The 56,905-nt window shown below is 61.9% G+C and carries 51 protein-coding genes (1 of these 51 cut by a window edge); 22 read left to right on the top strand and 29 right to left on the bottom strand.

The annotated features are described in order from the left end of the window. Together M0D65_RS32110 and M0D65_RS32105 are read left to right on the top strand one after the other, a co-directional pair. On the top strand, window positions 1-742 hold the 3' portion of the coding sequence (locus tag M0D65_RS32110) for an SDR family oxidoreductase (RefSeq protein WP_266256063.1). 515 nt of this gene lie to the left of the window's left edge; the window shows 742 of its 1,257 coding nt (coding positions 516-1,257); the start codon falls outside the window, past its left edge; the stop codon is at window positions 740-742. A 130-nt stretch (window positions 743-872) separates the two neighbouring features. Then, on the top strand, window positions 873-1,082 hold the full coding sequence (locus M0D65_RS32105; RefSeq protein WP_091017440.1) for a hypothetical protein: 210 nt from the start codon (window positions 873-875) through the stop codon (window positions 1,080-1,082). Between the two features lie 150 nt (window positions 1,083-1,232). On the opposite strand, the gene M0D65_RS32100 is transcribed toward M0D65_RS32105, so the two are convergent. The 3 genes from M0D65_RS32100 to M0D65_RS32090 form a co-directional block, all read right to left on the bottom strand. Continuing rightward, window positions 1,233-2,897 carry an NRAMP family divalent metal transporter gene (locus tag M0D65_RS32100; RefSeq protein ID WP_266256062.1) on the bottom strand — a complete coding sequence of 555 codons (1,665 nt, stop codon included), beginning with the start codon at window positions 2,895-2,897 and terminating at the stop codon, window positions 1,233-1,235. Between the two features lie 66 nt (window positions 2,898-2,963). Next, window positions 2,964-3,125: a hypothetical protein gene (locus tag M0D65_RS32095; RefSeq protein WP_266256061.1), complete on the bottom strand. Its 162-nt coding sequence runs from the start codon at window positions 3,123-3,125 to the stop codon at window positions 2,964-2,966. Between the two features lie 740 nt (window positions 3,126-3,865). After that, entirely contained in the window at window positions 3,866-4,150 is a 285-nt protein-coding gene (locus M0D65_RS32090; protein ID WP_266256060.1) for a hypothetical protein, read from the bottom strand. A gap of 139 nt (window positions 4,151-4,289) precedes the next feature. Here M0D65_RS32090 and M0D65_RS32085 point away from each other — a divergent pair, with 139 nt between their 5' ends. Both M0D65_RS32085 and M0D65_RS32080 read left to right on the top strand, forming a co-directional pair. Then, complete coding sequence (locus M0D65_RS32085; RefSeq protein WP_091017447.1) at window positions 4,290-5,159, top strand: NAD(P)-dependent oxidoreductase; 870 nt, start codon at window positions 4,290-4,292, stop codon at window positions 5,157-5,159. A 68-nt stretch (window positions 5,160-5,227) separates the two neighbouring features. Continuing rightward, window positions 5,228-5,860 (top strand): LysE family translocator, encoded by a 633-nt coding sequence (locus M0D65_RS32080; RefSeq protein WP_266256059.1) that lies wholly within the window; start codon window positions 5,228-5,230, stop codon window positions 5,858-5,860. A gap of 268 nt (window positions 5,861-6,128) precedes the next feature. Here M0D65_RS32080 and M0D65_RS32075 read toward each other — a convergent pair whose 3' ends face one another. The 5 genes from M0D65_RS32075 to M0D65_RS32055 form a co-directional block, all read right to left on the bottom strand. Next, window positions 6,129-6,956: an OmpW family protein gene (locus M0D65_RS32075; protein WP_091017451.1), complete on the bottom strand. Its 828-nt coding sequence runs from the start codon at window positions 6,954-6,956 to the stop codon at window positions 6,129-6,131. A gap of 259 nt (window positions 6,957-7,215) precedes the next feature. Beyond that, window positions 7,216-8,439, bottom strand: a complete 1,224-nt coding sequence (locus M0D65_RS32070) for a DUF2957 domain-containing protein (RefSeq protein WP_266256058.1) — start codon at window positions 8,437-8,439, stop codon at window positions 7,216-7,218. A 113-nt stretch (window positions 8,440-8,552) separates the two neighbouring features. Continuing rightward, the gene (locus M0D65_RS32065; RefSeq protein WP_266256057.1) at window positions 8,553-10,037 is read right to left on the bottom strand and encodes a DUF2957 domain-containing protein; all 1,485 of its coding nucleotides are present in this window, start codon (window positions 10,035-10,037) and stop codon (window positions 8,553-8,555) included. A gap of 486 nt (window positions 10,038-10,523) precedes the next feature. Then, window positions 10,524-11,471, bottom strand: coding sequence for an N-acetyl-gamma-glutamyl-phosphate reductase (argC, locus tag M0D65_RS32060; RefSeq protein ID WP_266256056.1), 948 nt, complete (start codon window positions 11,469-11,471; stop codon window positions 10,524-10,526). A gap of 186 nt (window positions 11,472-11,657) precedes the next feature. Beyond that, window positions 11,658-12,260: a YbhB/YbcL family Raf kinase inhibitor-like protein gene (locus M0D65_RS32055; protein WP_266256055.1), complete on the bottom strand. Its 603-nt coding sequence runs from the start codon at window positions 12,258-12,260 to the stop codon at window positions 11,658-11,660. A gap of 247 nt (window positions 12,261-12,507) precedes the next feature. Between M0D65_RS32055 and M0D65_RS32050 the strand changes: the two genes are divergently transcribed. Further along, window positions 12,508-13,212, top strand: coding sequence for a response regulator (locus M0D65_RS32050; RefSeq protein ID WP_266256074.1), 705 nt, complete (start codon window positions 12,508-12,510; stop codon window positions 13,210-13,212). 117 nt (window positions 13,213-13,329) lie between these two features. On the opposite strand, the gene M0D65_RS32045 is transcribed toward M0D65_RS32050, so the two are convergent. Next, entirely contained in the window at window positions 13,330-14,016 is a 687-nt protein-coding gene (locus M0D65_RS32045; protein ID WP_091017462.1) for an orotate phosphoribosyltransferase, read from the bottom strand. A gap of 273 nt (window positions 14,017-14,289) precedes the next feature. On the opposite strand from M0D65_RS32045, the gene M0D65_RS32040 reads away from it, so the two are divergent. Then, window positions 14,290-15,552, top strand: a complete 1,263-nt coding sequence (locus M0D65_RS32040) for an MFS transporter (RefSeq protein WP_266256054.1) — start codon at window positions 14,290-14,292, stop codon at window positions 15,550-15,552. A gap of 268 nt (window positions 15,553-15,820) precedes the next feature. Then, the gene (locus M0D65_RS32035) at window positions 15,821-18,106 is read left to right on the top strand and encodes an NADP-dependent malic enzyme (RefSeq protein WP_266256053.1); all 2,286 of its coding nucleotides are present in this window, start codon (window positions 15,821-15,823) and stop codon (window positions 18,104-18,106) included. 256 nt (window positions 18,107-18,362) lie between these two features. Here the strand turns inward: M0D65_RS32035 and M0D65_RS32030 are convergent, their stop codons facing one another. After that, a complete protein-coding gene (locus M0D65_RS32030) occupies window positions 18,363-21,968 on the bottom strand; it encodes an indolepyruvate ferredoxin oxidoreductase family protein (protein ID WP_091017466.1) in 3,606 nt (1,201 codons plus the stop codon). A gap of 371 nt (window positions 21,969-22,339) precedes the next feature. Between M0D65_RS32030 and M0D65_RS32025 the strand changes: the two genes are divergently transcribed. Further along, on the top strand, window positions 22,340-22,537 hold the full coding sequence (locus M0D65_RS32025) for a hypothetical protein (protein WP_091017468.1): 198 nt from the start codon (window positions 22,340-22,342) through the stop codon (window positions 22,535-22,537). Between the two features lie 112 nt (window positions 22,538-22,649). Here the strand turns inward: M0D65_RS32025 and hppD are convergent, their stop codons facing one another. Continuing rightward, window positions 22,650-23,747, bottom strand: coding sequence for a 4-hydroxyphenylpyruvate dioxygenase (hppD, locus tag M0D65_RS32020; protein WP_266256052.1), 1,098 nt, complete (start codon window positions 23,745-23,747; stop codon window positions 22,650-22,652). Window positions 23,748-23,889: 142 nt separating this feature from the next. Between hppD and M0D65_RS32015 the strand changes: the two genes are divergently transcribed. Further along, window positions 23,890-24,411: an Lrp/AsnC family transcriptional regulator gene (locus M0D65_RS32015; RefSeq protein ID WP_091017472.1), complete on the top strand. Its 522-nt coding sequence runs from the start codon at window positions 23,890-23,892 to the stop codon at window positions 24,409-24,411. A gap of 92 nt (window positions 24,412-24,503) precedes the next feature. Here the strand turns inward: M0D65_RS32015 and M0D65_RS32010 are convergent, their stop codons facing one another. From M0D65_RS32010 to paaA, 8 genes are all read right to left on the bottom strand, one after another. After that, window positions 24,504-25,172 carry a GNAT family N-acetyltransferase gene (locus tag M0D65_RS32010; protein WP_096722353.1) on the bottom strand — a complete coding sequence of 223 codons (669 nt, stop codon included), beginning with the start codon at window positions 25,170-25,172 and terminating at the stop codon, window positions 24,504-24,506. Between the two features lie 237 nt (window positions 25,173-25,409). After that, window positions 25,410-26,006: a TetR/AcrR family transcriptional regulator gene (locus M0D65_RS32005; RefSeq protein WP_096722355.1), complete on the bottom strand. Its 597-nt coding sequence runs from the start codon at window positions 26,004-26,006 to the stop codon at window positions 25,410-25,412. Window positions 26,007-26,018: 12 nt separating this feature from the next. Continuing rightward, window positions 26,019-26,852 carry a DUF1835 domain-containing protein gene (locus M0D65_RS32000; protein ID WP_266256051.1) on the bottom strand — a complete coding sequence of 278 codons (834 nt, stop codon included), beginning with the start codon at window positions 26,850-26,852 and terminating at the stop codon, window positions 26,019-26,021. Window positions 26,853-26,994: 142 nt separating this feature from the next. Further along, entirely contained in the window at window positions 26,995-28,083 is a 1,089-nt protein-coding gene (paaE, locus tag M0D65_RS31995; RefSeq protein ID WP_091017482.1) for a 1,2-phenylacetyl-CoA epoxidase subunit PaaE, read from the bottom strand. A 1-nt stretch (window position 28,084) separates the two neighbouring features. Continuing rightward, a complete protein-coding gene (gene paaD, locus M0D65_RS31990) occupies window positions 28,085-28,648 on the bottom strand; it encodes a 1,2-phenylacetyl-CoA epoxidase subunit PaaD (protein ID WP_266256073.1) in 564 nt (187 codons plus the stop codon). A 22-nt stretch (window positions 28,649-28,670) separates the two neighbouring features. Then, the gene (gene paaC / locus M0D65_RS31985) at window positions 28,671-29,474 is read right to left on the bottom strand and encodes a 1,2-phenylacetyl-CoA epoxidase subunit PaaC (protein WP_266256050.1); all 804 of its coding nucleotides are present in this window, start codon (window positions 29,472-29,474) and stop codon (window positions 28,671-28,673) included. A 7-nt stretch (window positions 29,475-29,481) separates the two neighbouring features. Continuing rightward, window positions 29,482-29,766, bottom strand: coding sequence for a 1,2-phenylacetyl-CoA epoxidase subunit PaaB (paaB, locus tag M0D65_RS31980; protein ID WP_091017636.1), 285 nt, complete (start codon window positions 29,764-29,766; stop codon window positions 29,482-29,484). A gap of 40 nt (window positions 29,767-29,806) precedes the next feature. Beyond that, window positions 29,807-30,805 (bottom strand): 1,2-phenylacetyl-CoA epoxidase subunit PaaA, encoded by a 999-nt coding sequence (paaA, locus tag M0D65_RS31975; protein WP_091017498.1) that lies wholly within the window; start codon window positions 30,803-30,805, stop codon window positions 29,807-29,809. 382 nt (window positions 30,806-31,187) lie between these two features. Here paaA and M0D65_RS31970 point away from each other — a divergent pair, with 382 nt between their 5' ends. The 3 genes from M0D65_RS31970 to M0D65_RS31960 all read left to right on the top strand — a co-directional run bounded on the left by M0D65_RS31970 (window position 31,188) and on the right by M0D65_RS31960 (window position 33,931). Continuing rightward, a complete protein-coding gene (locus M0D65_RS31970; protein WP_266256049.1) occupies window positions 31,188-32,837 on the top strand; it encodes a peptidase S10 in 1,650 nt (549 codons plus the stop codon). A 17-nt stretch (window positions 32,838-32,854) separates the two neighbouring features. Continuing rightward, on the top strand, window positions 32,855-33,268 hold the full coding sequence (locus tag M0D65_RS31965; RefSeq protein ID WP_266256048.1) for an EF-hand domain-containing protein: 414 nt from the start codon (window positions 32,855-32,857) through the stop codon (window positions 33,266-33,268). 255 nt (window positions 33,269-33,523) lie between these two features. Beyond that, the gene (locus tag M0D65_RS31960) at window positions 33,524-33,931 is read left to right on the top strand and encodes a hypothetical protein (protein ID WP_143098148.1); all 408 of its coding nucleotides are present in this window, start codon (window positions 33,524-33,526) and stop codon (window positions 33,929-33,931) included. Between the two features lie 516 nt (window positions 33,932-34,447). Here M0D65_RS31960 and M0D65_RS31955 read toward each other — a convergent pair. Together M0D65_RS31955 and M0D65_RS31950 are read right to left on the bottom strand one after the other, a co-directional pair. Continuing rightward, window positions 34,448-35,551: a phytoene/squalene synthase family protein gene (locus tag M0D65_RS31955; RefSeq protein WP_266256047.1), complete on the bottom strand. Its 1,104-nt coding sequence runs from the start codon at window positions 35,549-35,551 to the stop codon at window positions 34,448-34,450. 131 nt (window positions 35,552-35,682) lie between these two features. Next, the gene (locus M0D65_RS31950; protein WP_266256072.1) at window positions 35,683-36,423 is read right to left on the bottom strand and encodes an SDR family NAD(P)-dependent oxidoreductase; all 741 of its coding nucleotides are present in this window, start codon (window positions 36,421-36,423) and stop codon (window positions 35,683-35,685) included. Window positions 36,424-36,544: 121 nt separating this feature from the next. On the opposite strand from M0D65_RS31950, the gene M0D65_RS31945 reads away from it, so the two are divergent. Next, entirely contained in the window at window positions 36,545-37,435 is an 891-nt protein-coding gene (locus tag M0D65_RS31945) for a LysR family transcriptional regulator (protein WP_266256046.1), read from the top strand. Window positions 37,436-37,517: 82 nt separating this feature from the next. On the opposite strand, the gene M0D65_RS31940 is transcribed toward M0D65_RS31945, so the two are convergent. After that, window positions 37,518-37,895, bottom strand: coding sequence for a helix-turn-helix domain-containing protein (locus tag M0D65_RS31940; protein ID WP_266256045.1), 378 nt, complete (start codon window positions 37,893-37,895; stop codon window positions 37,518-37,520). Window positions 37,896-37,992: 97 nt separating this feature from the next. On the opposite strand from M0D65_RS31940, the gene M0D65_RS31935 reads away from it, so the two are divergent. The 6 genes from M0D65_RS31935 to M0D65_RS31910 all read left to right on the top strand — a co-directional run bounded on the left by M0D65_RS31935 (window position 37,993) and on the right by M0D65_RS31910 (window position 44,836). Further along, complete coding sequence (locus M0D65_RS31935; protein WP_266256044.1) at window positions 37,993-39,114, top strand: NADH:flavin oxidoreductase; 1,122 nt, start codon at window positions 37,993-37,995, stop codon at window positions 39,112-39,114. A 226-nt stretch (window positions 39,115-39,340) separates the two neighbouring features. Next, window positions 39,341-40,375, top strand: coding sequence for an ABC transporter substrate-binding protein (locus M0D65_RS31930; RefSeq protein ID WP_266256043.1), 1,035 nt, complete (start codon window positions 39,341-39,343; stop codon window positions 40,373-40,375). A gap of 27 nt (window positions 40,376-40,402) precedes the next feature. Then, complete coding sequence (locus M0D65_RS31925; RefSeq protein WP_266256042.1) at window positions 40,403-41,392, top strand: quinone oxidoreductase; 990 nt, start codon at window positions 40,403-40,405, stop codon at window positions 41,390-41,392. 89 nt (window positions 41,393-41,481) lie between these two features. Continuing rightward, window positions 41,482-42,774 carry an MFS transporter gene (locus M0D65_RS31920; RefSeq protein ID WP_266256041.1) on the top strand — a complete coding sequence of 431 codons (1,293 nt, stop codon included), beginning with the start codon at window positions 41,482-41,484 and terminating at the stop codon, window positions 42,772-42,774. 12 nt (window positions 42,775-42,786) lie between these two features. Then, window positions 42,787-43,464 carry a response regulator transcription factor gene (locus M0D65_RS31915; protein WP_266256040.1) on the top strand — a complete coding sequence of 226 codons (678 nt, stop codon included), beginning with the start codon at window positions 42,787-42,789 and terminating at the stop codon, window positions 43,462-43,464. After that, window positions 43,445-44,836, top strand: a complete 1,392-nt coding sequence (locus tag M0D65_RS31910) for a sensor histidine kinase (protein ID WP_266256039.1) — start codon at window positions 43,445-43,447, stop codon at window positions 44,834-44,836. Before M0D65_RS31915 ends, M0D65_RS31910 begins: the two co-directional genes overlap by 20 nt. Here M0D65_RS31910 and M0D65_RS31905 read toward each other — a convergent pair. The 3 genes from M0D65_RS31905 to M0D65_RS31895 all read right to left on the bottom strand — a co-directional run bounded on the left by M0D65_RS31905 (window position 44,833) and on the right by M0D65_RS31895 (window position 48,250). After that, window positions 44,833-45,255, bottom strand: coding sequence for a hypothetical protein (locus M0D65_RS31905; RefSeq protein ID WP_266256038.1), 423 nt, complete (start codon window positions 45,253-45,255; stop codon window positions 44,833-44,835). The genes M0D65_RS31910 and M0D65_RS31905 overlap by 4 nt on opposite strands. Window positions 45,256-45,300: 45 nt before the next feature. Next, window positions 45,301-47,130 (bottom strand): peptidase S10, encoded by a 1,830-nt coding sequence (locus M0D65_RS31900; RefSeq protein WP_266256037.1) that lies wholly within the window; start codon window positions 47,128-47,130, stop codon window positions 45,301-45,303. 319 nt (window positions 47,131-47,449) lie between these two features. Next, the gene (locus M0D65_RS31895) at window positions 47,450-48,250 is read right to left on the bottom strand and encodes an alpha/beta fold hydrolase (RefSeq protein WP_266256036.1); all 801 of its coding nucleotides are present in this window, start codon (window positions 48,248-48,250) and stop codon (window positions 47,450-47,452) included. Window positions 48,251-48,302: 52 nt separating this feature from the next. Between M0D65_RS31895 and M0D65_RS31890 the strand changes: the two genes are divergently transcribed. Next, entirely contained in the window at window positions 48,303-48,737 is a 435-nt protein-coding gene (locus M0D65_RS31890) for a MarR family winged helix-turn-helix transcriptional regulator (protein WP_266256035.1), read from the top strand. A 78-nt stretch (window positions 48,738-48,815) separates the two neighbouring features. Here the strand turns inward: M0D65_RS31890 and M0D65_RS31885 are convergent, their stop codons facing one another. The 4 genes from M0D65_RS31885 to M0D65_RS31870 all read right to left on the bottom strand — a co-directional run bounded on the left by M0D65_RS31885 (window position 48,816) and on the right by M0D65_RS31870 (window position 54,230). Then, window positions 48,816-50,303: a PLP-dependent aminotransferase family protein gene (locus M0D65_RS31885; protein ID WP_266256034.1), complete on the bottom strand. Its 1,488-nt coding sequence runs from the start codon at window positions 50,301-50,303 to the stop codon at window positions 48,816-48,818. 118 nt (window positions 50,304-50,421) lie between these two features. Further along, a complete protein-coding gene (locus M0D65_RS31880) occupies window positions 50,422-51,666 on the bottom strand; it encodes an NAD(P)/FAD-dependent oxidoreductase (RefSeq protein ID WP_091017543.1) in 1,245 nt (414 codons plus the stop codon). 59 nt (window positions 51,667-51,725) lie between these two features. Next, window positions 51,726-52,364: an FMN-binding negative transcriptional regulator gene (locus tag M0D65_RS31875; RefSeq protein ID WP_266256033.1), complete on the bottom strand. Its 639-nt coding sequence runs from the start codon at window positions 52,362-52,364 to the stop codon at window positions 51,726-51,728. Window positions 52,365-53,201: 837 nt separating this feature from the next. Next, a complete protein-coding gene (locus M0D65_RS31870; RefSeq protein WP_266256032.1) occupies window positions 53,202-54,230 on the bottom strand; it encodes a carbon-nitrogen hydrolase family protein in 1,029 nt (342 codons plus the stop codon). A 73-nt stretch (window positions 54,231-54,303) separates the two neighbouring features. Here M0D65_RS31870 and M0D65_RS31865 point away from each other — a divergent pair, with 73 nt between their 5' ends. Together M0D65_RS31865 and M0D65_RS31860 are read left to right on the top strand one after the other, a co-directional pair. Next, window positions 54,304-55,287 (top strand): LysR substrate-binding domain-containing protein, encoded by a 984-nt coding sequence (locus tag M0D65_RS31865; protein WP_266256031.1) that lies wholly within the window; start codon window positions 54,304-54,306, stop codon window positions 55,285-55,287. Between the two features lie 145 nt (window positions 55,288-55,432). Then, the gene (locus M0D65_RS31860) at window positions 55,433-56,710 is read left to right on the top strand and encodes an SGNH/GDSL hydrolase family protein (protein WP_266256030.1); all 1,278 of its coding nucleotides are present in this window, start codon (window positions 55,433-55,435) and stop codon (window positions 56,708-56,710) included. The last annotated feature ends 195 nt before the right edge of the window (window positions 56,711-56,905 follow it).

Below are 56,905 nucleotides of genomic sequence, written 5' to 3'. Positions count from 1 at the left end.
CGTGCCGGAGTCGGTATTCGGTTACGGCGAATCGCGGCATCTGGTGCCGCACACGCAGATTCAACGCGAGGCGGAGCGACTGCTGCGCATCACGTACCCGTGCCTGCCGATGGTGGTCGTGCGCCCCTCGACCGTAGTCGGGCACACGGTGCTCGGCACGTCGCCGTCGGCGCGCAGCTTCTGGGTGTTTCGCGTCGTGCACGCCGCGCGTCGGTTTGCGGCGCGCGCGGTGAGTCGCATCGACGTGGTATCGGTGGACGATTGCGCGCGTGCGCTGACGTTGCTCACCGTCAAGCCGAGGCTTGCGTACGACACGTATCACGTGTCCGCCGGTGCTAACGCGGCGACCATCACGCAGATCGTCAATGCAATGGACGAAGCGACGGGCACATCGGGCAAACGCTATTCGATGTGCGCACCGCGCGAGTTACGGGCCATTGCGCGCGAGACAACCGGCGGCGAGCGGGCACCGCATAGCCACCTCGTGGAACGGGCACTCGGGTTGTACGCGGGCTTCGCGCAACTCGACTATGTTTTCGACAACCGGCACCTGCGCGAAGAGATCGGTTTCGACCCGCTGCCGTTCACCGATTACCTGAACGAGTGCGTGCGCACATCGCAGGGAATCGGCATCGTCGAGCAGATGAAACGCGACTTTGTCCGGCCTGTGACGGGCTTTCCAGCGCAAGAAAGCTTTTTGAAAGAAACGTGTCTCCAGGAAAATACATATCGACTCTTATGAGATGACAAACCGCCTACGCTGCGTGATACTGCCCGGCGGGGAATCGGCCGACGCAACGCCGCCGGGTCCGCTTCACCGTTCTGCTGTTCCATCCAATTTGAAACGTCGTTCAGGTCTGGGGAATAAACATATGAAGAAGATCATTGCCTCGCTCGCAACCGTCGCAGTGGCGCTGGTGTCCGTTCAAGCTTTTGCACAGGCATCGGACGCAGCTGCGCCGGCCGCCGCTGCCAGCACGCCGAAGAAGCATCACAAGCAACTGAAGCACCACGGCAAGCGTGCCAAGGTTGAAGAGGCAGCATCGGCTGCCGGTACCGCCGACAAGGGTACGCAACAGTAAGTCGAACGCTGTGCCGGCGCGTCCTTGAACGGTACGCGTGTAGTAGACCGGCGCGACGCGTTTCAGCAGAAAGGCCAGAGCGTTTGCTCTGGCCTTTCTGTTTTTGCTTTCTGTGCCGCGTGCATGAGCGTGCGCGGCAGAGATGCACAGTTACTGCAGAGCCATTTCAACGACCTTGACGAGCACCAGTGCAACAGCGACTACCAGATAACCGCGCAGCACACCCATCCAGATCCGCTTGCTGAGCGTGAGGTTCGGTGGCGGCAGTTCATTGAGCGGCGGCATGCGCCACGTGTCGCGTGTGCCTTTTTCCAGCGATGCCGACAGCGCATCCGCCCATCCGTTGATGCCGCGCTTGCGCAACGGGATCGCGATCGCAGCGACGGCCAGTGCGAGCGCCGTACCGCCGCCGAGCACTTCGAGGATCGTTTCGCCCGTGATATCCGGGTACATAACCGATGCGGTCAGTACGATCGACAGCATCACGAGTACCCAGATCACCGCGCCCGTAAAGACGTTCAACTGAGTCGAATTGACCCACGGTCCGAGCACTGCACGATCGTTGCACAACAGCAGCAGGAACACGGTTGCGCTTGGCAACAGCACACCGGCGAGCGTCTGCACGGCTTCCGTCAGCAGACCGAGCGGGCTACCGGGAATCAGCACGAGCGCCGCAGCGAACGCGATGATGCCGAAGTAGACGAAGTAGAAGCCCTTCGCGTCGGACACACCGCGATGCAGCGAGTGGCGGATGCGGAACACGTCGCCGATCGCGTAGGCGGTCGAGAGCGACACGGCAGCCGCACCGATGATGCAGGCATCGAGCAACGCCACCGCGAAGATCACCGCAGGCCACTTGCCGACGTACTTGTCGAGCCCGGCGATCACGCCGCCGGCATCGGTGAAGTTACCGAACTCCGGCCGGCCCTGGAACAGCGCGGCACAGAACGAAATCATCGCGACGGCGCCGATCATCACGAACGCGATACCGATCCACAGGTCCGCTTTTTCGTACTTCATGAAGCGCGGCGTGATGCGCTTGTCGACGATGTAGCTCTGCTGGAAGAACAGTTGCCACGGTGCGACCGTCGTCCCGACGATACCGATCACGAGCAGCATCACGTCACTCAGCTTCGAGTGGGCGGGCCAGTTCGGAATCAGGAAATCGCGCGTCATCTGGCCGACCGGCGGATGGATCGAGATCAGCACCGGCACGAGCAGCAGGCTTAACAGACATAGCCCGAGCGCAAAGCGTTCGAATCTTCGGAAGTTGCCGGTACTGACCGCAGCTCCAGTGAGCAACGCAGCGATGATCACGCCGGGAATCTTCGGTACGCCGAGAAAATCGAGCGCAAACGTGATGCCGATGAACTCGGTGACCAGCGTCAGTGCGTTCAGGATGAACAGATCGATGACGCTAAAAGCGCCCCAGAATTTGCCAAAGCGCTCGAAGATCAGCCGTGCGTGACCGACCCCAGTGACCGCGCCGAGCCGCAGCACCATCTCCTGATTCACGAACAGGACGGGAATCAGGAGAAGGAGCGTCCACAGCAGCGTGGTGCCGTAGTTCTGGCCGGCTTGTGTGTAGGTGCCGAATGCGCCGGCATCGTTGTCGCCGACCATTACGATGAGGCCGGGGCCGAGGATCGCGAGCAGTGTGCGTACCCGTGCGAACCAGGTGTTACGTGGGGCGATGTCGTGGCGCGAGATCGTGCCGAAGGCACCCTTGATGTCGCCGAGATGCGCTTCGTCGAGGACGGCGCTGCGCTCGAGCGCAGCATTGCGTGGTGGTGAAACCTGGGTTGGCGTGGACATGATGTCGTTCTCCGAAGCGTGAGTATTGTTTTCGCGGCCGTTGCCGGCCGCGTCGTGTGATGTGTTTTATCGACGCCGCACTTTCAACGCAGCGCGAACTGCGTTGAACGCCGCTGCTGCGGACGCGCGCAGGCTACGGCGGCGCGGCTCTAGCGACAGCATGTCGTTGTAGTGGGTACGCGCTTCATGGATGCGCGGCAGCTGTGAAACGAGGAGAGCGAATTGCATGGCGATTCCTCCGGTAAGACGTTAAAACGGGCGCGCGGAAAGCCGGCTGCGCCGTTTCACGTACGGCCGCGCCAAAGGGCGGCGGCGACCGGAAGAATGCGGCGGACTTTCCGTCAGGCGACGCGCAGTGCAGCGCAGGGGCTGCTCATGCGCCGCGAGTGCGTGCGGCAATAAAAGCGAGAAGGGCAAGAGTCACTAGAGTCACTGTCAGGCATGACGGCCTCCTTTGCGCATGTGCATGTGCGCAGGTACGTTGATCCACACGCCGGTCCCGCGACAACGCGGATGACGGGCGTGACGACGCAGCGCAACGGGCAATGCCCGCAACGCCAGACCGGCCATGACGCATACGCGCGAACGCACGTATGCCGTAACGGCAGCGGTCAGTAAATGTGCACGGAGGAGTACTGCGGATACTGCTACGAGTAACTACGGCGCGCACCGTTTGCCCTTTGGGCAAGACGGCGGCTAGGGAAGAGACTTAGCGCGGGACGTCCTGCCTGTCAGGCAGAGAAACTGGTCGAAGATCGACTACTGCTACTGTCCAAGGCGTTCGCCCCTTTTGTGATAACAGCGGGATTTTAGGCACTCGCCAGATGGCAAGTCAATGAAAAATACCTGAGCAGTTGAATTTTTTTCTTACGGTCAGCTTGCTCAAGAGTCCTGCATGAGTTCGTGCTGTCGGTCATCGTGCTGCCAGACCCGATACGCTGGCGCCCGGCTTCACGAGATGTTTCGGGCTACGACGCATCGGCGGCGAGACCGCGCTTGAGCAGTTCGTCGAGCAGGCCGTTCATGCCGCCGGGGTGTGCCGCCGCGCGCGTCTTCAATTGCTCGACCAGATTGCTTTCGAGCTTGCATGCGAACGGCACGAGCCCTTGCGCCTGATCGAGCTTGCGCTGCTCGCGCCGGTCGAGCGCAGGCGCCGCTGCCCCTTTGCCGAAACGGTCGGCGGTGGCCAGCTTCATCGCGTTGTTCAGTTTCAGTGCCTTGTTTTTCTCAAGGTCGGTTTTTTTCATTGGCATACGGATTGTCTCTACGGAAAGAATAAGTCCGCATTGTACGCATCGCGGCCACCGGTAGCGGCGACGCGCACGCGGCGTGTCACTGCAGGCGTCACACGGCTGTGCTTTACTTTCGTTTTTCGCAGATTGGGAGTGACAGATGGACATCGGTTTTATCGGTCTCGGTGAGATGGGCACCGCGATGGTCGCCAACATGCTGAAAGCCGGCCATCGCGTACGGGTCTGGAACCGCTCGCCGGAACGCGCGCAATCGCTGGCACAGGCCGGCGCGCAGGTCGTCGCGACGCCCGCCGAGGCCTTCGCCGGCGACGCCGTGTTCTCGATGCTCGCCGACGACACCGCATTGCGCGAAGTCGTCAGTGCGGGCCTGCTGGAGGGCGCCGCACGCGGTCTGATTCACGTGAATATGGCCACCATTTCGGTGACGCTAGCCGAAGAACTCGCGCATGCCCATGCGGCACGCGGTTTGCACTATGTCGCCGCGCCCGTCATGGGACGCCCCGACGTTGCCGCTGCCGCGAAGCTGACGATCATCGCCGCGGGGCCTGCCGAAGCGATCGACCGTGTGCAGCCGGTGTTCGACGCGATCGGCCAGAAGACGTGGCGCATCGGCTCGCTTGCGCAACAGGCGAACGTTGCCAAGCTCGCGGCCAATTTCATGCTGGCTTCGGCCGTCGAAACGCTCGGCGAGGCGTCGGCGCTGCTGGGCGGCCACGGCGTTGCGATGCAGGACTTTCTCGACATCATCACGAGCAGCGTGTTTCCCGGCCCGGTTTATCAGGGGTACGGGAAAATGATCGCCGAGCAGCGCTATGAGCCCGCGCTCTTCAAGGCGCGTCTCGGGTTGAAGGACGTGCGGCTCGCGCTGGCGGCGGCCGAACTCGTCTCGACGCCGCTGCCGGTGGGCAGCGCCGTGCGCGACAGCCTGCTCGAGGCGATTGCGCACGGCGACGGCGAGAAGGATTTTGCGGTGCTGGGCAAGGTGGCGGCACGGCGGGCCGGGCGCTGAAGCGGGCCGCCCGCGCTGCACCGCAGGCGGGCATAATGGCTGCCCATTCGTTCTTCTGAAGCGTTGCCATGAGCCTGCATACCTGGTGGTTGTTCCTCGCGACGGTGTTCGTCGTGTGCGCGATTCCGGGCCCGAACATGCTGTTGATGATGACGCATGGGGCGCGACACGGGCTGCGCCGCTCGAGTGCGACGATGGCTGGCAGCCTGTCCGCGCTCGTGTTGATGCTGGCAGTGTCGGTGGCGGGGCTCGGCGTGTTCCTGAAGGCATGGCCGGCGATGTTCAACGCGCTGCGGATCGCCGGTGCGGTGTACCTGGTCTATCTCGGCGTCAAGGCGTGGCGCGCGCCCGCTGTCGAAGCGTCCGCGCCATCCGCTGACCTGCCGGCGACGCACTTCCGCTCGCGCGCTGCGCTCTTTCGCAACGGCTTCCTGGTGGCGAGCAGCAATCCGAAGGCAATCCTGTTCGCCGCCGCGCTGCTGCCGCAATTCATCGACGCCGCGCGGCCGGTGCTGCCGCAATTTGGCATCCTCGTGGCCACGCTGTCGGTGATCGAGGTGAGCTGGTATTGCGTATACGCGGGCTTTGGTGCGCGGATCGGCGCGCATCTGAAGAGCCGCAACGTCGCGAAGGCGTTCAACCGGCTAACCGGCGGTGTGTTCGTCGGTTTTGGCGCCATGATGGCGCTCGTACGGCACTGAAGAGGGCTGGAGCGGTGCGACGCACCATCCCGGAATAGCCTGTATTTGTTACCGAATAGCAATTTTAGAGCATGGATTCAGACAAAAATGTTGCGTCGCACCACGTGCTTTGCTATAGTTGGAACTGTCTCCTCCATGTCTCCTGATATGGATTCAGCCCGCCAAACATGGCGGGCTTTTTTTCGTCTGGAGTTTTTGCATGCGAGGGCGGCCGCGTCCCCATGCTGCGCTTAGGCACGCGGCGCGCAGGGCGCACGCCGCGTCACGCTCAGAACTTGTACGACAGCGCGAGGAACGTGATGATCGGGTCGGCTTTCAGCTCGGCCTTGCTCACGCCGAGTTCGCTGCCGTCCGCGGCCTTGATGATGACCGACGAGGTTGTCTTCAACGGGATGTAGGTCACCGATGCCACGACGCCAAAGTTCTTCGAGAGGGCGTAGGTCGCGCCCACGTTGAACACCGGCTGCCATGACGACGACGCTTTCCCTTCCACCGAAGTCAGCCCCGGTTTGCCGGCGCCCGCGGCGAGAATCGAGCCGAGGTTGTTCTGCGTCGACGTGACGAAGTTGTTGTTCAGCTGGATGTCGGAGAACCAGTTGTACGACACGCCGATACCGACGAACGGCCGGAATTTCGAGGTCGCCGAGTTGAAGTAATACTGGAATATCACCGCCGGGCTCCACTGCCGCACGCTCTTCACGATCGGGTTCGCGGGCCCGTCGCTGAGGTTCTGGCTACCGAGCGCGCCGGCCGGTCCAGGCGGCTTGATCGTGCCGTGACCGGACAGCTTGAACACCGGCGGCACGCCAGCCACCGACGACACAGCGATGTGGTCGGTAAAGAAGTGGCTGATCACGAGGCCAAGCGTGTCGGCGTTGTTAGTCGACAGCCCCGTGCCGGGTGACGTGAACGAATTGGGTAGCCGTAGCGGCCCATTGATCGGCGTCTGTGCGACACCGGTCGTCAACGGCCCCGAGTTCGGGTCGAGCGGTGCGACGTGAAACCAGCCAAGTGCGACGACGTTATCGCCCGCCTGCTGCGCGTAGGCACCTGCCGACAGGCAGGCGGCCAGCGCTGCCACAATAATTCTTTTCATCTTTTTCCTCTCCTTGTCGACCGCAGTGCGCGCTTTAGCGCTGACTCCGGTCCCATGCACAGCGGTCGATCGGCCTCGATGCTTTAGCGTTTATTCCAGCCGCTTTGGCACCTGTTCCGACCTCATGCGGGCTTCCTGCAGCGCAAGTCACTGCGGCTTCCGGCTGCCCGCATTCCCCCGGCTCCTTACCCGCCGCTACTGGGGCGGCGGGCAGGGAGGCGTCATGTGGTTGCGCTCAGGATGCGTGTGCTGCATCCCCTCACTGGACAAATGCGCCGACGGTGAAGTACGGGGCCGACGGCGTCGTCAGATCGAGGTAGCCGAACACGCCGCCCGTGAAGATGAACTTCCCGGTTGGTGTGCTACCCGCTGCGGCGCTCGTTACCGACGACGTCACGATGCCCGGTACGGTCTGCGCGTAGTTCAGGTTCAGCGCCGTCGCGAGCGATGCCTGCGAGGGCTGGAACGGATCGAGCAACGTCGCTTGAGTACCTGCAATGGCTGTCGTGCGATAGTCGAACTGGCTGTCTACCCCGATGTACTCGCCGTCTTGCGAACCGCTGGCGATGGTCGTCTGCGGCGCGAGGATCGAGATACCCGATTCGTCGTCCGCGTACGGGCCTGTCGGCGACGAACTGGCCGCGCCCGTGCGGACCAGGATCGGCACGTTCTGGCCGCGCAGCTTGCCGACGATCATGTAGCCCTTCGCTTGCGGCGTGGCCGAGAGCGTCGGTTTGGCCTGACCGAGGAAGCCGTTGGTGACGAATGCACCGCTGCCATCCGGCGACTGCGTGAAGTTCGAGCCGGCTTGCTGGGTGATGCCCGCGTTGACACCGCTAATGTCGGTCTCGGTCCACGTGCCGTCGGCGTTGATGACGATCGTCGAATTGACGGCCACCGGCGCGAAGGATTGCGACGGAATCTGGTGGTAGCCGACCTGGTTGTACGTGCCCGCTACGTTGGCCAGGTTCGTTTCCAGCGTCGAGAAGCCGATGAACGGGTAGTACGGGAACTTCGTGTCAGGCACTGCACCGGTGCCGAGCACCCCGCCGAACGAAATTTCCGCCCCCGGAATCGTGCCGCCCGCAACGCCTTCACCGATGAAGACACGCGCGATACGGGTTGGGTCCAGGCTCGCGCCGTTCAGACGGTACGCGCACTGGTTCAACTTCTGCGTCGGCAGTGTCGTTTCCTGCGTCATCGTGCCGCTCGCCGTCTGGCCTGCGCGGGTCGGCATGACCGTACCCACCGTGGCCGGAACCGGCGATTCGACATAGCTGACCTGCCAGGTCATCTTCGTCGTGTCGATCTGCAGCTTGGCGAGTTCGCCGTCGCCACCTCCGCCGGTGTAGACCGTGGTGTAGTCGAGCGTAGCCGGACAGAGCCTGACCTCCGGTGTCGGCGGTGGATCGTTGCCGCCACCGCTACACGCCCCGAGAAGCGGCGCAGCAAGAGCGAGCGCCGAGACGATTTTCCATTCCATACCGCGCCTCCTATCCTATGTTTTGTTTGTGAGCAGCCAGCTCCCTGTCCAGCCGCCTCTTGCTTTAATTCACTGCTGCCACTGTCCCCGCCTGCATCGCGGCTATTTGCTATCTATTTGCTGATTTGGGCTCCGACGCCGAAGTACGGCATGTTTGGCGTGGCGTTCGCAATGGCGGACGTCGGGGTGATCCCGCTGTTCACCGAATCGTTCGAGTTACCCTGGATTTCAATCGCATAGAGACCACCTGAAGCGATCGCATAGCCCGTTTTGCTTGACGACGCAGTGACGCCGATGAGCCCGGGGCTCGACAGACCGTAGTTCAGGGTGAACCCGTCTTCGGTTTGCGACGTGCTCGGATTAAGGAACGAGGCCGTCGTGCCCTGGACCAGCGTCGCCGTGTACTTGAAGTTGGAGTCGGCGCCGACGTAACCGCCGTCGAAGCCGCCTGATGCGATCGGCGTCGCTTTTGCTAGCAGCGAAATACCGGATTCGTCGTCGACCTGTGCGTCGGCGTAGAGCGGTGGCGTACCGAGATTGACGGCACCTGTGCGAACCACTAGTGGCACCGTTGCACCGTTGATCTGACCCAGCACCATGTGCGCAACGCCGGTTCTTGGCGAGCTTGGTCCGAGGCCGAGAGGACGCTTGAACTGCGCAAGGATCTGCGGTGCCTGCTGGCTGTCGAAATAGCCGCTGCTGTTCACCGTCCACGCGTTACCGGTGGTCAGGCAACCTGTCGAGCTGGCGGTACCATTTGCAGGCACCGGGCTCGACGATGTGCAGCCACCGTTCGCGTCGAAGGTTTCGACCACGTTGGTTGCCACGGTCTGATAGCTGCCCGACGGCACGAGGTGATACAGCAAGCCGTTATAGGTGCCGGGCAACTTGGAGATGTCGGTAGTCGTGCTAGCGAAGCCGAGGAACGGATAGAAATCGAAATGCCGATTCGGCACCGCGCCCACGTTGGTAGCAACCGTGACACCCAGCAAGCTGGGATTTACGCCATTGAACTGGACAGTCGCGCCAGGAATCCCACCACCCGCCACCCCAAGACCCACAAGAATCATCGGCGGATTAGCCTGATTGAACGAAGCCGCGGTGCTGTAAGTCGAGCCGTCGACCGAAGCTGTCCCGCTGCCAGGCGTGAGGATGAACGCGCAGCGGATCTGCTCGGCGGTCGGCAGTGCGCCGGTAGGCGGATGCGCCACGGCGCCCGTGATCTGCACGCCTGCACGCGACGGCGTTACCGTGCCGGTGTGCAGCGGAATCGGCGACTCGAGCCACTTCAGCGTGTAGGTCATCGCTTGCGCGTCGATGTTCAACGACACCACTTCGCCGCTGCCCGCACCGCCAAGGTAAGTGCTCTTCACGATATCGCCAGTCGCAGGACACAGCGCGCCAGCGGTGGTGCTGGAGCCGGAACCACTACCTGAGCCCGCGCCTGACGTAGGCGGACCCTGTACGCCACAACTCGCTCCCGAGCATTGAGCGGAATTGATCGGCCCTGGATTGCCGGCGTTACCGCCTCCACAGGCGACCATCAGGGGCGCTGCGCAAACGGCTAGAGCAACGCCTCTGAAAATGGCGTACGACATGCTGCTGTCTCCCTTCTTTAATTGTGCGATGTAATTTCGCCGCGCTTAAAAGGGCTGTCAATTGATAGAACCGTCTAAAAAGATCGATTCAAACAACTCTTGATTCGCGCAACTCGCACTACAGCGAGCGTGCCGGGCCTTTTAAACAAAAAACGATTTTTCAGCGAACACACAACATCGTTGCTTTGCAGCACGCGCCTGTCGGGCAACGGCGCCGGCAAAATGGCTCTATCATCTTCGAACGATCGTTCGTGAAAAAGCCAGTGCTTTCCCTAAGACGAAAAAACTATGCGAAGCGAATCGGAAGTGAGGAATGAATTACCGGCCGGTAATCATGCGGGATGATTAAAGACTATTTGGGTTTTTACGGATCGGCGGGTTAACGCCCATTCGATAATGCGTAATTGCGGGCAAAAAAACAGCCGGCATTTTGAAAGCCGGCTGCGGGTTCGAAACGATTCTTGCCGGATCTGTCCGGCGTCTCGATTAGCGTTTCAGACCGGTGTCTTCGGTGACGCCGATGCTCAGGTTCATGCACTGGATCGCCGCGCCCGATGCACCCTTGCCGAGGTTATCGAGCCGCGCGACGGTGACGAAGTGCTCGTCGTTGCCGAACACGAAGAGATCGACGCGATTGGTGTCGTTGGCTGCCTGAACGTCGAAGAAGCCGTCGTCGAGATTCTCGTTCGCATTGAACGGCGCAACGTTCACGAACGCTTCGCCGGCGTAGTACTCGGCGAACAGCGCCTGCACGTCTTGCGGCTTTGCGTTCTTCGCGAGCTGACCGGGCGAGAAGTACGTCGTGACCGCGAGACCCTTGTAGAAATCGCCGACGATCGGTGTGAAGAGCGGTGCCGCTTTCAGACCCGTATGCGCGGCCATTTCCGGCAGATGCTTGTGGGTCAGCGCCAGCGCATAGGCGCGCGGGCTTTTCAGCTTCGCATTGCCGGCGGCTTCGTACTCCGCAATCATTTTCTTGCCGCCGCCGCTGTAGCCGGTGATCGAGTAGCTGTGCGCGGCGAAATCGGCTGACACGATGCCGCCTTCCACGAGCGGGCGCATGGCCAGCACGAATGCCGATGCGTGACAGCCCGGCACGGCGATGCGCTTCGAGCCGCGAACCCGTTCGCGTTGCGCGCGGTTTAGCTCGGGCAGACCGTAGGCCCAGTCGGCGCTGGTGCGAAACGCCGTACTCGCATCGATCAGCACCGTGTGGTCGTTGTCGACGAGCGTGGCCGATTCGCGCGACGCAACGTCGGGCAGGCACAGGAACGTCACATCCGATGCGTTGATGAGACGGCGGCGTTCATCGAGATCCTTGCGCTTCGCTTCGTCGATACGCAGGATTTCCACGTCGGCGCGCGCTGACAGGTATTCGAAGATCTTCAGGCCGGTGGTGCCTTCCTGTCCGTCGACAAAAACTTTCGTGCTCATCTCATTCTCACTGGCTAGCTGGAAGACGGGCGCCGTAGCGCCGGACCGACATTTTAAGACCGTTTGGCCGGCGGGTGCGACGATGTGTGCGGCAGTCGGCAAAAAACACGTTATGCACGCGGTTGCGTGCCGTTGACGGCGCATTCGCGGGGCATCGACGGCATTCCGTGTGCTGCAACGTCGATGCTAGCGGCCGTAAGTGACAGTCATGCGTGCGTAGCCGAGCGTCGCCGTCGAGATCTCGTGATCGAACATCAGCGCAGGACGCCCTTGCGCGAGCCGCAGGTCGACGGTGTCGAGCGCGTAGACGGTGACGATGTAGTGGTGCGGCTTGCCGGGCGGCGGGCAGGGGCCGCTGTAGCCTTCGTCGTCGAAATCGTTGCGCGCCTCGACGGCGCCGAGTTTCTTCAGCAGACCCGATGCGCTCGCATTCTCAGGCAACTGCTCGACCGTGGCGGGAATCCCGGCGACCGCCCAGTGCCACCAGCCGCGGCCCGGCGCATCGGGATCGAAGACGGTGACGGCGAAGCTGCGCGTGCCGGTGGGCGGGTCTTGCCACGACAGTTGCGGCGAGCGGTTGCCGCCCTTGCAATCGTCCTGGCCGTACACCTGAGCGGTGTCGACGGTGCCGCCGTTGTGAAAGCTTGCACTGGTGAGCGAGAACGGCCCTTCGGCGAGCGCATGTGGACCGTGGGCGGTGACGAGCGCGAGGCCGAGCAGCAGCAACCCGAAAGACGGCAACCGTGGACGGGGCGACGCAAGCGAAACGACCAGGTAGCGCGGGCGCATGTGCCGGTTCTCCTCAGAAGGGCGTGCAGCGATCTTCGATCATTGTCCCTATTTTCTGCCCCGAACGCGATTGGCGTCCAACATTCCGCGCGGAAAGGCTCGCAGGTAGGCTCCCGGCCAATGAGTTCGGCTATAGTCTGGCGAACAAATCGATTGATTGCTTTTTCGATCGCATCCGTCGAGGACGGTCAGCGCATCGAACGAACGCCCGGGGTAAGCAGTGCGACAGAGCGAAAGAAAGCGCGCGATTCAGCTGCCGGTCAGGGTCGTGCTGGCCGACGACCATCCGGTGCTACTGGTGGGTGTCGAGCAGGCACTTCAGGCGTTCCCGGATATCAAGGTGGTGGCATGCGTGCGCCAGTCGACCGATCTGATCCACGTGCTGCAGAACACGCGCTGCGACGCGCTCGTGACCGACCTCGCGATGCCCGGCGGTCAGTATGGCGATGGCCTGCCGCTGATCGTCTATCTGCGCCGCCACTTCCCCACGCTGCCGGTCGTCGTACTGACGATGCTCGAAAACGTCGCGCTGCTCAAGCGACTGCGCGAACTCGGGGTGCTGGGGATCGTGAGCAAGTCCGATGCGTTGAGCCACGTCGGGCTCGCGGTCCTCTACACGACTCGCGGTAGCGAGTATCTGGGCCCCGCGGTCGCGGCATCGCTCGATGCAACGCGCCCCGACAGCGATCGCGCTGCCGCCGAAGCGATGCTGTCGACACGCGAGCTCGAAGTGGTGCGGCTGCTCGTGTCGGGTATGACGCCCACGGGAATCGCCGCACTGCTGAAGCGCAGCATCAAGACCATCAGCACGCAAAAGAAGGCCGCCATGCGCAAGCTCGGGCTGGCGCACGACGCGCAGCTCTTCCAGTATGCGCAGCACAACGGGCTGTTGAATCTGTCGCCGCACATGCACATGTCGGAAATCGCCGACGATCAAGCGAGCGCTCCGTAGCCGGCAGCGGACTGGCTTCAAAAAGAAAGGCCGCCTGTCGTGACTCGTGGCGACGGGCGGCCTTACGTTTTTGCTACGGCAGCGGCCCGTAACCGCCGGGCCGGGACTTCGCTGCGCTTACTGCGGCGCAGCCGTCGCCCCGCCGTGCGCAGCGGACCATTCGGCCGGCGCGTGCAGGAATTTCTCGACTTCGTCGAGCGTCTTCGTTTCGAAGTAGCCCGCTTCCTTCGCGACACGCAGGACGTCCCACCACGTGGCGAGCGCGTGCAGGTCGACGTCGATGTCCTTCAGGACCGACACGCTTTCCTTGAAGATGTTGTAGTGGAACAGCACGAAGCAGTGGTTCACCGTTGCGCCGGCCGTGCGCAGCGCATTGATGAAGTTGATCTTGCTGCGGCTGTCGGTGGTCAGGTCTTCGACGAGCAGCACGCGCTGGCCTTCGGTCAGCAGCCCTTCGATCTGCGCGTTGCGCCCGAATCCCTTCGGCTTCTTGCGCACGTATTGCATCGGCACCATCAGGCGGTCGGACAGCCACGCGGCAAACGGGATGCCGGCAGTTTCGCCACCGGCGACCGCGTCGATCTGCTCGTAACCGACATCGCGCAGGATGGTCGCTTCGGCCATGTCCATCAGGCCGCGGCGCACGCGCGGGTAGGAGATCAGCTTGCGGCAGTCGATATAGACCGGGCTCGCCCAGCCGGACGTGAAGATGTACGGTTTCTCGGCGTTGAAGTGCACGGCCTGCACTTCGAGCAGCATGCGCGCGGTGGTGTCGGAGATCGTCTGGCGATCGAAGCCTGTCATGGGCGGATCCTTGGTATGAGCGGGAGGGTGGGCGCGGGGCCCGATGGCGCGGCAAATGGTGCTCGGGGCATTCGGGCGGCGTTCCGGGTCTGGCGACCGGGCGGAACACACGGCCCGGTATGTGAGACCGGTTTGCTGCGCGCGTAGGCCGACATTTTACCCGATTCGGGTCGGAGGCAGAAGGTCGCGTTGGGCCGGCATGCATTACACTCACGCGATTTTCATGGTCCGGCGCGCGCATATCGATCGTGTTGCGCCGACAAGGTGTCCTCGATGAGCGTCGTTCCGTCTTCTTCCCCTTCGCCCGCTTCCGCCGTTACCGTGCGGCGTGGCCACGCCGGTCGCGCGCTGCTCGCTTCGGTGCTCGGCTACGCGATGGACGGCTTCGACCTGCTGATCCTCGGTTTCATGCTGCCGGTCATCGCCGCCGATCTGCATCTGTCGTCGGCCCAGGCCGGTTCGCTCGTGACGTGGACGCTGATCGGCGCCGTAGCGGGCGGCTTGATCTTCGGCGTGTTGAGCGATTACTTCGGCCGGGTGCGCATGCTGACGTGGACGATCCTGATCTTCGCGGTGTTCACCGGGTTGTGCGCACTTGCGCAGGGTTATGCGGATCTGCTGCTGTACCGGACGATCGCGGGCATCGGGCTCGGCGGCGAATTCGGTATCGGCATGACGCTCGTCGCCGAAGCGTGGCCGGCCGAGCGGCGGGCGCGTGTGTCGTCGTATGTCGGGCTCGGCTGGCAGCTCGGCGTGCTGGCCGCGGCGTTGCTGACGCCGCTGCTGCTGCCGCTGATCGGTTGGCGTGGCATGTTCGCGGTCGGTCTGTTGCCCGCTGTCGTGTCGTTCGTCGTACGGCGGCGCGTCGAAGAGCCCGCACTTTTCACCGAGCGCGCTGCGCACCGCCGCAGCACGACCGGCAACGCACGCCGCCCGCTGCCGCTCAAAAGCCTGATCGTCGATCGGCGTAGCACCTGCGCGAGCGTCGGCATCGCGATCCTCTGCTCGGTGCAAAACTTCGGCTACTACGGCCTGATGATCTGGCTGCCGAGCTATCTGTCGAAAACCTTCGGCTATTCGCTGACGAAATCCGGTCTCTGGACCGCGGCAACGGTTGTCGGAATGGGCGCGGGCATCTGGCTGTTCGGCATCGCCGCCGACCGGTTTGGTCGCAAGCCGACGTTTCTCGCCTATCAGGCCGGCGCCATCGTCATGGTGTTTGTCTATGCGCAACTCACTACGCCGCTCGCGCTGCTGGTGGGCGGCGCGATCATGGGGGTGTTCGTCAACGGGATGATTGGCGGATATGGCGCGCTGATTTCCGAGCTGTATCCGACCGAGGCGCGCGCCACCGCGCAGAACGTGTTGTTCAACATCGGTCGCGCGGTCGGCGGTTTTGGGCCGGTGGCGGTTGGCGCGCTTGCGGCACGCTTTTCGTTCGGTGTCGCGCTCGGCATGCTCGCGTCGATCTATGCGCTGGACATACTGGCGACGCTTTTTCTGATTCCCGAACGTCGGGGTGCCGCGCTGGAGTAGGCCCGCCAACCCGCCGCCGCAAGATGATCGGCGCCCTTTGCACAGCCGCCTATCCGTTATAGCCCCAGGCGCCGCGACACGCCTGCGGTGTACACTAACCGACCCGCATCTCCCTGCGTCATCTGCCTTCCGCCGAGGTTCAATGCCGCGCCCAACCGGCGCACGCGCGAACCGCCGCACAGTCGACTACCCCCTCGATACATGCAAGCGAAAAGGCCCTCATGACGCGATGCGCCGGACCCAATTTCTCTCGCCTCGCAGGCCAAAAATGGACGAACAACTGAAGCAAAGCGCTCTCGCGTATCACCAGAATCCGAAGCCCGGCAAGATCTCGGTCACGCCGACCAAGCCGCTATCGAACCAGCTCGATCTGTCGCTCGCGTATTCGCCGGGCGTCGCTGCCGCATGCATGGCGATCTACGAGGAACCGCTCGACGCGCAGAAGTACACCTCGCGCGGCAACCTCGTCGGCGTGGTGACGAACGGCACCGCGGTGCTCGGCCTCGGCAACATCGGACCGCTCGCCGCGAAGCCGGTGATGGAAGGCAAGGGCTGCCTGTTCAAGAAATTCGCGGGCATCGACGTGTTCGACATCGAACTGGCCGAGACCGACCCGGACAAGCTCGTCGATGCGATCGCGATGCTCGAACCGACGCTCGGCGGCATCAACCTCGAAGACATCAAGGCGCCGGAGTGCTTCTACATCGAGAAGAAGCTGCGCGAGCGCATGAAGATTCCAGTGTTTCACGACGATCAGCACGGTACCGCGATCATCGCGTCGGCGGCGATTCTCAATGGTCTGAAGGTGGTCGACAAGAAGCTCGACGAAGTGAAGCTGGTCTGTTCGGGTGCGGGTGCTGCAGCGATCGCGTGTCTGGACCTGCTGGTGCACCTCGGGCTGTCGAAGAAGAACGTACTCGTCGCCGATTCCAAGGGTGTGATCTACGAAGGACGCGGCAATCTCGATCCGTCGAAGGAACGTTACGCAGCGAACACCGATGCGCGCACGCTGGCCGACGCGATTCGCGGCGCCGATGTGTTCCTCGGCTGTTCGAGCGCCGGCGTGCTGAAGCCGGAGATGGTCGTGGAGATGGGCACGCGCCCGCTGATCCTCGCGCTTGCCAACCCGGAGCCGGAAATCCGCCCGGAAGACGCAAAGAGAGTGCGCCCGGACGCGATAATCGCGACAGGCCGTTCGGACTATCCGAACCAGGTCAACAACGTGCTGTGCTTTCCGTTTATTTTCCGCGGCGCGCTCGACGTCGGTGCAACGACGATCACGGAAGAAATGAAGCTCGCCTGCGTGCGCGCGATCGCGGAACTCGCCGAAGAGACCGATCAGGGCGATGAGGTCGCAAAAGCGTATGAAGGACATTCGCTGGAATTCGGCCCGGACTACCTGATTCCGAAGCCGTTCGATCCGCGCCTGATCATCAAGATCGCGCCCGCCGTCGCGCAAGCCGCAATGGATTCGGGCGTGGCGACGCGACCGATCAAGGACATGGACGCGTACCGCGAGGAACTCGGCACGACGGTGTACCGCACGGGCATGGTGATGCGTCCGGTGTTCGCCGCCGCGAAGTCGGAGCCGGCGCGGATCGTGTTCGCGGAAGGCGAGGACGAGCGCGTGCTGCGCGCCGCGCAGTTCGTGCTGCTCGAGAAGATCGCGAAGCCGATCATCATCGGCCGGCCGGCGGTGATCGAGATGCGTCTGCAGAAGATGGGCTCGAAGCTCAAGTGCGGCGAGGACTTCGAGATCGTCAATCCGGAAGACGATCCGCGCTTCCAGAAATGCTGGCAGGCGTATCACGAGATCGGCGCACGCGAAGGCGTGACGCCAGAACTCGCGAAGGCCGCGATGCGCAAATCCAACACGCTGATCGGCGCGATCCTCGTGCGTCTCGGCGACGCGGACGGCATGATCTGCGGGATGATCGACAACTATCACAGTCATCTGAAGTTCGTCGAGCAGGTGCTTGGCAAGGCGGAGAACGTGCAGAACTTCGCCGCGATGAATCTGCTGATGTTGCCGGGCCGCAATCTGTTCATCTGCGATACGTACGTCAACGAAGTGCCGACTGCCGAGCAGCTCGCCGACATGACGATCCTCGCCGCGCGTGAAATCGAGAAGTTCGGTATTACGCCGAAGGTCGCGTTGCTGTCGAATTCGAACTTCGGCAGCATTCCCTCGGCTTCGTCGCAGCGTATGGCGGCGGCGCGCAAGCTGATCGCCGAACGCGCACCGACGCTCGAGATCGACGGTGAAATGCACGGCGATGCGGCGTTGTCGGAGGCGGTCCGCAAGGCCGCGTTTCCGGGCTCGACGCTGAGCGGCGAAGCGAACCTGCTGATCATGCCGAACGTCGAGGCAGCGAACATCACGTACAACCTGCTGAAGATGATCGGTGGCGATGGTGTGACGGTTGGTCCGTTCCTGCTCGGCGCGGAAAGGCCGGTGCACATCCTGACGCCGGCTGCGACCGTGCGGCGGATCATCAACATGACGGCGGTTGCTTCGGCTAACGCGAACGTGCAGCGGGCGGCGGCGAAGTAAGCTGCCAATTCACGCTGCGCGCGCTCGGTGAGGAAAGCCGGGCGCGCGATAAAAGAGAAGGGCGCCACGTCATTTCAGACGTGGCGCCCTTATTTCATGCGTGGTTTTCGCAGGATCGTTGCGGGGCTTGCGCGACACACCGCTCGTCATCCGGTTCCGGTGCGCGCTACCCGAAAGTGAAAGGGCGCTACGTCAGCTTCGACGTAGCGCCCTTGTTCACCGGCGATCCTTATCGGACCGCTGCAGGCTTAAGCGATTAGGCGACGTGCCGCTCGCCAGTCCCTTCCGGCGCCCGCCATTTCGCAAGCAACGCGGTCCACTTCGTCCGCACGCCCTTCAGGTTGTTTTCCTTCACGTGACCGTAGCCGCGAATGCCGTCGGGCAGGCTGGCGAGTTCGATGGCGAGAGCGCGCTTCTGCGGACTCAAACTGCCCACTAGTTCACGAACCAGCGCTTCGTACTCGCCGATCAGCGCCCGTTCGGTACGACGCTCTTCGGTTTTGCCGAATACATCGAGGCCGGTGCCGCGCAGGAACTTGAACTTCGCGAGCACGCGCATCGCGCTGAACACCCACGGACCGTACTGCTTCTTCACGAGATGGCCGTGCGAATCCTTCTTCGAGAACGCCGGCGGCGCGAGATACAGCTTGAGCTTCCAGTCGCCTTCGAAGTTTGCCTTCAGCTTCTCGACGAAGGCCGGGTCGGCATACAGACGCGCGACTTCGTACTCGTCCTTGTAGGCCATCAGCTTGTGCAGATTCTTCGCGACGGCTTCGGTGAGCGGCAACTGGCTGTCGATAGAATCAAGCGACGTTTCCGCTGCCCGTACCTCATCGACGAGCTTGCGATAGCGCGCCGCATACGCGTCGTTCTGGTAAGCGGTCAGATACTGCACGCGTTTGTCGATCAGCGTGTCGAGCGCTTTCGGCGTATGCAGCGAGATGATCTTGCTGCTTGCCGTATCGGTGGCTTCTTCGCTGCGGCCCTGCAGGTTCGCGAGCTTGCTGACGCCGGCAGGGTCGTGCGCGGTGCGGCGACCCCATTCGAATGCTGCGCGGTTCTTGTCGACCTGCACGGCGTTCAGTTCGATCGCGCGGATCAACGATTCGTGCGTGAGCGGAATCCAGCCGCGCTGCCACGCGTAACCAAGCATGAACGGATTCGTGTAGATCGCATCGCCGAGCAGCGCAAGCGCGAAGCGGTTTGCGTCGACGGCGGAAACACCGTCGTCGCCGGCACCGGCGCGCACGTCGGCTTCGGCGCTGGCCCCAGGGAAACGCCAGTTCGGGTTCTTGATGAACTCGGCGGTCGGCGTGGCTGCGCTGTTCAACACGACGCGTGTGCGTCCACCCTGCATCCGCGACACACATTCGTCGCTGGCGGTGACGATCGCATCGCAACCGATCACGAGGCTCGCTTCACCCATCGCGATACGCGTGGCGTGGATGTCGGCGGGCTGGTTCGCAATCTGTACGTGGCTCATCACGGCGCCGCCCTTCTGGGCGAGGCCGGTGACGTCGAGTACCGTCACACCCTTGTTCTCGAGGTGCGCGGCCATGCCGAGCAGCGCACCGATCGTCACAACGCCGGTACCACCGACGCCCGTGATCAGCACGCCATACGGACGACCGATTGCCGGCACTTGCGGATCCGGCACGGGTGCCAACGTGTCGCTAGCCACGCCGCCGGCTGCTTTCGGTTTGCGCAGTTGACCGCCTTCGACCGAGACAAAGCTCGGGCAAAAACCCTTCAGGCAAGAGAAGTCTTTGTTGCAGGTGGACTGATTGATCTGGCGTTTCGTGCCGTACTCGGTTTCGAGCGGCTCGACCGACAGGCAGTTCGACTGCACCGAGCAATCGCCGCAACCTTCGCAGACTGCATCGTTGATCACGACGCGCTTCGCCGGATCGGGGTACGCATTGCGTTTGCGGCGGCGGCGCTTTTCGGTTGCGCAGGTCTGGTCGTAAATCAGGATCGTCGTGCCGGCGATTTCACGCAGCTCGCGCTGCACGTCGTCTAGCTGGTCGCGATGATGGATCGTCACGCCCGCTGCGAGCTGCTGCATCGCGCCCTGGTACTTCTGCGGCTCGTCGGTGACGATCACGATTTTCGTCGCGCCTTCGGCAGCGAGCTGCAACGTGATCTGCGGCACGGTCAGCGTGCCGTCAACCGGCTGGCCGCCGGTCATCGCGACCGCATCGTTGTAGAGGATCTTGTAGGTGATGTTCGCCTTCGACGCGATCGCCGCGCGGATCGCGAGCAGACCCGAGTGGAAGTACGTGCCGTCACCGAGATTCGCGAACACGTGCTTGTCGTTCGTGAACGGCGCCTGACCGGTCCACGCGACGCCTTCGCCGCCCATCTGGCTGAAGGTGGTCGTGCTGCGATCCATCCACACGGTCATGTAGTGGCAGCCGATACCGGCCATCGCACGCGAGCCTTCCGGCACGGCGGTCGACGTGTTGTGCGGGCAACCGGAACAGAACCACGGCTTGCGCTCGACTTCGACGCGCGGCCGAGCGAGCGCTTTTTCCTTCGCTTCGATCACGGCAATGCGCGTCGCGATGCGTGCGCGGACGTCGGACGGCAGGTCGAACTTGTCGAGCCGTGTCGCGATCGCTTTCGCGATGATCGCCGGCGACAGTTCGTAGTGCGCGGGCAGCAACCACTTGCCCATCGGCACCGACCATTCGCCACCGGCGCCGTCCTTCTCGTCGAACTTGCCGTACACGCGCGGCCGTTGTGTGTCGGGCCAGTTGTACAGCTCTTCCTTGATCGCGTATTCGAGAATCTGGCGCTTTTCTTCGATCACGAGGATTTCGTCGAGACCGCGCGCGAACGCTTGCGCGCCTTGTGCTTCGAGCGGCCAGACGCATCCGACCTTATAAAGCCGGATGCCGATGCGCGCACAGGTTTCGTCGTCGAGACCGAGGTCGGTCAGCGCCTGGCGTACATCCAGATACGCCTTGCCCGCGGTCATGATGCCGAAGCGCGCGTGCGGCGAATCGATCTCGACGCGATCGAGCTTGTTCGCACGGACGTACGCGAGCGCCGCATACCATTTGTAGTCAAGCAGACGCGCTTCCTGCACGAGCGGCGGATCGGGCCAGCGGATGTTGAGGCCGCCGTCGGGCATGGCGAAATCGGACGGCAGGATGATCTGCGTGCGGTGCGGATCGATATCGACCGAAGCCGACGATTCGACCACGTCGGTCACGCACTTCATCGCGGCCCAGAGGCCGGAGTAACGGCTCATCGCCCAGCCGTGCAGGCCGAAGTCGAGATATTCCTGCACGTTCGACGGAAACAGCACCGGCAGGCCGCATGCCTTGAACATGTGCTCGGACTGGTGCGCGAGCGTCGAGGATTTCGCGGCATGATCGTCGCCGGCGAGCACGAGGACGCCGCCGTGTTTCGACGAACCGGCCGAGTTGCCGTGCTTGAACACGTCGCCGGAACGGTCCACACCGGGACCTTTGCCGTACCACATCGAGAACACGCCGTCGTAGCGTGCGCTGGGATAGAGATTGACCTGCTGCGAACCCCACACGGCGGTGGCGGCGAGGTCTTCATTGACGCCGGGCTGGAACACGACCTGGTGTGCGGCCAGATGCTGCTTGGCTTTCCACAGTGACAGATCGAGACCGCCGAGCGGAGACCCGCGGTAGCCGGAAATGAACCCTGCTGTATTGAGTCCGGCAGCCTTGTCGCGTTCTTGTTGCAGCATCGGCAGACGGACCAGCGCCTGGATGCCGCTCATATACGCGCGGCCGCGTTCGAGGGTGTATTTGTCGTCGAGCGTGACGGAAGATAGCGCAGCTTCGAGCGATGCTCGCTGATCTGCGTCTAGCGGGGCATTCATTATGTGTACTCCTCCACCCAGTTTGGGATCGCCAAAACAAAATTGCAGGGCCTCGACATCTTGTGAATGCTTTGGCCGGGGCCGACATATTGCCGACTTTCCGGCGATGGTAGCACTGGTAGAAACCCGCCGCATTGCAGCCAAAAATGCGGCGCTGCGGCATCGATTTCTACCGTCGATATTGCGTCTTATTGCGACTGTATGACACGCAATGTGTCGAGATGAATCTTGCTGTAACAGCCTGTAAAACCACTGCTAATTCATGAACCCGACTTGAAATGCCGGTCTAATACCCCACCTGTAGCCACTGCGCAGACTCCGCCATACGTTGCGGGGGCCTGCCGGGACAGGCAGTTGATAAAGGAGTACGCATGAACAAACGACACATCCAGACCTTCCTGACGGTCTCGGCCGCTTTTTTTGCCATCAGCGCGCCGCTACGTTCGAATGCCACGGAAAGTGCATCTGCCGGAACGCTCGCTCATACGACGCATGTTGTCCCATGTCTGGGCAGCATGGACCGCTCGTGTGCAGGCGTCACCGTCGACCACGACGGCCAGCAAAAGTGAGGTAGCGCGCAGGCGCTGCATCGTCCCATTTTCTAGCTGAAGCCTTCGAGGCTTTGGCACTTAGTCAAAAAGCGAAGATCAATCGATCTTCGCTTTTTTTATGCGCAACGCTTTACGTGTTGTCCTTCACGACACCGCGGCGGATCTGATCGAGTTCGATCGATTCGAACAGCGCCTTGAAGTTGCCTTCACCGAAGCCCTGGTTGCCCTTGCGCTGGATGATCTCGAAGAAGATCGGGCCGATCTGGTTTTCCGTGAAGATCTGCAGCAGCAGGTCTTCGCGTGCACCGTCGATCAGGATCTTGCGCTTACGCAGTTCGTCGAGCGGCTCGCCGTGGTTCGGCACACGGCGGTCGACCAGTTCGTAATACGTGTCGATCGTGTCGAGCAGCGAGATCTTCGACGCGCGCAGCCCGTCGACGGTGCGGCAGATGTCGTTGCTACCGAGCGCGATGTGCTGGATGCCTTCGCCGTGATACGCGTCGAGGTATTCCTGGATCTGCCCCGACGTTTCCGAACCTTCTTCGTTGATCGGAATCCGGATCTTGCCGCACGGCGAGGTCATCGCCTTCGACTTCACGCCCGTCACCTTGCCTTCGATATCGAAGTAACGCACTTCGCGGAAATTGAACAGCCGCTCGTAGAACTCCGCCCATTCCTGCATGCGGCCGCGATGCACGTTGTGCGTCAGGTGGTCGATGTAGGTGAGGCCGTGGCCGGCGGGGTTCGGGTTCGCACCGGGGATCGGTTCGAAGTCGACGTCGTAGATGCCGATGTCGCCGATGCTGTTCGGCTGCGCACCGTTCTTGCCGCGCCAGCGGTCGACGAAATAGATCAGCGAGTCGCCGATGCCCTTGATCGCCGGGATGTTCAGTTCCATCGGGCCGGTCTTGTTGTCGAAGCCCCATGCGCCGAGATCGAGCGCATGCCGGTACGCCTTCCCTGCGTCCTGTACGCGAAACGCGATCGCGCAGATCGACGGACCGTGCAGGCGCGCGAAGCGCTGCGCGAACGAGTCCGGTTCGGCATTCACGATGAAGTTGATTTCGCCCTGGCGGTACAGCGTCACGTCCTTGTGACGATGCCGCGCGATCGCGGTGAAGCCCATCTGCTCGAACAGCTTGCCGAGCGCTTTCGGATCGGGTGCGGTGTATTCGATGAACTCGAAGCCGTCGGTGCCGACGGGGTTGTCCCAGGTTGAAACCTGCATGTCTGTCTCCTCTGTCGGGCGCGTACCGCGATGGAATGACGCAAGTGTAAGTCGCCAGATAGGGAGAAAGCTTGCGAACTTAAGTGGAGATCACTAGGATTGCGCTATTTAATAGCTGTGATTCGATAATCGAAGGCAGAAAATGGCTGACATCGAGATAGATGCAATCGACCGGCGGATTCTTGCCATCCTGCAGGAGAACGGCCGGCTGTCGAACCAGGACATCGCGGAGCGCATCAATCTGTCGCCTAGCCCATGTCTACGGCGCATTCGTCGGCTTGAAGAGAGCGGGGTGATCCGCGGCTATGTTGCGTTGCTCGATCCGCAGCGGCTTGGACTAGCGCTGCTCGCGTACGTCGATGTGCGGCTGGAAAAACGCGGCGGACCGGCGGTGAGCGTGCGCAGCGACGGCAGCACGTCGAGGCGTCCCGGTGCGACGCATGCGGAACTGTTCCGCGCGGCCGTGCAGGCATGGCCCGAAGTCGTGGCGTGCCACGCGATGACCGGCGACATGGATTACATGCTGCGGGTACACGTCGAAGACATGGCGCACTTCTCGCGCTTCATGCAGGATCAGTTGCTGCATCATCCGTCGGTGATCGACGTCAAGACCAGCTTTTCGCTGGATACGATCAAGGAAACGACGGCACTGCCGATTCTCTAGGCACGCGCCACAGTGGCTTCGGGCGGACTGTGCGGACATAAAAAAAGCGGCCGAAGCCGCTTTTTTCCTCATCGGTCGGGGTGGCCCGCGCCTTACGCCGCCGCCGCCGTGGGCAGAAACGATTCAAGCAGCATCGACGCCCGGCGTGCCTGCCGCTTGAGCGCGTAGTCGAACACCGCAGCCTGTTCCTGCAGCATTTCGCTGAGGATGCTCGACTGGTCTGCCGGCGACAACGTCAGGTACGCATCGGCTTCGCCATACGCGTACTCGATCTTCATGCCGGCCTTTCTCGCGATGTGCATCATCGTCGAGTTGCGCGACAGGCAGTGCATATAGAGCGTCGTCACGTGCGTATTGCGGCTGCGGATCGCAGCGCGTTCGAACAGCTTCGAACCGGCACCCTGGCCGCGCGCGCTTTCCAGCACCGACACGCCGAATTCGGCGGTGCGCTTTTCGCCGTCGGCGGGCAGGTAGGCCAGATGGCCGACGCCGGCGAGCTGCAACTGGCTGTCGAACACACCGAACACGGTGTCGCGCGAGAAATCGATTGCGCGGACGTAGTGTTCGATCACGTGGTTCGGCACGACCTGGCCGAAGCGCAGCAGACGGTCTTCTTCGTTCAGCGCGAGGAAGTGGGTGAGCAGACGGTCGCGGTCGGCGGAAGTGAGTTCCCGGACGAGAGCAGGCGCGCGACTGCCGGCCTGCAACAGGCGATCGGATGTCACGATCGGCTCATCGCCGCGGTTAGCGAGCTTGTTCATGGACGGTTCTCCTTTTCAGACGGACAGCATGATGCGATGCACCAAGCATTGTAGTCGAACCGTCAGGATGAACCTAGGGAAAACCCTGAATTTGCTGGAGGGGATGTTCTAGAACGTTATTTTATGACGCTCAAGTATATGATTTTATTGAATTTGTTCGTTTAACTACATTCGGCCGATGAATCGCCATTTGCCGACTGGGTGGTCGAAAAAATGCTGCCGTGCCGCATTTCGTGGCTAACCGAGCCCGTGCTCGATCATTCCGACCACCTGTTCCGCAAACTCCTGGTACCCCATCCGGCCACCCGGTTTGAGCCAGGTAAAGGTCCAGTTGATCATGCCGAACACCATCATCGTTAGCGCGGTCTGGTTGTCGCGGGTGCTGCGCTCGGGGTAGGCACGCGTCAACTGGCGCGCGAACGCGGCGACCACGTCGCGCTGACGGTTCAGGATGACTTCACGCTGCGTATCGACCAGATACTTCACGTCGTTCAGCAGCGCCACGTGCCGGCTGTGCGAGGTCTCGTACTCGGTGAGGAACGCGCGGACCAGCTCGGCGAAGGTTTCGCGCTCGGTCAGGCCGCGCCGCTGGCTGGCGCCTTCGACCTCCGCGATGATCAGCATCAGCCGCTTCGTGTAGCGGTCGAGCAGATCGAACAGGATCGCTTCCTTGCTCGCGTAGTAGTGATAGAGGCGTGCTTTCGACGTACCGCTCGCGGCGGCGAGGTCCGCCATCGAGGTGCTCGGATAGCTGGTCTGCGCGAATTTTTCGGCGGCCAGATCGAGGATCTGTTCGCGTTGTGTTTCGTGATCGGGCGCTCGGGTGCGGGCCATGGTTCTGGACGGTCAGTCGGGGCAGGTGGAAAGGGCGGCGCATTGCGCGGCGCCTGCGGCGCACAGTTCGAGCGTACGCCATGACGATGCATCGCCGCGCAGCCGGACGCGGCCGGTTGCCGCGAGTTCGCGGCAACGCCACAGCGCAACGCCGTCGCTGATGAGAAAGCCGATGTTGGCCGACATCAGCGCCGCGGCGAGGCGGGCGGCTGGTTGCCAGGCGCCGGTGGCCTGGCCGAGCAGGAAGCTGTCGAGTTCGCCGAAGCTGCCGCTCGTGAACGTGTTGTCGCGCAGGCGCCGTGTCTCGCCGTTCGCCTGCTTCACTTCCTGCCATTCAAGCGCGAGCCGGCTGATGCGCAGCACGGAGATCGGCGCTGCGTCGCGCAGATGCGCGCGCAGTACCGCCGGCGCGAACATGCCGACGGAAGTCGCCTGATCGGCGCGGCTATGCGCCCAGGCGCCAGGGTCGGTCAGATCACCGATCGACAGGCGCACTTCGTTCAACCGCTGAGGGCTGTTGCGCAGGTGGTAGCAGACCCGCCGCAGCGTCAACTGATCGGCGGCGCTTTGCGCATGCCAGATCACCACATGTGAGTCGGCGGCGACAAGTCGTTCCAGCTCGGCGGCCTGGCCGGCGAACTCGCCGATGAAGTCGCGTGTGCCGTCGGTGCTGACGCGTTGCCAGAACTCCGCGCGTATATCGGGCGATTCATCGGCGCCGCGCAGAGGCCCGACGGCGAGATCGTCGCGCAGCGCGAGCACACGGTCGTCGCGGTTCGCTTCGCGTAGAGCGCCGCGCAGCGATTCCGCCGCTACGTCGCCATTGGTTATGTGGATTGTGCTCATCGAAAGCTGATTGCCCACTCCGTGAAAAAGGCCGCTCACAGCCGGAATGGAGTCCCGGACGTGAGCGGCCCCTAGTGTAAGCGGATCGCGACCGCGCCGGAAGCGGCGCAGTGGGCGTTCGAAGGTGTGCGCGGGTGATTGTCTAGCGTTCGTCGTAGCTGACTACGACGCGCTCGCTCACCGGATGGCACTGGCACGTGAGCACGAAGCCGTCGCGCACTTCGTGTTCTTCCAGCGTGTAGTTCTTGTCCATCGTCACTTCGCCTTCCAGCACCTTCGCGCGGCAGGTACAGCAGACGCCGCCCTTGCAGGCGTACGGCAACGCGAGACCGGCGCGCAGTCCGACGTCGAGTACGCTCACGCCCTTGTAGGGCAGACGCAGCTTGCGCCGTTTGCCATCGAGAACGATTTCGAGGTCGGCAGCCGGGGTGTTGTCGGTGATTTCGACGATCGGTGCGCCGGCCTGCGGCAGCGGTGTGCCGAAACGCTCGACGTGCACTTGCGCCGGCGCAACGCCGGCCGTTTTCAGTGCGTTTTCGGCGGCGTCCATCATCGGTGCGGGGCCGCAGATGAACGCTTCGTCGATCGAATCGGCCGGCACGAGCGTGTTCAGGAAGTCCATGCACTTCTGCTGATCGAGCACGCCGTTGAACAGCTCGACATCCTGGATGTCATCGGACAGCACGTGATAGAGCACGAAGCGGTTCATGAAGCGGTTCTTCAGGTCTTCGAGCTCTTCGGCAAACATGATCGCGTCGACGCTGCGATTACCGTAAACCAGCGTGAACGTGCTGCGCGGCTCGATTTCGAGCGTCGTCTTGATGATCGCGAGCACCGGCGTGATGCCCGAGCCGCCCGAAAATGCGACGTACTGTTTCCCCTGGCCTGCGTTCAGGTGGGTGAAGAAGCGGCCGTCGGGTGTCATCACATCGATCGTGTGGCCCGGCTGCAATGTGTCGAACGCGAAGTTCGAAAAGCGGCCGCCACGCACTCGCTTGATACCGACGCGCAGTTCGCCGTCGCGGTCGTAATCGGTGACGCCGACGCAGATCGAATACGAGCGACGCGTTTCCTCACCGTCGATGTGCGTTTTCAGCGTCACGAACTGACCTTGCGTGAAGCGATACAGCTCGCGCAGGGACTCGGGGACTTCGAAGGCGACCGAGACCGCGTCGGCGGTTTCGGGACGGACTTCCCGGATGCGCAGCGAATGGAATTGCGGGGTGGCCATATCAGTATGGTTTGAAGTAGTCGAAGGGTTCGCGGCAGTCGAGGCAGCGATATAGCGCCTTGCATGCTGTCGAGCCGAATTGCGCGAGGCGTTCTGTGTGCGCTGAGCCGCAGCGTGGGCAAGCGGGTGCTGCGAGTGGTCTTGGTATAAAGCGGATGACCTGGCTCGGGCTTTGGCTTTCGCTCGATGTGGCCGATGTATGGCTTGCGCAATCGCCGGTGGGCGGTGCGATGCCGTAGGCGCGCAGTTTTTCGCGGGCGTCGGCGGTGATCCAGTCGGTGGTCCACGCGGGCGCGAGCACGGTCTCGATCCGGTATGGCGCGAGGGCGGCGGTGTCGAGTGCCTGCGCAACATCTTCGGCGATCTGCGACATCGCGGGGCAACCGGAATACGTCGGCGTGATCACGACTTCAAGCGTGCCGTCGATACCGCGCCGCACGTCGCGCAGGATGCCGAGCTCGCGGATCGACACGACGGGAATCTCCGGGTCCGGCACGGCTTCGAGCGCGTGCCAGGCGCGTTGCAGCGTCGGGTCGTCGGTGCCGGTGGATGTCGTGGTCGAGATCACGGTCGTACTCTGCGTCCGGTTACCAGGTCGCGCCGGGATGCTGCCGCGCGATGCTTTGTAGTTCCGCGAGCAGATAACCCATGTGCTCGGAATGCTCGCCGTGCTTGCCGGTGGTGATGTGCTTCACCGGTTCGGGCAGCGCGAGCGTGGCTTCTTCGAGCGCGGCGCGTACGTCGGCAAACCACGCGGCTTCGAGCGTCGCAGTTTGCGGGCCGATGCCGGCTGCGCTTACTGCTTCCTCGACGGCATCGGTACTGAAGAACTCGCGCGTGTAGGGCAGCAGATAGTCGAGCGCGGCTTGCGCGCGGCGATGCGATTCGTCGGTGCCGTCGCCGAAGCGGATCAGCCACTCGCGTGCATGATGGACGTGATAACGCGTTTCCTTGATCGACTTCGCCGCGATCGCAGCCAGGTGCTCGTCCGTCGATACTGCGAGCGCGGTCCACAGGTGTGCCATCAGCGTCGAGTAGAAGAAGTTACGCACGATCGTGACCGCGTAGTCGTTGTCCGCGTGCGCGGTGCCCGCGAGCGGACCGTAGTGCGGCAACTCGGCCAGCGTGTAGTTGGCGAACTCGCGTTCGGCGCGAAAGTACGCGTAGTCGTCTTCGGTGCGGATCGTGCCGGTGAGCTGCTGCTCGAGCGTGGCCGCGTGGCTGTACAGCAGCCGCGCCTGGCCGATCAGATCGAGGCTCATGTTGGCGAGCGCGATGTCTTCTTCGAGGATCGGGCCGTGGCCGCACCACTCGGCGTTGCGTTGACCGAGTACGAGCGCGGTATCCGCGAGACGCAGCACGTAGGAAAGATGTTGGGTCGTGATGTCCATGACGCGCTTACATGTGGTTGACTTCGTCGGGCAGCGTATAGAACGTCGGATGGCGGTAGATCTTGTCGCCGGCCGGTTCGAACAGCTCGGCCTTGTCGTTGGGATCGGATGCGGTGATCGCCGACGACGGCACCACCCAGATGCTCACGCCTTCCTGGCGACGCGTGTAGACGTCGCGCGCCATGCGCAACGCCATCGATGCGTCGGCGGCGTGCAGGCTGCCGCAGTGCTTGTGGTCGAGTCCCTGCTTGCTGCGCACGAACACTTCCCAGATCGGCCATTCCTTGTTGATTGACTTGTCCATTGCGGATCTCCTGAATCTTTGCGTGGGGTCAGGCGGCTTGCTGCTGCGCGCGCTGCCGCTGTTTTTCCGTGTGGGCGAGCGCGGCTTCGCGAACCCACGCGCCGTCGTCGTGCGCCTTCACGCGAGTGGCGAGGCGTTCCTTGTTGCAGGGACCGTCGCCGTTGACGACGCGCCAGAATTCTTCCCAGTCGATCGCGCCGTAGTCGTGCTGACCGCGCGCTTCATTCCATTTGAGGTCCGGGTCCGGCAGCGTGACGCCGAGTACCTTGGCCTGGTCTACCGTGGCGTCGACGAATTTCTGGCGCAGGTCGTCGTTCGAGATGCGCTTGATGCCCCACTGCGACGACTGGTTGCTGTGTATCGAGTCTTTATCGCTGGGGCCGAACATCATCAGTACCGGCCACCACCAGCGGTTCACGGCCTGCTGCACGAGTTCGCGTTGTGCTTGCGTACCCTTCATCATCGACATCAGCGAGTCGAAACCCTGACGCTGATGAAACGACTCTTCCTTGCAGATGCGGATCATCGCGCGCGCATACGGACCGTACGTGCAGCGGCACAGCGGAATCTGGTTCATGATCGCCGCGCCGTCGACCAGCCAACCGATTACACCGACATCGGCCCATGTCGGCGTCGGGTAGTTGAAGATGCTCGAATATTTGGCTTTGCCCGCGTGCAGTGCGTCGACGAGCTGATCGCGCGATACGCCGAGCGTTTCGCACGCGCTATATAGATAGAGGCCGTGGCCCGCTTCGTCCTGGACCTTGGCGAGCAGGATCGCCTTGCGCTTCAGGCTCGGCGCGCGTGTGATCCAGTTGCCTTCCGGCAGCATGCCGACGATTTCCGAATGCGCGTGCTGCGAAATCTGCCTTACAAGTGTCTTTCGATACGCTTCGGGCATCCAGTCCTGCGGTTCGATCTTGCCGTCGGCGGTCATCACGGCGTCGAAGCGCGACTGTTCTGGGGAACCTGCGGCTGCGTCCAGCGGTGCGACGTTGCCCGGGATATCGAGGGATTGCGTGTACATGGGGAGCGCTCTCGTCGAGAGTTGTCTGTTTCCGGAGTATAAACCAACCGACCGGTCGGTAAATAAATTTTCGGTGCTGTTTCTAGCGAAATTTCATTCTTCGGTGGAATACGCGGTCACGCTGCTCGCAGCGTTGTGGGCGCTGCCTCGCATAACAATCCTCAATAATTGTTATCTACCTTGCGTCCCCATTACCAGCAATCTATAAACGATGTGCGTCGGCTTGCCGGCGGATTATCGACAGAGAGGCGATATTCTGTTTGATCAGCCACGACTGCACGGAATCCGCGAAGCCTGCGCCGATAATAATCTGGATAACCAATGAAATTGTGAGGCCGCAACCGCAAGACCTTGATCAACCGTGCTTCGTCGAGAGCGTCCAATGAAAAACAAACCATGTCTGGCGATACTGATCGCCGCATCATGCGTCGGCTTGTCCGCGTGTGGCGGTGACTCGGGTAGTTCCTCCAGTGCAGCGAAACTCAACGCCAACACGCAGGCAAAGGCGACCTCTTCCGCCGCGGGCGCGTTGCCGGCTGATCAGCCCTACACCGATCCGAACCGCTACAGTTCGAGCGCTTCGGCATCGTTGGCCGCGACCGCCGCGTTCGATAAGGCGGCTATTACCCACCACTCGATATCGCTAGACGGCAAGCCGGCCAACTACACCGCGACGGCGGGCCACCTGACCGCGATCACATCCGCGGGCGACAAGGAAGTGTCCGTGTTCTACGTGGCCTATACGCTCGACGGCACGACGCCGGGAACACGGCCCGTCACGTTCTTCTGGAACGGCGGCCCGGGTTCATCGACGATCTGGCTGCACCTTGGCTCATGGGGGCCAAGAACGCTCAATATCGACGAGGCTTCGCTGAAGCTCGGCACAACCGCGCCATCGAGCTTCCCGATGGTCGACAACGACGTCACGATGCTGAATGACAGCGATCTCGTGTTTATCGACGCCACGGGAACGGGCTATTCCGAAGCCGTCGCGCCGCACAAGAACCGGGATTTCTGGTCGACAGACAAGGATGCCGGTGTGTTCCGCGATTTCATCAACCGTTATGTGCAGGTCAACAGCCGGCAGCAGTCGCCGAAGTATCTGTACGGCGAGTCGTATGGCGGGATCCGTACACCGATCGTCGCCGATCTGCTCGAACAGCAAGGCAGTCCCGGACAGGGCGGCCCGGCGCTAACGGGCGTGATCCTGAATTCGCCGATTCTCAGCTACAAGACGAATTGCTACGAATACGGCTCCACGAGCGTGCCCTGCAACGGATTCCTACCTTCCTATGCCGGGGTTGCATACGGACGGGGCGCGAACATCAGCAACCCGAACCAGCTTTCGCTCGTGGACTACGTGAGCGGGATGCGCACCTTCACCGACCAGACTTATGCGCCGGCCAACAGCGCCTATCTGTCGAGAGGCACGACGCCGCCGGCGAGTGTGACCACCGCACTGAACGGCTGGACCGCGGTGTCCGCGGCGAACTGGAAAAGCAACTTCAACATGCAGCCCGATACCTACGCGAACTACCTGCTGAACGGCGTGGGGTCGATCGATATGTACAACGGTCTGGTCGCCGCACCCGCTGGAGCGAACTATGATGGAAGTTCGTACAACGACACGGCATTCCAGAACGCAATCAACGACTATCTACCGAACTTCCTCAGCTACAAGAACGCATCCGCGTACAACCTGGAGCCTTCCGTCATCATCGATGACTGGAACTTCACGCACGGTTCCGATACCTCGGGGCGTCCGAGTTCGCTGGGAGATATTGTCGACGTGCTGACACTCGATCCGTCGCTGAAAATGAAGGTGTTCGGCGGTTACGACGATCTGGTCTGCCCGATCCATCAGACCGAGCTCGATCTGCAGGGCGCAAACCTGGCACAGACGGTACCGTTCCAGCAATTCCCGGGCGGGCACATGATCTATCTGATGAAGAGTTCGCGGGCGCCGATGAAGCAGGCCATCGACACCTTCTTCGCCGCTACACCGGCCGCGGCCGACGTGGCGTCGCACTAACCATGGAGAGCGCTAACATGAACAGGGTATGGGCTAGGGTTGTAATGGTCTGCGCGCTGTCGTCGCTGGCATCGCATGGCGCGGTTGCGCAGGTGGCGAGGATCGCACCGATCTTGGGTTCGATCGATGCACAGATGGTCCGCGTCGGAGACATGCTGCGGCCGCCGCCGTCGCCACCGAGCAACGACACGCCAGAACTGCGCGGACAGGCACTGCATCAGCATGTGCTCGACCAGATGAAGGCCCGGTTTGACGCGGCGGCCGATCCGTCGACGCATCTGCTGACCCAGCAGGCCGCAAAGGACCATGGCATGGGCTACATCGCCGATCACTTTCAGCAGATCGATCGTAACGGTAGCGGCTATATCAGCTTCGAGGATTTCCGGAGCTTCCTGCGGGCCCGGCACGGGGTGGCTTTTTCGAACAACTAGCGTGATCGTGCGGTGGAAGGACGCCGTTGAGGTATAGGCCGGCCGGATAGACTCCGGCCGGTTTTTTATTTCATTCCAGGAGACGCTGGGAATTCGAGCGCCTTTGATTTCCACGCATATATCGATCATTCGCATATCGGTCCTCCCAGTATCACAAATCGATATCCGCGCAAGATCTGCTTTGTCGCAATCCTCATTTGAGCAACAATGCCCCCCATATCGTGAAACCACGGGCGGCAATCCGTTCGACTACAAATGACTGATATCTCCGAAGAATCGCGTTCACAGGATCACGTGGCAGCACAAGGCGAATCGGGCACCCCCTCCATGTGGCGGAGCTTCCTCCTGCTCGCGGCAGCGGGCGCTGTAGTCGCAGGTTTTTCTGTACTCGGCTACTCGAGCCTCTACTGTCGGGATCTCGGAGGCACCGTGTTCTGGACGATTCTCTTTGGCGTTGCTGCCCCCGCCATTTCAGCCGTCGAGACGCCCGAGATATTCTGGAGTGTGTTCTTCGGATACCTGGCGGTGGTTTTCATCGTCACCCGGTATACCCCGTTCCGACTCACATGGTCGCGATTCGCGATTGGAATTGCAGCTGGTTATATCCTGGCTGCCCTGATCACATGGAATTTTGTCGGCCACGGCAATTGCGGACTTGCCTAACTAGAGCTGGCGGTCACATGTCTACGGGACCAGGCAAATATCGACAGGGCCGTCCAGGACTCCGAGGCGCGTGACTACCACCTATGAAAAGAAATCTATTGAACCGCCTGTTCTTCCTCTCCATTGCGTTACTGGCAGTTGCCACGCTGAGCGGCTGCGGATGCGGGCCGCTCAGCGAACAGGATGTGGGTGTCAGCAAATGGCAACCCCAGACCGCCAAAGCCCGATTGTCGAACGCAGACACCGCGACCGATGAGTGTCTGGCAACCGTCGTGAGGCAATGCACCGATGATATGGCGTCGGCCTGTGGCGATCGCTCCCACTCTCACACGGTGTTCCGGGATCGCGTGACAGGTGATCGAATTAGTGACGCACGAATCAGCAGGCTCTGTGCAGCCCCTCAGAGTGGGCCTGAGTCGGCGTGCGCTCTCGGCGTGGTTCCACGCGACACCATAGATGAATGCATGGCTGGAAAGGGCTTCAAAAATGTAGAGATAACCAAGAAGGCCTGCTACCTCAATTTCGGTTAAGCGTTCGACCTGCCGGTCGATCCTGGCGCCGCACGACAGCCGCTACCTGAAGCGCCCCCTCAACCTCCCCCACCAACCGATCGAACCATCGACGCAGCAAGCGATTCGACAACGACCGCGGAATCGACCACGCGATCGCTTTGTACACATCCTCGCGACGCACTTTCGACACATGCCCCGGTGTGAGCCAATCCTCGTTAGCGACGAGCAGCCGCAGCGTCATCAGACCGATCACGATGGGCCAGATACAGGCGAGGCGCAGACGCATTGCGGTCGGCGAGATCGCGAACGTGTAGTCGAGTGCCGCCTGGTAATGCGCCATCGCGATACGCACGAGATCGAGCATCACGGGCCGCGCGAGATCCGACGCGTTTTCGCCGAGTAGATCGGTGGGTGATATCTGCGCACGGGAGAGACGATCGGCGGGGAAATAGCAGCGCCCGATCCGTAGATCTTTTGCGCCGTCGCGCAGTACGTTGGTCAGTTGAAGCGCCTTGCCGAAGCGGATGCCGAGCGCTTTCATCTCGTCGGCGTCGCGTCTGAGCGCGCCTGGCTTGTGCGCGACCGACATCGTCGTCCAGAACTCACCGACGCAACCGGCAACCATGTACGTGTAGCGATCGAGTGCGGCATCGTCGGGCAACGCGAGGATCTGCCCTGACGTTTCGTCCGGGAACGTGACGAGATCGAACTCCATCCCGCGACTCAACGTCGTCACGATGCCGCGCACCGCTGCACGATCGGTCTCGCCGAGTTGCGCGAGGATCGCAATCGCGGGACCCAGCGATTCAAGCAATATCTTCTCGCCGGAATCGGTTTGCTGGCTCGCGATCTCGGCCGCCATCGTGCGTAGTGCTGCATCGTCGGGCTGGCCGTTCACCTGTTCGCGCAGCGACAGCAGCCATTCGAGACGCCGTGCCGGCGGCAGCATGGACGTGTCGGCGATCGTATCGGCCGCGCGTGCGAGCAGGTAGGCGAGGCCAACCGGGTCTCGCATACCGGTGGGCAGCACAGCGAGTGTGAGATAGAACGAACGCGACACCTTCTTAAGCAAAGGGCCGAGCAGGAAGGCGCGGGAGGTTTGGCTCATGCCACGTTAGATGTGTTGCCAATTTCGGGAGCGCCCATTGTATCTTCTGATGCCGGTGGACCGACGACAGCGAAGTGCAGATAAGGGGTGAACGAGTGGACCTACTCCCGAGGTGCACGCATCCTCGAATTTCAAACCTGGCCGATACCCCCATCGACCATCAGATCCGCTCCCGTCACATAAGAACTCTGGTCCGACGCGAGGAAAAGCGCCGCGCTGGCAATCTCCTTAGTCTCGGCGAGTCGACCGAGCGGGACCATGCTCCGGTACATGTCCACCAGATCCTCGCGCGTCGCCGACTGGGCATCGAGAATCGGCGTGTCGGTTACGCCAGGGCTCAGCATGTTGGCGCGAATGCCACGATCCTTGAACTCCGCAGCCCAGGTCCGGGCATAGGAACGTAGTGCCGCCTTGGTGGCCGCGTAGGCAGTGTGACCAGGAATGCCCATGAGGTGCATCGCCGACGAAACCAGGATGATCGACCCGCCACCTGTCATGAGCGGCAGCAACTTCTGCACGAGGAAGACGGGGCCGCGAGCCATGAGGTTGAATGCCTTGTCGAAATGCTCGGGTGTGATGGTGTCGATCGAGGCTTGCTCCGTAAAGCCCGCATTCGAAACGACGATGTCGACGACGCCTTTTTCTTCCCTGACTGCCGCGGCAACGCGGTCGAGATCGTCGAGGTTTGCGGCGTCCGCCCGGAGCGCGGTGACGTTGCGTCCGATCAGTTTTACGGCCTCGTCGAGTTGCGCTTGCCGACGACCGAAGATAAAGACGTGAGCGCCTTCGGCGACAAAGCGCTGGGCGATTGCGAGACCGATGCCTGTGCTGCCGCCGCTAATAACGGCGATCTTGCCTGTGAGAGTGGGCACTAGAGCCTTCTGTCTGATGGGGATGACCGAAGGATGGTAATTGCCGCTTTCGGGAATGATAATCCGCGGAATTCCCATATGATCTATTCTTCAAGAGAATTGATCAGGTGAGGGAAGTGCAATGGACCGGTTTCACGAACTGAACGCCTTCATCGCTGTGGTTGAAGCAGGTGGTTTCTCTGCGGCGGCGCGCAGAACCGGCGATTCGCAGTCCTCGATCAGCAAGGCGATTGGTGCGCTGGAAAAGCGCCTCGGCGTGATGCTGTTCAACCGGAGCACACGCAGCGTAACCCTGACGGATCAGGGGCAGCGATACTACGACCGGACTAAACCGCTCGTCGACGAGATGGATGAAGCCGACGGCGAACTGACGAGTAGTACGCTCGATACCTCCGGTCCGATCAGGATCGCCGTAGCCTCTACTTTTGGGCGCCTCCACGTTCTCCCGCTAATACCCGAGTTGTTATCGCTCAATCCTGGTCTCCAGGTCGACCTCGTTCTATCGGATTTCGTGCGGGATATGGTGGAAGACCGGATCGATCTGGCGATTCGGGTAGGCGCCGTCAACGATCTTGATGCGGTCGTCAAGCGCGTGGCCAGCACGCCGCTCGTATGCGTCGGATCGCGTCGATACTTCGAGCAACGAGGTATACCCCGGACGCCCGCCGAACTCGTCGATCACAATTGCCTTTTATATGGCGGCTTGACGGAGTCGGCGAACTGGCCGTTCGTCGGGCCGGACGGTCGGTTCAGCGTGCCGGTTCGTGGAAATCTGTCGTCGAACAGTGTCGAGACGATACGGGCCGGCGTGCTGGCCGGAGTGGGAATTGGCTTGTTTGCCAGAGTTTCGCTTGCTGATGAGCTTCAGCATCCAGACGTGATCACGATTCTCGACGAATTTATCAGCGATGCGAGAGACGTCAGCATCGTCTGGCCAAAGCGCCGCTTTGTGCCGGCGCGCGTACGCCGTACCACGGATTTTTTTGCAAAGGCGCTTGCGCAACGAGTTTAAATCGACGTACTTGATCGATGCACCGGCGACATTGTCATGGCTGCAGCTGTCGACGACTTGCAGACCAGCACCACGCGCAACACTAGTCCACCACTGCGCGCTCGTCATAGCGAGCACGCGCTCGCTCGACTTCAGGAAGGTACTCGAGCGTCCATTGATAAAGCGCCTTGAACGGGCGATCAAGCGAACGCCCAAGCGCTGTGATCTCGTATTCGACCGAGATCGGCGATGTAGTAACCACGTTTCTCTCGACGATGCCATTCCGCTCGAGCCGCCTCAAACATTGCGTCAGCGCTTTCTGCGTGACCCCTTCAATACGACGCTTGATCGCATTGAACCGTAGCGGCCCCTCGCGCAGCGACGCAATGATCAACACCGACCATTTATCGGCGATCTGGTCGAGCAGCAGACGACTCGGACAATCTGCCGCGGATAACACCTTGGTTTGAGATTCGTGCACGACGGTTTCCTGAAGGCTACCTGGTTGCATTGCGGTGACTCATTGACACTAAGTATAAAACATATACCATCAAGTTTTCCATCCGTGAGATTCATCAATGACCAGTCCGCAACTCGACACGTTGTTCCGACCGTTTCAACTGAAAACACTCAACCTGAAGAACCGCATCGTAATGGCGCCGATGACGCGCTCGTTCTCGCCGGAGGGTGTACCTGGCGCCAACGTAGCGGATTACTACCGGCGGCGCGCATCAGGCGAAGTGGGCCTCATCATCTCCGAAGGAACGGTCATCGATCGTCCGTCGTCGCGCAACGATCCCGCTATCCCGTTCTTTCACGGCGAGCAAGCGCTCGCCGGCTGGAAGAATGTGATCGATGCCGTGCATGAAGCAGGCGGCAAGATGGCACCGCAGATCTGGCACGTCGGCGCAGTCTCCAACCCGTTCACCGAATGGCGGCCAGATGCGCCGGCCGAAAGTCCCTCCGGCCTTGTTGCGCCTAAAAAGGAGCGCGGCAAAGCGATGACCGACGAGGACATCGCAGACACGCTTGCTGCATTTGGACGGGCAGCAGCAGAGTCGAAGCGCCTCGGCTTCGACACAGTCGAGATTCACGGCGCGCATGGTTATCTGCTCGACCAGTTCTTCTGGGACGGAACTAATCAGCGTTCAGATCATTTCGGCGGAAGCACCGTGCGGGAACGATCGCGCTTCGCAATCGAAGTGGTCAAGAGCGTCAGGGCAGCGGTTGGGCCCGATCACCCCATCATCCTCCGTCTAAGTCAATGGAAGCAGCAAGACTTCGCTGCCCGGCTGGCGCATACGCCGGACGAAATGGCGGACTGGCTCGTCCCCCTCGTAGAGGCGGGCGCCGATATCCTGCACTGCTCCCAAAGGCGCTTTTGGGAAGCGGAGTTTCCGCAAATCGATGGAGAGAACGGGCTCAACTTCGCCGGGTGGGCGAAGAAGTTGACCGGCGCCGCAACGATTAGCGTGGGCTCCGTCGGTCTTTCCGTCGACTTCATCGGCACCTTCGGCGGTGAAAGTTCTCCGCCGGCGAGCCTCGATAATTTGCTGGAACGGATGGCACGCGACGAGTTCGACCTGATCGCGATCGGCCGCGCGATACTGAGCGACCCGGAATGGGTGGCGAAGATTCGTTCGGGCGACACCAGCAGCTTGAAGGACTTCAGTCCCGCGGTACTGGCCGAGCTTCACTGATCTTCAACCGGCGAAGCCGGGTCTCAAAGCCCCGCGACGGCTCTGTCCAACTCCAACGTGACAGAGCCGTCAACCTGAGCGGTAGGCCTTCCCACCCAACGGATCGGGAAACCACTGAGAAAACAGTCTGCCCACAGAAAGCAATCAGAAGGGCAGCTTTCCCTATACTTCCTCGCATGCCAACGCCTGCACCGACAGGCGCTGTTTCAACTGTGAGGAGACAGCCATGCCGCGCCACACAGGAACCCTGTTCCGTGCACTGTTCTGCATCGTGGCGCTAACGGCGGCGCGTCTCGTGAGCGCGCAACCCATTGTGCTGATGACCGGCGGTGCTGCAAAGCTGATCTATCTGCCGGTGATCCTTGCTGACCAGCTCGGCTACTTTCGCAAGGAGGGGCTCGAGGTCCGCATCGTGTCTGCGCCGGCGGGCATCGATACGTCGACCGAACTCGTTGCGGGCGCAATCCAGGGCGCGGTCGGCTTTTACGATCACACGATCGAGCTGCAAAGTCATGGTCTCGATGTGCAGTCGGTCGTCGTGCTGGGTCAATCGGCCGGCCTCATCGAACTTGCACGACGCGACAGCGACATGAAGACGATGGCTGACGCGAGAGGTCGCCGGCTCGGCGTGACCGGCTTCGGTTCGTCGACTTACTTCCTCACGCGCTACCTCGTTGAGCGCGCAGGTGTGCCGTCCGGCGCATACACAGTTGTCCCGCTTGCCAACGAGTCCGCGTTCGAGAAAGCGATTGTCGACGGCACGATCGACGCGGGCATGATCGAAGAGCCGACTGCGACGCGCATGCTGACTCGCCTCGAAGCGAGGCCGCTCGTCGACATGCGCAGCGTGAAAGACACGCACACGCAGCTGGGCGGAGCATACGTCGGCGCCTGTCTCTACATGCAGCGTGACTGGGTCGATGCTCACCCGGACGAGACGGCGCGGCTCGCGCGGGCGGTGCGTGATGCGCTGCGTTTCATCCAGACACATGACGAAGCCGCCATCGCAGCCGTTGTACCTGCAACGATCCGCGGCGATGACCTCGCGATCTACCTGAAGGCGCTGGCCATTGCGAAGCCGGCGTACTCGTCGACGGGTGCGATGCCGGCGGACGCACCGTCGGCGGTGCTCGCAGTGCTCGCTGGGGCCAACCCCGAGTTGTCGGAGCGGCACATCGACCTCGCGCGTACCTATACCAACCGCTTCGTCGCTGCTGCGCCTGCGGGCGCAGCGGACGACCAGGCCGCAGGTTCGCACTGAACCTCGCCCACACCGGAGACTGCTGTCATGCGCGCCATCCAGATCCACGAGTACGGCGGACCCGAAGTACTGCAGCGTGTCGAGATCGACGTGCCGAAACCGGCGCCGGGTGAAGTGCTGGTGCGCGTCGTAGCAGCCGGCATCAACTTTATGGACATCCACACGCGGCAGGGTAAGTATCGCGAGTCGCGCACTTACCCCGTGAGGATTCCATGCACGCTCGGTATGGAAGGCTCAGGCGAAGTCATCGAAGTGGGCGCGGGTGTCACGTCATGTCGCAAGGGCGACCGGGTTGCGTGGTGCATCGCGTGGGGCGCGTACGCCGAGTACGCGCTGGTGCCCGCTGCACGGCTCGCGAAACTGCCGGATGGGATCGACTACGACGTCGCTGCTGCAGCGATTTTCCAGGGTTCGACTGCACACTATCTGCTCGAGGATGTCGCGCACATCGGAGCGGGTAGCACGTGCCTCGTGCATGCCGCGTCCGGCGGCATCGGACAGTTGCTCGTGCAACTTGCAAAGCGGCGTGGCGCGGAAGTGTTCGCGACCACCAGTTCCCCCGCCAAGGCGGCAATTGCGAAGTCGCTCGGAGCCGATCACGTGCTGATGTACGAGGATGGGGCGTTCGCCGACAGGGTCCGCGACTTGACGCAGGGTCGAGGCGTCGATGTCGTATTCGATGCGGTGGGCCGGACTACGCTGCGCGACAGTTTCCGGGCGACGCGAACACGGGGTCTTGTCGTCAACTACGGCTCCGTCACCGGTCCAATGAGCGATCTCGATCCTTATGAACTGGGCGAAGCCGGTTCGCTCTTTCTCACCCGACCGCGGCTTGCGGATCATCTGGCCGATGTCGAAACGGTACAGCGTCGCGCCGACGATATCTTCGATGCCATCCAGCAGGGCGCGCTGCACATCGGCATCAACGGCCGTTACACGCTGGATACCGTAGAAGCAGCGCACGCGGCGCTCGAAGAACGCCGCCAGTCGGGCAAGGCTGTGATGGATATCGCCTAGCCGCCAGCACTACTGCCAAGAACCGTTGCCCGGAGCACGCCATACGTGCGCCGGTTGTTCAGACTCGTCATTACGCACAAAAGAGCACCATGGAACCATCCACTACCCATCCTTCAGAATCGCGTTTTCGAGCAGTTTTCCGCGTGGTCAGCGGCAACTTCCTCGAGATGTTCGACTTCACGGTCTACGCCTACTACGCCACCGCGATCGCTCACACGTTCTTTCCCGCGGAAAATGAATTCATCTCGTTGCTGCTTGCGCTCTCCGTGTTCGGCGCGGGATTCCTCATGCGGCCGATTGGCGCGCTGGTGCTTGGGGCGTATATCGATCGCCACGGGCGGCGCAAGGGGCTCATCCTGTCGCTGTCGCTGATGGCGGTCGGCACCGCATGCGTGGCGTTCGTGCCCGGCTATGCGACGATCGGCGTCATCGCGCCCGTGATCGTGCTGATCGGTCGTTTGCTGCAGGGGTTCTCGGCCGGTGTCGAACTCGGCGGCGTGTCGGTCTATCTCTCGGAGATCGCGACACCCGGCAAGCGCGGTTTCTTCTGTTCGTGGCAATCAGGCAGTCAGCAGGTCGCGGTCATCTTCGCGGCGTCGCTTGGTGTGCTGCTCAATCAGCTGTTGCCCGCAAGCGAGTTGAGCGCGTGGGGTTGGCGTGTGCCGTTCCTGATCGGCTGCCTGATCGTGCCGTTTCTCCTGCTCATTCGCCGCACGTTGCGCGAGACCGACGAGTTCGCGGCGCGCAAGCGCCATCCGGGTTTCGGCGAAATCATGAAGTCGATGATCGACAACGCCGGCCTGATCGTCGCGGGCATGGGGCTGGTCGTGATGACTACGGTGTCGTTCTATCTGATCACGACCTACACGCCGACATTCGGCAAGACCGTGTTGCATCTGTCGGCCGTCGATTCGCTGATCGTTACTGTTTGCGTGGGCGTATCGAACTTCTTCTGGCTGCCGGTTTCGGGAGCGGTTTCCGATCGCGTTGGACGACGTCCCATCCTGCTGCTCTTCACCGTCCTCACGATGCTGACGTCGTATCCAGCGATGCAGTGGCTGGTCGGTGCGCCGTCGTTCGAGCGGCTCTTGCTGGTGGAGCTCTGGTTTTCGCTGCTCTATGCGTGGTACAACGGCGCCATGGTCGTGTCGCTGACCGAACTGATGCCGGCCCATGTGCGTACGACCGGCTTTTCGATGGCTTACAGCCTCGCGACGCTAGTGGGGGGCTTCACCCCGGCCGTTTCGACGTCGCTGATCCACTTTACCGGAGACAAGGCCGCACCCGGTGCGTGGATGGGCTTGGCAGGATTGTGCGGCGCCGTGGCGACGCTGATACTCTACCGTTCGCAACAGGCACGCAACGGATACAAGCTGGCATAGCTTTCCAGGGCAATGAGACTTCTGCTGATCGAAGACAACCGGCAACTCGCGCATTGGCTGTCGAAGACGCTGACCGACGAGGGTTTCCTCGTCGAGCATGCACTCGACGGTGAAATCGCGGAGGCATCGCTGCGCGACGCGCACTACGACGTCGTGCTACTTGATCTGAACCTGCCCGGCATGTCGGGCAAGGCGTTGCTGCGTCGCATGCGCAAGAATGCCAGCGACACCCCCGTGCTGGTCCTGACCGCAACGGGCGACGTCGGCGAAAAGGTGATCTGTCTGAGTGAAGGCGCCGACGATTACGTCGTCAAACCATTCGACGACCGCGAACTGGTGGCGCGCATCAAGGTACTCGCGCGCCGTCACGCGCCCGCGCGTTCGAACCGCATCCGCTGCGGCACGTTGCTCTATGACATGGACCGCCGCCAGTTTTTTATCGACGACGACGCGTTGTCGCTTACGCCGCGTGAGCACGCGGTGCTCGAAGCGCTGATCCTGCAAGCGGGGCGCACGGTCTCGAAGGCGGTGCTCGCCGAAACCCTGACCGATAAGGACTCGCCGCCAAGCGGCGACGCCATCGAAATCTACGTGTCGCGCCTCAGAAAGAAAATCGAGAAGAGCACAGCGGCCATCATTACGCTACGTGGGCTCGGTTATCTGCTGGAAAATGAAGAACCGCAAGCGTAGCCTGCGTGCGCGGCTCCTGCTCTGGCTCCTTGTGCCGATGACGGCATTCAGTGTCGTCGCGGGCTGGCTCACGCATGAGAATGCGCGCCGCACGGCGGATCTGCTGCAGGATGCAGCGCTGCTTGCCGCTGCCCGCGTGATGGCTGCCGATGTACGCTGGAGCGGCAACGATCTCGTCGCGTCCGTGTCGCCGAGCACGATCCAGATCGTGGGTACGCCGCAGGGCGATCAGGTTTTTTATCGCGTCGAGATCGCGGGCGGGCCTGTCATAGCCGGAACCTCGGATTTCCCGGAAACGTCTCTCACAGATTCACCCCGTTGGTACGACGCGCACGTCTCGCAGATGCCGATACGCGCCGTTACGTTGAAGCGCCCTATGTACGACGCCGGCAGGATCGTCGACGTCGTGGTGTCGGTTGGGCGCACACAGATCGCGCGCGATGCGATGGTCGCCTCGCTATGGAAGCCGCAACTCGCGTATATCCTCGGCAGCATTGCGGCCGCGATGGTGCTGGTCTATGCGGGGCTGACACTGGAGCTGCGACCGCTCGAAAGGCTGGCGAGAGGTCTCGCCGCGCAACCGTCGCAAAGACGGGTTCGCATCGATACGACCGATGTCCATGCGGAGCTGCATCCGCTGATTGCCGCATTCAACGCGTGTCTCGACATCATCGAGCGGCAAGCGTTGACCCAGCGGCGCTTCATCGCCGACGCCGCCCATCAGATCCGCACGCCGCTCACGCTGCTGGGAATCCAGCTGCAATACGCGCGGCGCCAGCACAACCTCGAGGACGTGAGAGAAACGCTGCTGGCCATGCACCACAGCAACCGGGCGATGGTTTCGCTGATCAACCAGTTGCTGATGCTTGCGCAGGCCGAAGCGGCCGACTATACGGCGTTCGAAGGCGAAGTTGTCGATGTGCGGGAAGTCATCGCGCGCGCGATCGAGAAACTTGCGCTTGCCGCACGGCGTCGCGATATCGAACTGGTCGTGTCTATCGCGAGTCCGCTCTTCGTGACGGGGAGCGAGACGTTGCTTTCGGAAGTGCTGTCGAACATCGTGGACAACGCGATCCGCTATTCGCCCAAGGGCACGCAGGTCGCGATCGATGCAAGTCAGACCGGGGGATCGGTCAGCATCCAGGTGCTTGACGGCGGTCCCGGCATTCCCGCAGCGTTGCGCGAGCGCGCATTTGAACCGTTTTTTCGTGCATCTGACGAAGAGGGCAGCGGGCTGGGACTCGCGATCGCAAGAGAGATCGTCCGGGCGCACCGAGGAACGATTTCGCTCGAAGATGCACCCAGCGGCCAGGGGTTGCTCGTGAAGCTCACTTTTCCGGCGAGCGAGCTTCCGTCGCAGAACCCTGGTTAGCTACGAAACGCCGGACCGTTTCGCGATTTCAGGTAGCGCAGGAAGTCGTCGAAGCTCACGGAGCCCTTGTTGTCCTGATCGATTTCCTTGAAATGCGTGACGACGTATCCCCAACCTGCACTCTTCGCCTGCGCGAGAGAGAGCAAATGCGTGGTGGGATCGGCGGCGGCGTTAAAGCGTTGCTGGAGATCGGCCACGACCTGACTCTGCAATGTCTTGCCGGTCGGTTGAGGCACGGTCGTGCCTGGGGAATCGGCGGGCGGGGCGGACATCTGCTCGCCGACCTTGATGTAGTAGCCGCCCGCGTCGTTCATGCTCGCGAAGCCGGTCGCGCGGGTCGTTCCTGCGGCACCGGCAAGCGAGGTCGACAGCACTGCGCCCGCAGCACATACCGCAGTCAGAAGGTGGATAGATCGCATAGTGGTCACGAAAGAGTAAGTTCGGAAATGTCGTTAGCGATGAATTCAGCTTGCATGAGCCGGCGACTGATTGAAGAAATCGTCGATAGCCTGCTTCATCGGGGCGCGCGATCCCTTCGTCAGATAGATCATGTGTCCACCCGGAAATGCCTTGATCGGAACCGCCGACGACAAACCCGCACCCGCAAGATCGAGTTCGCCTTGATGATACGGACACGCGAGATCGTGATACCCGTGGAACACGATGACCTTGAGAGCAGGATCGAGTGTCATCGCTTCGCTCAGATCGGGTAGCGAAGTCGGGTGATTCGACGTGTCGGTACCGTGCGTCCATTTCCAGTCGTTGATGACCGCGCCGGGCTCGATCGCATAGGTCGACGCGCTGCTGTACTTGAGGAAATCTGGCAGATACGTCTTGATCTCGTTGGCGAACGCAGGGTCGTTGTAGTCCTCGGCGTCCTGGCTGTTCGGGCCTAACGGCTTTCCGTCCGATCCAACATAGTCGGTTCCGGCGGGAATGGTCACCAGGCCGTTATAGCGGTCCATCCGCGACCAGAATCCCCACTTGAGCCACTGATTCGCCGGCAACTGCAGCGCAGCCGAAGCGAAATCCGGCACATTCATGTTGAACGCGGTTTGCCACTCGGAAGCAGTCAATCCTGTCAGTGTCGCCATCGTCTGGAAAAGCGCCTGGTCGGCCGGGGTAAAAGTGGACGCTGCGTAGGGCGGATAGAGACCGGACGTCTCGTTAACGTAGTTGGACAGATTGGGCGCCCATTGCTGGGATGCGGCAAGACGCGCCTGACTGACATAGTCGCCAACAGACTGCGCACTCGCGCCCGGATTCTTCATCGAGTACGAAATCGCGGCGTAGCTCGGGATAAATCCTTCGCAAGAGACGTTGGAAACAGTTTTGGTCCAGTTTGGATCGCTGCTGCTGCCCGTGTAATCGCCATATCCGCCAGCCGAATTCCACGCCATGTAGCAGTTGGTTTTATAGCTGAGGATCGGCGAATTCAGGATCACCCCGGTCAACGCCGGACCGCCCTGGCCGAGGCTGCCTTGCTGTTCAAGCAGGTTCGCGACGATGGGCGTGCGGATGCCGCCATAAGACTCGCCGTACAGATACTTCGGCGATGTCTGTCTGCCGTTCACGGTGATATAGCGCGTGATGAAATCGCGGAACGCCGCCGTGTCCTGGTCGACGCTCCAGAAGTCCTGATTCTTGTGAGGCGCGATCGCTTCCGAATAGCCGGTGCCTGGTGCATCGACAAACACGAGATCGCTGTCGCCGAGCATCGTCACGTCGTTATCGACCAGCGGAAAATTCGCGGGCTGGGTTTGCAGCATGGCGGGCGTCAGACTGGCTTCGTCGATGTCCAGCGTCTTGGGACCCCACGAGCCCAGATGCAGCCAGATCGTCGATGAACCTGGGCCACCGTTCCAGAAGAAGGTCACCGGGCGTTTGCCGAGCGGCTGATTGTCGCGCGTGTAGGCGACGTAGAAGAAGGACACTTCTTTGTCGGCGGGTTTCGATGCATCGGTGCTCGGCGCCGCGGCCGTGAGGTGACCGGCCGTGGCGGTGTAACTGACCGACTGACCATTGATGGTCATCGTGTGATGCGTGATCGCTGCCTGATCGAACGCCGCGTTCGCGGGAAGCGCGTCGCTTGCGGCGGTGCTGTACTGGTTGGGGTCTGTATAAGGCTGATCTGCGAGTACCGCCGCCGGCGACGGTTGCCCGGACGACTGTCCCGACGATTGCCCGGAGCTTGCCGAACTCGTACTACCCGAGCTTGAGACGTCGCCGTTACATCCGGAAAGTGTCACCGCGCTCGCGCACAAGAGCGCGAGCCAGAGCAAGTTTTTCTGCATTGACGTGATTCCCCTGATAAGAACCGACTGTTCGGAACATCTTTCATTCGTAAGCTGGTTTCAGCTGGAGCAGCTGTCGCCGCGCCTGCTTCGTAAGTTGCAGGCGCAACCCGATGGACGGCCGCGCTCTCAAGGCGCAGTTGCCGTGCGTCGTTGTTTAGCTAAAGACGACCAGGGAACGGAAGGGGACCAGTTGGTTTAGGGGCTGGTGAGAATCAATGAGATTGCTGCTGCCTGGCACGGCTCGCAGCGTGAACATGGCGCCCGGATCTGTCGAAGCGCTGAGGCTTCGAATTCCCACCTTGATGCTATCGAGTCGTTACATCCGGTTGCCGTACGCCTTTCCGGCATCCACAAGATCGCCAATCAGACTCACCACCCGATCCTGCTTCTCGATATGCGGAAAGTGCCCCGCTTCCGCGACGACTTCAAAGCGAGCACCGGGGATGCTGTCTGCGTAGCGGCGTCCATACTCGACATCGATAATCCGATCGCTCTCGCCCCAGATCACCATCGAAGGAATGGCAATTCCCGCCAGCCGCGCCCGCAGTGTCGGATCGTGCATGAATGCCTCGCCCGAGTAGGACAGCATCACTTTCTGATTCGAGGCCATCATCGCCAGGCCCTCCGGAGTGGCGGGCACCACGGCAAATTGCCTGGGGTCGTGGAATGCAAATGCCGCTCTGTCGGCTGGCGGCAATGTGCCTGGGTTCACGATCGGACGGCCGTCCGGTGCCGCATCGATCCCTGCTGCGCAGAGAAGAACGAGCCCGGCCACGCGCGGCGAATTGCGCAGCGCCATTTCCGCTGCGATCCAGCCGCCGAACGAATTGCCCACCAGAATCACATCGCGGGCGTCCACCTGATCGAGCAGGGCCAGGTAGGCAAGCGCGAGATCGTCGACACGATGGCACCACGCCGGCTGCGGCTGACCCGCAAACCCGGGGTGCGTCGGAACGATCGCCCGTCCGTTTCCGGAGAGAGCACGGGCCAGCCCGGACATCGAATCCGGGCCGGCGCCGCCATGCAGAAGGAGGAAAGTTCGCCCGCTACCCTGATCGGAGATTGCCAGAGGCAGTGTTTCCGCAAAGAGAGGCACAGTTTGATTGCCGATCGTCATGGTGATACCCTCAAGTTCATGTGTATCAGCATAGTTATATAAACATATTTATATGTCAACACAACTCGAAGAACTTGGGCTGGCTATCAAGAAGGTTCAGTCGCGCCATCACCGTGTACTGGATGATCGATTGCAGCGTCTTGGCGTGAGCCTGGTCCAGTGGAATGCGTTGCGTGAAATCGATCGCAATCCCGGCAGCAATGCCCATCGGCTAGCGGAGTTGACCTTCAACTCCGATCAGGCTTTCGGCACGCTGACCACCCGGTTGCTGCGGCTGGGTTTCATCGAACGCGAGGCCGGTCTCGGGCGTGCCAATGCCCATCATCTGACCGCTAGCGGGAAAGCGATGCTGGCGGAGGGGAAGGAGGTCATGCGGGAGGTGCTGGAGGCTTCATTTGCTCCTCTGGACGATGAGGAGCAGACGACGCTGCTCGAAATCCTGAGCAAGCTGCTCGATCATCCTCTTGATGATGACGATGACTCGTAGGTCAGTCGGCGTATTGCCGGTTCGTCCCGGTGGTCACGACCGGGACCGGGACTGCAATCCAATCAGCCTCAACGTTTTCTAATGCTGTTGAGCAACCTGCTCGATGACATCCCGCAGGCGGCCAGCAGCCTCGCTCAACTGCTCGACCGAATGTCCGCCGAAACCCAGCATGAGTCCCGGTCGCGGCGCAGGCCCGTCGTACATGGAAGAAATTGCCCGAACCGCAATACCTGAAGCCGCGGCGGCTGCTTCTACTTGCTTGTCGTCGATATAGGCAGGTAACCAGGCAAGCACATGCATTCCCTGATCGCTCGGTTGAACCTCGATAGCGGGAATCTGACGTTGAAGTTCCGCGAGCAGCGTTGCGCGTCGTTCCGCATAGACTCCCCGAATGCGGCGAACGTGCGTCTCGAAGTAACCATCTCTCATGAACGCTGCGATCACGTGCTGATCGGCTAACGGCGAATGCCGGTCCATCAGTGCGCGCGCGCCAATGAATGCATCGACAAGTGCGGGCGGCACGATTGCATAACCGAGTCTGAGCGACGGAGCCAACACCTTGCTGAAGGTCCCAAGATAGATGACCCGCGCGGGATCGAGTCCTTGCATCGACGGGAACGGATGGCCGGCGTAGCGCAGTTCGCTGTCGTAATCGTCCTCGATGACCCACGCACCGCTTTCCCGCGCCCATCTCAGCAGCGCTGCACGCCGCGCCATACTCAGCGGCATGCCGAGCGGATATTGATGCGAAGGCGTCACGAAAATCGCCCGGGCGGCCGGAAACCTGGCGATCGCATGCGTGAGATCCATACCGTTACTGTCTACCGGCACACGAAACAGTCTGGTCTGCGCATCGTCCAGAACTGCCGTCAGTCCAGGATATGCCGGGTTTTCCGCCCATGCGACATCGCCATGAGACAGCAGAACGCGTGCCGAGACATATAGCCCCTGCTGCGTGCCGCTCATGATGATCACGTTGTCGGCGGTACACGTCACCGCTCTCGACTTTCGCGCGTAGTCGGCGACGGCTTCGCGCAGCGAGCGCAGTCCGGCGGGGTCTCCGTAAGTGGTCGGTGCGGCTGCTTGCGTCGCGCGCACGCGATTGCTCAAGCGTCGCCAGGTGTCGTCGAGCGCTACGTCGCCGCGCGGCACCGCGATCGAAAAAGGCACAGGCGGAAGCGGCGACATCGCCTTGACCACCGCCGCATAGCGTTCGATGTTGGGCGGCAACGGGACCGGATCGTCGGGTGTCGTCGTTTCGAAACCGGTCGGCCTGTCGCGCCATTCAGGCTCCGCCCAGGTTTGCGATACGAGCGTGCCAGCGCCTACGCGCGCCTCGAGATATCCCTCCGCCACCAGCTGTCCGAATACGTCGGTGACGGTGCCGCGCGCCACATCCAGCGAACTGGCGAGCGTGCGCGTAGACGGCAGACGCTCCCCCGGTTTCAACTCACCGCGCGTGATCGCATCGCGCAGCATTCGCGCGAGCTGCTCGCCGATCCGACCGGCGCTTTTGTCGATGGCGCCGAGCACGGGGGCATCGACGGAGTTTGTTTTCCTGGACATGACCGTACCGCTTGCGTAAACCGTCATCACGAGTCCGGTCCATTATGGATACGGTCGTGTCGGAGCGACCTCACGCCGACGGCGCGTCCGCGCCGGCTGGCTTCAGCGCACAATCAAATCACGCGAGTGACGGTGCTGCGAAGGTGGCCACGTGGTCGAGCTTGATATCCGCGTCAGCCAGTAGTGCAGGGGAGAGTGGCGTGGCAGACAGGACCCATTCCTTGACGACGCGCATCGTGAGCGCCACGTCTCGCACAGGTCCGAACGCGCTGACGCCGATCAACGTGCCATCGTTGGCGAGTGAAAAGAAGATTCGACCGGCGCCGATCTTCCGTTGAGCAGTCACGCTTCCCAACGCCGGCAATCCGGCGATCTGCAACACGGCGTCGTATTGATTGGACCAGAACCACGGCAGCGGGTCGTATGCGACTTGCTGGCCCAGCATGCTTCGCGCAACGAGATCAGACTGGTCTTCGGCGTTCTTCCAGCTTTCCAGTCGCAACGGCCGACCGTACCGCGTACTCGTAAAAGCGCACACGTCGCCGCAGGCGAAGATCGCCGGGTCACTGGTGCGAAGATCTGGACCGACCACCACGCCGTTGTCGACATCGAGACCGGCTGCTTCAGCGAGGTGCGTATCGGGACGCACACCGATGCCGTACACGACGTGGTCGCAAGGTATCGATTCCCCCGTCGACAAACGCACGGCCGTTACCCGCTCGGTTCCCTCAATGGCAACTACGGACACACCGAAGCGCAGATCGACGCCACGTTCCCGATGTATGCCGATCAGTTCATCCGATACGATTTCCGGAAGGCTTCTCGTCAACGCATGCGGGGCGGCTTCGAGTACCGTGACGTGGCAACCGAGTTCCCTCGCCGCCGCAGCAACCTCCAGGCCGATGAATCCGGCTCCGATCACTACGATGCGATTTTCCGCGGTCAGATAAGAAGCGACCAGGCTGGCGTCGCGGGTGGTGCGGAGCTGGCTGACGCCGGGCAGGTTCGCGCCAGGCACGGGCAGAGCGATCGCGCGTGCGCCTGTCGCAATCAGAAGCTGGTCGTAGGGGATTGTTCGACCGTCGTCGAGCGTGACGGTCTTTTGCGAGCGCGTTATCGCCGTCACGTTCCGGTCCAGCACGAGTTCGACGGATTGCTCGACATACCATTGCGCGGGCCAGAACTCGCACGCATCGGCAGTCTTCTTGCCGAGAAGCACCGCCTTCGACAGCGGCGGCCGGTCGTAGGGCGGCTGCGATTCATTGCCGATCAAGGTGATCGGCCCGCTCCATCCTTGCTTTCTTAACGCGTGAGCCGCTTTCCCGCCGCTATGTCCCGCACCGATAATGACCACACCATTCACGCTCAGGTCTCCTCTGGCATTTGCATCCTGACGATCAGCAAAAACGTCGATGACGGATGTTATGCCTTTGTGTCGCCGATTGCATCCAGCGTAGCCTGCCCCATGGCTATGTCGCCTTGCGCCTTCAGCGCTTCTCCGAGGCTCAGACGGTCGCGCAGTTCCCGGTTCTGGCTTAGCTTGAACTTGCCTGTAATACGCGTGACTTCGATTTCGATACCGACGATTGCCTTGAGCATCGTGTCGATATAGTCGGCGGGCGCATCGCCCATTTTCCAGGGCTTCGGCAGGGAAGCTTCGTGCGTGCGCGTGAGACGCGCGACCATGCCTCTCACGAACCGCTCGTCATCGCGGATGCGGATTTTTCCATGCAGGTGGACGACCTTGTAATTCCAGGTCGGAACCTGTTTGTGAAACTCGTGCTTGCTAGGGAACCATGTCGGCGACACGTACGCTTCTTCGCCACGGAACACGACCATGACCTCGTCGCCGTCCTTCACCTCCTGCCAGACCGGGTTCGACCGCGCGACGTGGGCGCGAAGCGTGCCGTGTTCGCCTTCGTCCGGCGTGAGTTCAAATGGAATGTGATTGGCGTCCAGACCACCCGGTGTATTGGCAATGAGAATGCCCAACGGATGCTCCCGGATCATGCGATGAAGTGCTTCTGCATCGGGTACAGCGAAGTGCGCGGGTATGTACATATGAAACTCCAGATTCCACCGGTCATCGTCGCGTGACCTGATGTGCGTACAGAGGGGATTCGGTGACGGAACTACACTGCGGTCATGTCGAACTCCGATGTTCGTCTACGACCGAGGCGTTCGGAAGTGCCATTTTTATTCGAATGGACTGGTCCACTTGTCGCTTTGATGAAATGGATCACTGCGTTCGTGACGAGCTCGCGACGATTGTGACAGGTTCGATTCGTTGACCTGGGTACGCGGTCCAATGGGAATTCGCCATGTCTTGCGATCCGGGGGAAACCTGGAATTGCTTCGGGGCGGCGACTTTCAACCAGGCTTAAGCTGCGTTTAAGAAAGCCGCCATATCCTGCAGCTAATCCCCTGTAGCAGATCTTCCTGGCCGCTCACGCGGCCTCTTTTTTTGGACTCAGCGCATGAAAACGCTCTGGCGGTTGATTCAGATCACCGTGTGCCTGCTGGTGTCCATCACCGTTCTGATTTTCCTGCTCTCGCTCGTCGCGCGCGTGGTGCCACACGTGTAACCGACCAGCGATGCGTGGCGAATGACGTCGCGTTCGCTATTGCGTCGGGGTTCCCCATACGTTCGTGACGACTTGTATAGACGCCATGTTTCCAGCATCAATCTCCGCCACCGTCACATTCGTCCGATTTCAACGTTGAGAGACGCCAGCTCGCACCGCGGATCTTGAACGAGCGTGTCGGCATCAAGCAGGTCTTTCACGCCGAGCGGAATCGGCGAGCCGTTGAGTATCTTTCGACAGTTCACCGGGATCAGCGACGACGTGCCGGGTCGCTGTGCGAGAAATTCTGCGGTCCGGTGAATGTGGTGCGGTGTCAGGCTCCTGCGGGTGTGTCGGTGCGCGCTGGTTCGTCCCTCGCGCTACTAATACCGGCGGCGGGGGCTGCTGCAGGTGTCGAGTTCGTCGCATGCTGTGACCCACCAATGCTGACCGCGGAGCGCGCACGCGTGTCGACCTTCAACTCGAATACGTCGGGCCGCGCGTAGTGTCCGGTCACGTCGAGATCGAACTTGCCGCGCACGATGTCGTCGGTATCGATCTCGGCCGAGAGAATGGCTTCCTTGCCATAGACAGGGCCGGCCAGCACTTCGCCCAACGGACTCACAATAACGCTGCCGCCGCGGATCAACACCGTGTCGGGCGCGTCCCCGGCAATACCGGCGTAGTCGGGCGGGCAGCCGTCGCGGGTCAGATACTGGCAAGCGCTCAGCACAAAGCAGCGTCCTTCATAGGCGATGTGACGCATCGAGCTTTGCCACATATCGCGGTCGTCCACGGTCGGTGCGCACCAGATGCCGATGCCTTTCGCGTACATCGTCATGCGTAACGCCGGCATGTAGTTTTCCCAGCAGATCGCTCCGCCCACTTTGCCGAGCGGCGTATCGAGCACAGGCAGTGTCGAACCGTCGCCCATGCCCCAGACCAGACGCTCGCTGGCCGTTGGCATCAGCTTGCGATGCCGATCCAGCAGCGCGCCGTCGGGACCCCAGTACAACATCGTGCAATACAAGGTCGCCCCGTCGCGCTCGATCACCCCGGCGACCAGGTACGCCTGCGCCTGTTTCGCAAACGTGCCGATCCGAGCCACTTCGGGACCGGGCACCTCGATTGCCGATTGCCAGTAGCGCAGGAAGTCGTTCCTCCCTTCGGCACTGCGCATGCCGACGCGTGCGCCGAAATCGAGTCCCTTCGGATATCCGCCCACATAGGCCTCGGGAAAGACGATGAGTTGCGCGCCGGTTTGTGCGGCTTCGCAGCACTGCGCTTCCATTCGATCGAGCGTGGCCGCCGTATCGAATACCCGCGATCCCGCCTGAACGACCGCTACCTGATATTTGCCCATGTATTCCTCCTGACCATTGATGCGGCGCAGTTTGCTATGCTGAGAAATATTCATCAAACAAATTATTTGGAAGATGAAAATTAACGTTGTGGATATTCGAAAGCTGGATCTGAACCTCTCGGTCGTGTTTCTGGCGGTGTGGCAGGAGCGCAGCGTCACGAAAGCGGCGTCCAGACTGGCGCTCAGTCAGGCCGCTACGAGCGCGGCGTTGGCGCGCCTGAGGGAAACATGCGGGGATGCACTGTTCGTTCGCACCCGCGGCGGGATGGAGCCGACGCCGCGCGCGTCGGCGATGGCCGAACAACTGGAGTCCGGCGTCGCGCACTTGTGGCAGGTGCTCACGCAGCATCAGACTTTCGATCCGGCCACTACGGTGCGCAGCTTCTCGATCGGCATGTCGGACGACTTCGAGCTCGCCATCGGTCCGGGCCTGTCGCGGCTCGTTCGCGAAGAGGGCGAACATGTGTCGTTGATCTTCAGGCAAACCAACCGTCACATGGTCGAGCAGATGCTGAACGACCGCGAGATCGATCTGGCTGTGGTTTCGGGGACGGTGCGCCGGGCGTGGATTACCCAGGAACACATCGGCGACGCGGGGTATGCCTGCCTGGTGGACGCCGAAGCGCTAGATTGCCCGCTGCCGCTCACCGTCGACGACTACCTGCGGTTGCCGCATCTGCTCGTTTCGTACTCGGGACGCTCCGGCATCGTGGACACCGCGCTGAATACGCTGGGAAAGCAGCGTGTGGTCCATACGGCGCTGACGCACTTTTCGGCGGTGCCCGCTTTTCTCGCGGGTGTCCGGGCGGTGGTGACGCTCCCAAGTCATGCCGCCGCGGCGCTGGCCCGCATGGCGGCGCTTACCGTTTGCCCCGTACCGATGGATCTCGGCGAGTATCCGGTTCAGTTACTGTCGCGGCGCGATAGCGACGGAGATCCGGCGCTCGAGTGGCTGAAGGAGAGGATCAGGGTTGCCTGCGCCGGCGCGCTCGATGCCGCTGGTGGTGAGGTTGGCCGTCTCCCTTCGGCGGAAATCAGGCCGACGTCGGCGGGATAGGGCACGCGATCGCTCGCGTTAGCGTGGGACTTGCGGGCGCTTGTGCGGCAACCGCCGGGAAGCTGGCTTGAGCTGCTTTGTTGCGGTTCGAACGCAAGGTTCGGGCACAATGACCGGCTTCATCGTTACCTGCCCGACTATTCGTATGACCCTCCGTCGTCTGGCCGCAATCTGCGGTGCGTTGCTATTACCGTTTGCCACGCTGTCCTCCGCGCCGTCGTCAGCATTTGCCGCCGATGCCCCCGCGCACTGGGTGACCGCCTGGGCGACTGCACTGCAGCCTATTCCACAGCAAGCCGACCTGCCGCCGCTGTACCGCGCCCCCGAGGTAGCCGGTCGGACCGTTCGGCAGATCGTCTATCCGACCTTGTCGGGGGCGGCGGCGCGGGTTCACGTGAGTAATGAATACGGGCACGCGCCACTCGTCATCGAGGGGATGCGGATTGCTCGGGTCGCCGGCGGTGCCGCGGTTCGCGCCGATACGGACGTGCGGGTGACGTTTGCTGGCAAGGCATCGGTGGCGCTGCCACCGGGTGCGGAGATCGATAGCGATCCGGTGCGGGTAGGGATCGTTGGCGGTACACCGTATGCGATCAGCGCCTACATGGGAAGCGAGCAGCGGATGGTGGCGTGGCATCGCGTCGCGAATCAGGTGAGTTACGTTTCCGCGCCGGGCGACCATGCCGGCGATGCTTCCGGCGACGCGTTTCGCGGGCGCTTTACGCAGTACGCGTGGATCACCGGCCTGACCGTCGATGCGCCCGCAGCCGGTACGGTTGCGGCAATCGGCGATTCAATTACCGACGGCATGCGTTCGAGCCTCAACCAGAACCGGCGCTGGCCGGATGGCCTGGCGCGGCGCCTCGCCCAGTCAGGCGAACGAAGCACGGCGGTCGTCAATCTGGGTATCAGCGGCAACCGGCTGCTAAACGACTCTCGCTGCTATGGGGACGCACTGGTCCGGCGCTTCGACCGCGACGTGCTGCAGCATCCGGGTGTCCAGACGGCCATCCTGCTGGTCGGCATCAACGACATCAACTTTGCGGCGATGCCGCCACGCAGCGGGCTGGATTGCGATGCACCGCATGCGGCGGTTACGGCGAGCGATCTGATCGAGGGCTATCAGAAGGTGATCGCGGCGGCGCACCGCCACGGCGTCCGGATCGTGGGCGCGACGCTAACGCCTGCCGGGTTGCCGCCGCAGCGCGAGGAGATCCGGCAGACGGTCAACCGGTGGATCCGGGCCAGCCGGGCCTTTGACGGGGTGGTCGATTTCGACGCGACGCTGCGTGACTCCGCTGCGCCGGATCATCTGCAGCGCGGGTATGACAGTGGCGATCACATCCATCCGTCCGACGCCGGTTACGCGGCAATGGCCGAAGCGGTTTCGCTGACTACTGTGACGGGTGCTGCCGCAAAGTAACCGTTCACAAAAAGTTGGCGCCCGCCCTTGTCACAGGCCGGGGATTGGCCTACTATTCGCGTCCTCGTTTGCGAACGAGGACCGCTGCAGAAACCAGCGGGTGCGACGTCAGAACGGTTTTAAGCGAAAGCAAAAAATAGTGTTGACGAAGCATGAAAGACTCTTCATAATCTCGTTTCTCTGCTGCTGATGCGG

The sequence above is a fragment of the Paraburkholderia sp. CHISQ3 genome (assembly GCF_030464945.1).
Taxonomy (GTDB): domain Bacteria; phylum Pseudomonadota; class Gammaproteobacteria; order Burkholderiales; family Burkholderiaceae; genus Paraburkholderia; species Paraburkholderia megapolitana.
This window is presented reverse-complemented; position numbering and strand designations above follow the sequence as displayed.

Excerpts from the sequence above, each read along its gene's own strand:
- M0D65_RS32105 (WP_091017440.1), top strand. The coding sequence starts at position 873 with ATGAAGAAGATCATTGCCTCGCTCGCAACCGTCGCAGTGGCGCTGGTG.
- M0D65_RS32100 (WP_266256062.1), bottom strand. The coding sequence starts at position 2,897 with ATGTCCACGCCAACCCAGGTTTCACCACCACGCAATGCTGCGCTCGAG.
- M0D65_RS32095 (WP_266256061.1), bottom strand. The coding sequence starts at position 3,125 with ATGCAATTCGCTCTCCTCGTTTCACAGCTGCCGCGCATCCATGAAGCG.
- M0D65_RS32090 (WP_266256060.1), bottom strand. The coding sequence starts at position 4,150 with ATGCCAATGAAAAAAACCGACCTTGAGAAAAACAAGGCACTGAAACTG.
- M0D65_RS32085 (WP_091017447.1), top strand. The coding sequence starts at position 4,290 with ATGGACATCGGTTTTATCGGTCTCGGTGAGATGGGCACCGCGATGGTC.
- M0D65_RS32080 (WP_266256059.1), top strand. The coding sequence starts at position 5,228 with ATGAGCCTGCATACCTGGTGGTTGTTCCTCGCGACGGTGTTCGTCGTG.
- M0D65_RS32075 (WP_091017451.1), bottom strand. The coding sequence starts at position 6,956 with ATGAAAAGAATTATTGTGGCAGCGCTGGCCGCCTGCCTGTCGGCAGGT.
- M0D65_RS32070 (WP_266256058.1), bottom strand. The coding sequence starts at position 8,439 with ATGGAATGGAAAATCGTCTCGGCGCTCGCTCTTGCTGCGCCGCTTCTC.
- M0D65_RS32065 (WP_266256057.1), bottom strand. The coding sequence starts at position 10,037 with ATGTCGTACGCCATTTTCAGAGGCGTTGCTCTAGCCGTTTGCGCAGCG.
- argC (WP_266256056.1), bottom strand. The coding sequence starts at position 11,471 with ATGAGCACGAAAGTTTTTGTCGACGGACAGGAAGGCACCACCGGCCTG.
- M0D65_RS32055 (WP_266256055.1), bottom strand. The coding sequence starts at position 12,260 with ATGCGCCCGCGCTACCTGGTCGTTTCGCTTGCGTCGCCCCGTCCACGG.
- M0D65_RS32045 (WP_091017462.1), bottom strand. The coding sequence starts at position 14,016 with ATGACAGGCTTCGATCGCCAGACGATCTCCGACACCACCGCGCGCATG.
- M0D65_RS32040 (WP_266256054.1), top strand. The coding sequence starts at position 14,290 with ATGAGCGTCGTTCCGTCTTCTTCCCCTTCGCCCGCTTCCGCCGTTACC.
- M0D65_RS32035 (WP_266256053.1), top strand. The coding sequence starts at position 15,821 with ATGGACGAACAACTGAAGCAAAGCGCTCTCGCGTATCACCAGAATCCG.
- M0D65_RS32030 (WP_091017466.1), bottom strand. The coding sequence starts at position 21,968 with ATGAATGCCCCGCTAGACGCAGATCAGCGAGCATCGCTCGAAGCTGCG.
- M0D65_RS32025 (WP_091017468.1), top strand. The coding sequence starts at position 22,340 with ATGAACAAACGACACATCCAGACCTTCCTGACGGTCTCGGCCGCTTTT.
- hppD (WP_266256052.1), bottom strand. The coding sequence starts at position 23,747 with ATGCAGGTTTCAACCTGGGACAACCCCGTCGGCACCGACGGCTTCGAG.
- M0D65_RS32015 (WP_091017472.1), top strand. The coding sequence starts at position 23,890 with ATGGCTGACATCGAGATAGATGCAATCGACCGGCGGATTCTTGCCATC.
- M0D65_RS32010 (WP_096722353.1), bottom strand. The coding sequence starts at position 25,172 with ATGAACAAGCTCGCTAACCGCGGCGATGAGCCGATCGTGACATCCGAT.
- M0D65_RS32005 (WP_096722355.1), bottom strand. The coding sequence starts at position 26,006 with ATGGCCCGCACCCGAGCGCCCGATCACGAAACACAACGCGAACAGATC.
- M0D65_RS32000 (WP_266256051.1), bottom strand. The coding sequence starts at position 26,852 with ATGAGCACAATCCACATAACCAATGGCGACGTAGCGGCGGAATCGCTG.
- paaE (WP_091017482.1), bottom strand. The coding sequence starts at position 28,083 with ATGGCCACCCCGCAATTCCATTCGCTGCGCATCCGGGAAGTCCGTCCC.
- paaC (WP_266256050.1), bottom strand. The coding sequence starts at position 29,474 with ATGGACATCACGACCCAACATCTTTCCTACGTGCTGCGTCTCGCGGAT.
- paaA (WP_091017498.1), bottom strand. The coding sequence starts at position 30,805 with ATGTACACGCAATCCCTCGATATCCCGGGCAACGTCGCACCGCTGGAC.
- M0D65_RS31970 (WP_266256049.1), top strand. The coding sequence starts at position 31,188 with ATGAAAAACAAACCATGTCTGGCGATACTGATCGCCGCATCATGCGTC.
- M0D65_RS31965 (WP_266256048.1), top strand. The coding sequence starts at position 32,855 with ATGAACAGGGTATGGGCTAGGGTTGTAATGGTCTGCGCGCTGTCGTCG.
- M0D65_RS31960 (WP_143098148.1), top strand. The coding sequence starts at position 33,524 with ATGACTGATATCTCCGAAGAATCGCGTTCACAGGATCACGTGGCAGCA.
- M0D65_RS31955 (WP_266256047.1), bottom strand. The coding sequence starts at position 35,551 with ATGAGCCAAACCTCCCGCGCCTTCCTGCTCGGCCCTTTGCTTAAGAAG.
- M0D65_RS31945 (WP_266256046.1), top strand. The coding sequence starts at position 36,545 with ATGGACCGGTTTCACGAACTGAACGCCTTCATCGCTGTGGTTGAAGCA.
- M0D65_RS31935 (WP_266256044.1), top strand. The coding sequence starts at position 37,993 with ATGACCAGTCCGCAACTCGACACGTTGTTCCGACCGTTTCAACTGAAA.
- M0D65_RS31930 (WP_266256043.1), top strand. The coding sequence starts at position 39,341 with ATGCCGCGCCACACAGGAACCCTGTTCCGTGCACTGTTCTGCATCGTG.
- M0D65_RS31925 (WP_266256042.1), top strand. The coding sequence starts at position 40,403 with ATGCGCGCCATCCAGATCCACGAGTACGGCGGACCCGAAGTACTGCAG.
- M0D65_RS31920 (WP_266256041.1), top strand. The coding sequence starts at position 41,482 with ATGGAACCATCCACTACCCATCCTTCAGAATCGCGTTTTCGAGCAGTT.
- M0D65_RS31915 (WP_266256040.1), top strand. The coding sequence starts at position 42,787 with ATGAGACTTCTGCTGATCGAAGACAACCGGCAACTCGCGCATTGGCTG.
- M0D65_RS31910 (WP_266256039.1), top strand. The coding sequence starts at position 43,445 with ATGAAGAACCGCAAGCGTAGCCTGCGTGCGCGGCTCCTGCTCTGGCTC.
- M0D65_RS31905 (WP_266256038.1), bottom strand. The coding sequence starts at position 45,255 with ATGCGATCTATCCACCTTCTGACTGCGGTATGTGCTGCGGGCGCAGTG.
- M0D65_RS31900 (WP_266256037.1), bottom strand. The coding sequence starts at position 47,130 with ATGCAGAAAAACTTGCTCTGGCTCGCGCTCTTGTGCGCGAGCGCGGTG.
- M0D65_RS31895 (WP_266256036.1), bottom strand. The coding sequence starts at position 48,250 with ATGACGATCGGCAATCAAACTGTGCCTCTCTTTGCGGAAACACTGCCT.
- M0D65_RS31890 (WP_266256035.1), top strand. The coding sequence starts at position 48,303 with ATGTCAACACAACTCGAAGAACTTGGGCTGGCTATCAAGAAGGTTCAG.
- M0D65_RS31885 (WP_266256034.1), bottom strand. The coding sequence starts at position 50,303 with ATGTCCAGGAAAACAAACTCCGTCGATGCCCCCGTGCTCGGCGCCATC.
- M0D65_RS31875 (WP_266256033.1), bottom strand. The coding sequence starts at position 52,364 with ATGTACATACCCGCGCACTTCGCTGTACCCGATGCAGAAGCACTTCAT.
- M0D65_RS31870 (WP_266256032.1), bottom strand. The coding sequence starts at position 54,230 with ATGGGCAAATATCAGGTAGCGGTCGTTCAGGCGGGATCGCGGGTATTC.
- M0D65_RS31865 (WP_266256031.1), top strand. The coding sequence starts at position 54,304 with ATGAAAATTAACGTTGTGGATATTCGAAAGCTGGATCTGAACCTCTCG.
- M0D65_RS31860 (WP_266256030.1), top strand. The coding sequence starts at position 55,433 with ATGACCCTCCGTCGTCTGGCCGCAATCTGCGGTGCGTTGCTATTACCG.